Source organism: Paenibacillus pinisoli (assembly GCF_003605435.1).
Taxonomy (GTDB): domain Bacteria; phylum Bacillota; class Bacilli; order Paenibacillales; family Paenibacillaceae; genus Pristimantibacillus; species Pristimantibacillus pinisoli.
The window spans coordinates 343,399-401,069 of record NZ_QXQB01000002.1; the positions used below are offsets into that span (position 1 = coordinate 343,399).

At 45.0% G+C, this 57,671-nt stretch carries 46 protein-coding genes and 2 pseudogenes (1 of these 48 running past the window's edge); 7 read left to right on the forward strand and 41 right to left on the reverse strand.

Going from position 1 to position 57,671, the window contains the following annotated elements; genetic code table 11:
- Positions 1–45: 45 nt before the first annotated feature.
- The gene (locus tag D3P09_RS09025; RefSeq protein ID WP_120109130.1) at positions 46–4,437 is read left to right on the forward strand and encodes an S-layer homology domain-containing protein; all 4,392 of its coding nucleotides are present in this window, start codon (positions 46–48) and stop codon (positions 4,435–4,437) included.
- 112 nt (positions 4,438–4,549) lie between these two features.
- Here D3P09_RS09025 and D3P09_RS09030 read toward each other — a convergent pair.
- The 5 genes and pseudogenes from D3P09_RS09030 to lpdA all read right to left on the reverse strand — a co-directional run.
- Positions 4,550–4,762: pseudogene (locus tag D3P09_RS09030) on the reverse strand (TatD family hydrolase); the annotation flags it as partial.
- An 18-nt stretch (positions 4,763–4,780) separates the two neighbouring features.
- Complete coding sequence (locus D3P09_RS09035; RefSeq protein ID WP_120110670.1) at positions 4,781–5,347, reverse strand: RNA 2'-phosphotransferase; 567 nt, start codon at positions 5,345–5,347, stop codon at positions 4,781–4,783.
- Between the two features lie 96 nt (positions 5,348–5,443).
- Positions 5,444–6,616 carry an ABC transporter permease gene (locus D3P09_RS09040; RefSeq protein ID WP_120109131.1) on the reverse strand — a complete coding sequence of 391 codons (1,173 nt, stop codon included), beginning with the start codon at positions 6,614–6,616 and terminating at the stop codon, positions 5,444–5,446.
- Entirely contained in the window at positions 6,600–7,232 is a 633-nt protein-coding gene (locus D3P09_RS09045) for a biotin/lipoyl-containing protein (RefSeq protein ID WP_120109133.1), read from the reverse strand. Before D3P09_RS09045 ends, D3P09_RS09040 begins: the two co-directional genes overlap by 17 nt.
- Positions 7,233–7,270: 38 nt before the next feature.
- On the reverse strand, positions 7,271–8,662 hold the full coding sequence (gene lpdA, locus D3P09_RS09050; RefSeq protein WP_120109135.1) for a dihydrolipoyl dehydrogenase: 1,392 nt from the start codon (positions 8,660–8,662) through the stop codon (positions 7,271–7,273).
- Positions 8,663–8,834: 172 nt separating this feature from the next.
- Between lpdA and D3P09_RS09055 the strand changes: the two genes are divergently transcribed.
- Positions 8,835–9,416 carry a TetR/AcrR family transcriptional regulator gene (locus tag D3P09_RS09055; protein WP_120109137.1) on the forward strand — a complete coding sequence of 194 codons (582 nt, stop codon included), beginning with the start codon at positions 8,835–8,837 and terminating at the stop codon, positions 9,414–9,416.
- Positions 9,417–9,500: 84 nt separating this feature from the next.
- Here the strand turns inward: D3P09_RS09055 and D3P09_RS09060 are convergent, their stop codons facing one another.
- The 18 genes from D3P09_RS09060 to D3P09_RS09145 form a co-directional block, all read right to left on the reverse strand.
- Entirely contained in the window at positions 9,501–10,601 is a 1,101-nt protein-coding gene (locus D3P09_RS09060) for an MBL fold metallo-hydrolase (protein WP_120109139.1), read from the reverse strand.
- 176 nt (positions 10,602–10,777) lie between these two features.
- Entirely contained in the window at positions 10,778–11,767 is a 990-nt protein-coding gene (locus tag D3P09_RS09065; RefSeq protein ID WP_120109141.1) for a FecCD family ABC transporter permease, read from the reverse strand.
- A complete protein-coding gene (locus tag D3P09_RS09070; protein WP_424452211.1) occupies positions 11,767–12,855 on the reverse strand; it encodes a FecCD family ABC transporter permease in 1,089 nt (362 codons plus the stop codon). Before D3P09_RS09070 ends, D3P09_RS09065 begins: the two co-directional genes overlap by 1 nt.
- A gap of 24 nt (positions 12,856–12,879) precedes the next feature.
- Positions 12,880–13,629, reverse strand: coding sequence for an alpha/beta hydrolase (locus tag D3P09_RS09075; RefSeq protein ID WP_165867366.1), 750 nt, complete (start codon positions 13,627–13,629; stop codon positions 12,880–12,882).
- Between the two features lie 62 nt (positions 13,630–13,691).
- On the reverse strand, positions 13,692–14,702 hold the full coding sequence (locus D3P09_RS09080) for an ABC transporter substrate-binding protein (RefSeq protein WP_120109145.1): 1,011 nt from the start codon (positions 14,700–14,702) through the stop codon (positions 13,692–13,694).
- A 112-nt stretch (positions 14,703–14,814) separates the two neighbouring features.
- Complete coding sequence (locus tag D3P09_RS09085) at positions 14,815–15,927, reverse strand: helix-turn-helix domain-containing protein (RefSeq protein WP_120109147.1); 1,113 nt, start codon at positions 15,925–15,927, stop codon at positions 14,815–14,817.
- Positions 15,928–16,038: 111 nt separating this feature from the next.
- Positions 16,039–16,938 carry a nicotianamine synthase family protein gene (locus D3P09_RS09090; protein WP_120109149.1) on the reverse strand — a complete coding sequence of 300 codons (900 nt, stop codon included), beginning with the start codon at positions 16,936–16,938 and terminating at the stop codon, positions 16,039–16,041.
- A gap of 155 nt (positions 16,939–17,093) precedes the next feature.
- Positions 17,094–18,080, reverse strand: a complete 987-nt coding sequence (locus D3P09_RS09095) for a tRNA dihydrouridine synthase (protein WP_207892465.1) — start codon at positions 18,078–18,080, stop codon at positions 17,094–17,096.
- Between the two features lie 126 nt (positions 18,081–18,206).
- On the reverse strand, positions 18,207–18,830 hold the full coding sequence (locus tag D3P09_RS09100) for a hypothetical protein (protein ID WP_120109153.1): 624 nt from the start codon (positions 18,828–18,830) through the stop codon (positions 18,207–18,209).
- Between the two features lie 211 nt (positions 18,831–19,041).
- Positions 19,042–19,293 (reverse strand): hypothetical protein, encoded by a 252-nt coding sequence (locus tag D3P09_RS09105; protein ID WP_120109155.1) that lies wholly within the window; start codon positions 19,291–19,293, stop codon positions 19,042–19,044.
- Positions 19,294–19,433: 140 nt separating this feature from the next.
- Entirely contained in the window at positions 19,434–20,492 is a 1,059-nt protein-coding gene (locus tag D3P09_RS09110) for an AI-2E family transporter (RefSeq protein WP_120109157.1), read from the reverse strand.
- A gap of 194 nt (positions 20,493–20,686) precedes the next feature.
- The gene (locus tag D3P09_RS09115; RefSeq protein WP_165867367.1) at positions 20,687–21,406 is read right to left on the reverse strand and encodes a M24 family metallopeptidase; all 720 of its coding nucleotides are present in this window, start codon (positions 21,404–21,406) and stop codon (positions 20,687–20,689) included.
- Between the two features lie 219 nt (positions 21,407–21,625).
- Positions 21,626–21,925 carry a hypothetical protein gene (locus tag D3P09_RS09120; protein ID WP_120109161.1) on the reverse strand — a complete coding sequence of 100 codons (300 nt, stop codon included), beginning with the start codon at positions 21,923–21,925 and terminating at the stop codon, positions 21,626–21,628.
- A gap of 174 nt (positions 21,926–22,099) precedes the next feature.
- Positions 22,100–22,417, reverse strand: a complete 318-nt coding sequence (locus D3P09_RS09125; protein ID WP_120109163.1) for a thioredoxin family protein — start codon at positions 22,415–22,417, stop codon at positions 22,100–22,102.
- A gap of 2 nt (positions 22,418–22,419) precedes the next feature.
- Positions 22,420–22,791, reverse strand: a complete 372-nt coding sequence (locus D3P09_RS09130) for a MerR family transcriptional regulator (protein WP_120109165.1) — start codon at positions 22,789–22,791, stop codon at positions 22,420–22,422.
- A 94-nt stretch (positions 22,792–22,885) separates the two neighbouring features.
- On the reverse strand, positions 22,886–25,195 hold the full coding sequence (locus tag D3P09_RS09135; RefSeq protein ID WP_120109167.1) for a glycoside hydrolase family 95 protein: 2,310 nt from the start codon (positions 25,193–25,195) through the stop codon (positions 22,886–22,888).
- Positions 25,192–26,175: an aldose epimerase family protein gene (locus tag D3P09_RS09140; RefSeq protein WP_120109168.1), complete on the reverse strand. Its 984-nt coding sequence runs from the start codon at positions 26,173–26,175 to the stop codon at positions 25,192–25,194. Before D3P09_RS09140 ends, D3P09_RS09135 begins: the two co-directional genes overlap by 4 nt.
- A 97-nt stretch (positions 26,176–26,272) precedes the next feature.
- Positions 26,273–29,623 (reverse strand): DUF5107 domain-containing protein, encoded by a 3,351-nt coding sequence (locus tag D3P09_RS09145; RefSeq protein ID WP_120109170.1) that lies wholly within the window; start codon positions 29,621–29,623, stop codon positions 26,273–26,275.
- Positions 29,624–29,777: 154 nt separating this feature from the next.
- On the opposite strand from D3P09_RS09145, the gene D3P09_RS09150 reads away from it, so the two are divergent.
- On the forward strand, positions 29,778–30,671 hold the full coding sequence (locus D3P09_RS09150; RefSeq protein WP_120109172.1) for an AraC family transcriptional regulator: 894 nt from the start codon (positions 29,778–29,780) through the stop codon (positions 30,669–30,671).
- Between the two features lie 37 nt (positions 30,672–30,708).
- On the opposite strand, the gene D3P09_RS09155 is transcribed toward D3P09_RS09150, so the two are convergent.
- The 5 genes from D3P09_RS09155 to D3P09_RS09175 all read right to left on the reverse strand — a co-directional run bounded on the left by D3P09_RS09155 (position 30,709) and on the right by D3P09_RS09175 (position 39,279).
- Positions 30,709–33,261: a glycoside hydrolase family 97 N-terminal domain-containing protein gene (locus D3P09_RS09155; protein WP_120109174.1), complete on the reverse strand. Its 2,553-nt coding sequence runs from the start codon at positions 33,259–33,261 to the stop codon at positions 30,709–30,711.
- A gap of 29 nt (positions 33,262–33,290) precedes the next feature.
- On the reverse strand, positions 33,291–35,387 hold the full coding sequence (locus D3P09_RS09160; protein WP_120109176.1) for an alpha-galactosidase: 2,097 nt from the start codon (positions 35,385–35,387) through the stop codon (positions 33,291–33,293).
- Between the two features lie 180 nt (positions 35,388–35,567).
- Positions 35,568–37,181, reverse strand: a complete 1,614-nt coding sequence (locus tag D3P09_RS09165) for an extracellular solute-binding protein (RefSeq protein ID WP_120109178.1) — start codon at positions 37,179–37,181, stop codon at positions 35,568–35,570.
- A gap of 161 nt (positions 37,182–37,342) precedes the next feature.
- On the reverse strand, positions 37,343–38,275 hold the full coding sequence (locus tag D3P09_RS09170) for a carbohydrate ABC transporter permease (protein WP_120109180.1): 933 nt from the start codon (positions 38,273–38,275) through the stop codon (positions 37,343–37,345).
- 35 nt (positions 38,276–38,310) lie between these two features.
- A complete protein-coding gene (locus tag D3P09_RS09175; RefSeq protein WP_120109182.1) occupies positions 38,311–39,279 on the reverse strand; it encodes an ABC transporter permease in 969 nt (322 codons plus the stop codon).
- Between the two features lie 206 nt (positions 39,280–39,485).
- Here D3P09_RS09175 and D3P09_RS09180 point away from each other — a divergent pair, with 206 nt between their 5' ends.
- The 3 genes from D3P09_RS09180 (at position 39,486) to D3P09_RS09190 (ending at position 43,390) form a co-directional block, all read left to right on the forward strand.
- Complete coding sequence (locus D3P09_RS09180; protein ID WP_165867368.1) at positions 39,486–41,069, forward strand: response regulator transcription factor; 1,584 nt, start codon at positions 39,486–39,488, stop codon at positions 41,067–41,069.
- Positions 41,066–42,808 (forward strand): sensor histidine kinase, encoded by a 1,743-nt coding sequence (locus D3P09_RS09185; RefSeq protein WP_120109186.1) that lies wholly within the window; start codon positions 41,066–41,068, stop codon positions 42,806–42,808. Before D3P09_RS09180 ends, D3P09_RS09185 begins: the two co-directional genes overlap by 4 nt.
- A 129-nt stretch (positions 42,809–42,937) precedes the next feature.
- Positions 42,938–43,390, forward strand: coding sequence for a HEAT repeat domain-containing protein (locus D3P09_RS09190; RefSeq protein WP_120109188.1), 453 nt, complete (start codon positions 42,938–42,940; stop codon positions 43,388–43,390).
- A gap of 169 nt (positions 43,391–43,559) precedes the next feature.
- Here D3P09_RS09190 and D3P09_RS09195 read toward each other — a convergent pair whose 3' ends face one another.
- The 3 genes from D3P09_RS09195 to D3P09_RS09205 form a co-directional block, all read right to left on the reverse strand.
- Positions 43,560–45,860 carry a glycoside hydrolase family 97 N-terminal domain-containing protein gene (locus tag D3P09_RS09195; RefSeq protein WP_120109190.1) on the reverse strand — a complete coding sequence of 767 codons (2,301 nt, stop codon included), beginning with the start codon at positions 45,858–45,860 and terminating at the stop codon, positions 43,560–43,562.
- A gap of 358 nt (positions 45,861–46,218) precedes the next feature.
- Positions 46,219–46,521 carry a hypothetical protein gene (locus D3P09_RS28055; RefSeq protein WP_243644026.1) on the reverse strand — a complete coding sequence of 101 codons (303 nt, stop codon included), beginning with the start codon at positions 46,519–46,521 and terminating at the stop codon, positions 46,219–46,221.
- On the reverse strand, positions 46,499–46,723 hold the full coding sequence (locus tag D3P09_RS09205; protein ID WP_120109192.1) for an aspartyl-phosphate phosphatase Spo0E family protein: 225 nt from the start codon (positions 46,721–46,723) through the stop codon (positions 46,499–46,501). Before D3P09_RS09205 ends, D3P09_RS28055 begins: the two co-directional genes overlap by 23 nt.
- Positions 46,724–46,888: 165 nt before the next feature.
- On the opposite strand from D3P09_RS09205, the gene D3P09_RS09210 reads away from it, so the two are divergent.
- Positions 46,889–47,137, forward strand: a complete 249-nt coding sequence (locus tag D3P09_RS09210) for a helix-turn-helix domain-containing protein (RefSeq protein ID WP_120109194.1) — start codon at positions 46,889–46,891, stop codon at positions 47,135–47,137.
- A 368-nt stretch (positions 47,138–47,505) separates the two neighbouring features.
- Here D3P09_RS09210 and D3P09_RS28475 read toward each other — a convergent pair.
- From D3P09_RS28475 to D3P09_RS09260, 10 genes and pseudogenes are all read right to left on the reverse strand, one after another.
- Positions 47,506–47,948, reverse strand: a pseudogene (locus D3P09_RS28475) (BsuBI/PstI family type II restriction endonuclease).
- 138 nt (positions 47,949–48,086) lie between these two features.
- On the reverse strand, positions 48,087–48,320 hold the full coding sequence (locus D3P09_RS27890; RefSeq protein WP_207892468.1) for a hypothetical protein: 234 nt from the start codon (positions 48,318–48,320) through the stop codon (positions 48,087–48,089).
- An 11-nt stretch (positions 48,321–48,331) separates the two neighbouring features.
- Complete coding sequence (locus D3P09_RS09220; protein ID WP_165867369.1) at positions 48,332–49,480, reverse strand: ATP-binding protein; 1,149 nt, start codon at positions 49,478–49,480, stop codon at positions 48,332–48,334.
- Positions 49,481–49,821: 341 nt separating this feature from the next.
- Positions 49,822–50,274 carry a hypothetical protein gene (locus D3P09_RS09225; RefSeq protein ID WP_133304985.1) on the reverse strand — a complete coding sequence of 151 codons (453 nt, stop codon included), beginning with the start codon at positions 50,272–50,274 and terminating at the stop codon, positions 49,822–49,824.
- Between the two features lie 201 nt (positions 50,275–50,475).
- Positions 50,476–53,226, reverse strand: coding sequence for a DEAD/DEAH box helicase (locus D3P09_RS09230; RefSeq protein WP_120109200.1), 2,751 nt, complete (start codon positions 53,224–53,226; stop codon positions 50,476–50,478).
- Positions 53,227–53,266: 40 nt separating this feature from the next.
- Entirely contained in the window at positions 53,267–54,040 is a 774-nt protein-coding gene (locus tag D3P09_RS09235) for a hypothetical protein (protein WP_120109202.1), read from the reverse strand.
- Between the two features lie 46 nt (positions 54,041–54,086).
- Positions 54,087–54,914, reverse strand: coding sequence for a hypothetical protein (locus D3P09_RS09240; RefSeq protein ID WP_120109204.1), 828 nt, complete (start codon positions 54,912–54,914; stop codon positions 54,087–54,089).
- A gap of 298 nt (positions 54,915–55,212) precedes the next feature.
- On the reverse strand, positions 55,213–55,635 hold the full coding sequence (locus D3P09_RS09245) for a hypothetical protein (protein WP_120109206.1): 423 nt from the start codon (positions 55,633–55,635) through the stop codon (positions 55,213–55,215).
- Positions 55,635–56,069 carry a hypothetical protein gene (locus D3P09_RS09250; RefSeq protein ID WP_120109208.1) on the reverse strand — a complete coding sequence of 145 codons (435 nt, stop codon included), beginning with the start codon at positions 56,067–56,069 and terminating at the stop codon, positions 55,635–55,637. Before D3P09_RS09250 ends, D3P09_RS09245 begins: the two co-directional genes overlap by 1 nt.
- Before the next feature lie 1,507 nt (positions 56,070–57,576).
- Positions 57,577–57,671, reverse strand: partial view of a restriction endonuclease gene (locus tag D3P09_RS09260; protein ID WP_120109212.1) — the final stretch only. Its footprint extends 832 nt past the window's final position; only the last 95 of its 927 coding nucleotides appear in the window; its start codon lies beyond the right edge, outside the window; its stop codon occupies positions 57,577–57,579.

The following is a 57,671-nucleotide window of genomic DNA, read 5'->3' on the forward strand; positions in this document are numbered from 1 at the left end:
CTATAATGAAAGCGTATCCAAACTACTGCAAAGGAAGGTGGATTTATGAGAAAGTATGGAAGAAATTTAATACCTTTTCTTATCGCCTGCTTGCTTGCTTCAGTGTTTTCGAATGGGGTGGTAATGGCGCAGGCTGAAGGCGAAGCCGCTTCTGACGACGATTCGGTGTATGCCGTCGCTGCGGACGGCAGCACCAAGCTGATGCTCAATTACATCAATACAAATGTGGATAGCCCACAGCAGAAGGATTACTTAGCTTTGTTCACAAGCGGGACGAGCGTGACGAACGTAACCGGAAATAGCAACGAGGTCTTTGTCAAAAGCACGAATGCTGCCATCCAAGTCGATGCGAATGGCGTCATACTTAAGTTCATCGGACCGCAAGGAGGCATTGATCCCGCGACGAATAAACCCAGAGCTTGGGACGCTGCACAGCAAGTGACGATTCCGCCCGGCGGCTACGTTATTCTTGCCAACGATGACAATTGGCTGGACAAAGACTTTCGCAAGGCATTATATCATACTTTTCAGACTGAAGACGTCATTACTCTCGAAAAAGGCGGTGCCATCGTGACAGCGGAGGATTTCATACCGAACGAAAGCGGAGGCGATCTGATCGAGATTGAAGCGCCGCCTGCGGATGTTACCGTCATTGTCGAGGGGCCTAAGAAACCCATTGATTATATCGACACAGATGTGTCCTCCATTCCTAATATCATTGCCTTATTCACGACCGAATACGGAACGAAGGTCTCCGTCAGAAATACCAATGTCGCGATTCAAGTCGATGCGACCGGCAAGGTGACCACGATGTTCAATGCGGCAACCGGCAACTCCGCGCCATCATGGTCGCAAGGCGGCGACCTTGACATTCCGCCAGGCGGATATGTCGTCATGGCTCAAGACAATAGTTATGCCACCTATGATATCAAAAAATATTTGGCCACCAAGTTTAAGGTTGGCGATACGGTGAAGCTGCGGAAGAACGGAAATGTTGTAGCGGTCACTGATTTAATGAAAGGCACGGGCGCCGTTCCGCGTATGGAGCTTGATGGAATGAACATGTATACGACTCCGGCCACAACCTCGACCGTATCAGGCAAAGTGACCAATCAGACTGGCGCATCCGTTGCGATTGACGGACAATCGGCGGTATTGCAAGCAGACGGCACATTCAGCCTGCAACTCCCTCTTGCCGCCGGCCCGAACTATCTCGATGTCGTGTTGTCCAAAGACGGCTCCGCCCTGGATACCAAATCTATCATTGTCTACAGCAGGCCTTCCCTGAATAATGACAAACAAATTATGTTATGGGTGGATCAAGCATCGAACGCCAAGAAGCTCCAGTCAAGCGAGAGCGTCCTCCAATTTCTGAACAAAGCGAAGGACGCCGGGGTCACAGACGTTATGTTTGATGTGAAAGGCGTCGAAGGCTACGTTTCCTATAAGAAAAATGATTTGACCGGCCGGCCGTATGTCAGCGAGATGGTTGCGGGCGATCGGAAAGGCTCCAATCCCGATCTGGACCTGCTTCAATTATTCCTGGAGCACGGCCATGCGCTTGGGCTGAAGGTTCATGCCGCATTTAATGTATTCGCAGAAGGCTCTATCGCCGTGAAGGACTTCGCGATCATTCACGAGCATCCGGAGTGGGAGGAGCATGTATTCCGTCCGGAAGACAACGGGCAAATATTGGCATTAAGAGAAAGCGAATATGGCAAAAAAGGCTTGTCAGACGCTTCTGGCGGCGCCGCTGTATTATTCGTTAATCCGGCCAACGATGATACGCGCCAGTTCCAATTGAAGACCTTCGAGGAAGTGCTGAAGAACTATGATGTAGACGGCATTGTTCTCGACCGGGCCCGCTACGATAACGAAACAGCCGACTTCAGCGATATTACGAAGGCCAAATTCGAGGCATTCCTGGAACAGCGCGGAAAATCGCTTGTCAACTGGCCGAATGATATTTTTCATTACGTGAACGGCAATCGGGTGAATGGTCCGCTTATCCAAGACTGGTGGGAGTTCCGGTCTGCCACGATTACAAGCTTTGTAGAGGAGACGAGAGCGCTTGTTGACCGCTATTCTGCAGAGAAAGAGAAGAAGATTGAAACCTCGGCTTATGTTGGCGCATGGTTCGAATCCTATTATTTGAATGGCGTCCATTGGGGAAGCAAAGACTTCCGCTATAACGACCGTCTCAAATTCCCGAACGATACCATTTACACGGAGGAGTATTACAACACCGGATATATAAGCCAACTGGATTTTCTAATGGTAGGAACCTACTATAGCACGCCTCAAGAAATTCAGCGTTACATTACGCTGGATTCGATCGTAACCAATGGCGAGGTCCCGCTTTATTCGGGCATGGCCTTGTCTAATCTGCAGTCCCCTGCTCTCCAGCGGGAAATCTTCCAGACTGCGCTTGGCAGCTCGAACGGCTTAATGTTGTTTGATGCGTCTCTTGCCAATTGGCCGATCATTAAAGCCTCTATTCAGGACAAGGAATATATAAAGGACTACCAGCTGGGAATGAGTGTCCCGGGTGATCCTTCATCCTTTATCGAGGGCAGCTTTTACAATACAAGCCGCAATCTCGGCGACCTGAACGTGATGGATGAAGAATTCGGAACCTCAACCGGCACCAACAAGTTTGGCGTTGAGGTTGTTGTGGATGACTCCGGAAAAGTGACGAAGGTGGTCAACAAAACACAAGCCATCAACTGGAATTGGGGGGTGCCTGAGGACAACAACAGCGCGATTCCGCCTGGAGGCATGGTCATATCCGCGCTCGACGAGAACGGCGTTCGCACGAAGCGGCAGCTTGTCGCTAACACGTATGATGTAGGAGACAATATCAGAGCGGCTGCGCTTACCGGCTACATGGACTATGACGGCAAAACAGTGTCGACCGCCAATGCCACGCTGAAAGGAAATATTAAAGTATTAGGCCCAGGCTCGAAAGTGGAAGTCTACCTTAACGACAATAAGGCGACCGTTGCTTCCGGCGGGGATTTCACAGGCGTCGTCAATCTTGGGCAAGGCGCCAATACCGTGACCATTTCTGTTTATGTAGATGAGCTGAAGACGAATGAGCTGTCCATTCAAATGACGTATACCCCTTCTGTTACGCCTCCCGTAGGCGGCGGCGGTGGCGGGGGAACGGAGCCGGAACCAACATTGACGGAAACCGGCGTAGTGATCACCGCTGACGAAGTGCCCACGGCGGACGAAAACGGAAAACCTGCGGCAGGAATGACACTGGATCAAGCCATGATCAGCCAAGCCATTGCGGCGCTGCAAAAGAATGGAAAGAATAAGAAGGAAATGATTCTCGATTTCACGGGGGATCAGCCAACCTCCATCGTTAACGTTCCTGTGCAAGCGCTGCTGCAAGCTGCCGATGCGATCGAAGGCGCTATTCTGACCATTAAGACAGCCGGGGCTTCCTACTCGCTGCCGGCGAATTTGATTGACGCTGCTACGTTGTCGGCTCTGCTAGGAAATCAGGCGAGCAACGCTCAAGCAATCATTACAGTGGAAAGAAAATCCGGAGCTGATGCCAAAGGCGTGACGGACGCGATTGAAGCACAAGGCGGCTTATTAATCGGCGATGCCTACGAATTCCGCATCACCTTAAAAGCTGGCGATACATCGGTGTCCTATCGTGATTTCGGCAACCGTTATGTCGAACGCTCCTTTACGTTGCCAAGCAACTTGCTCAGCAAAGCAACTGCGGTTGCGATTGATCCAGCAACCGGGGAGCTATCCTTTGTTCCCGCTCGTTTCACTACTGTAGACGGAGTGACGGTCGTGACGATCAAGCATGCCGGGAACAGCGTGTATGCGGTCATTTCCTACTCCAAATCCTTTGATGATGTAGAGAATCATTGGGCTGGATCAGATATCGGATGGCTTGCGTCGAAGCTGCTTGTGAAGGGCATGTCGGAGAGCCAATTCTCGCCGGATACATCCATTACCCGCGCTGAGTTTGCCGCCTTGCTCGTTCGCGCGCTTGGACTGAAAGAACAGGCAGGCTCGTCGTTCAGCGATGTTCAGACGTCCAATTGGTTTGCCGGCTATGCCGCTGCAGCGGCTAAGGCTGGCCTGATTGAGGGCTACGAGGATGGCACATTCCGTCCGTCCCAAACGATCAGCCGCGAGGAGATGGCGGTGCTAGCCTTGCGTGCTGCAAGCCTCGTAGAGAAACAAAGCCATACCGCGCCACTCACTGCCCTACAGTCGTTCTCCGACGGCGGCGCTGTCAGCGGCTGGGCTCGCCAAGCGGCAGCATTTGCCGTGGAAGAAGGCATCATGAATGGCTTAACAAGCACCTCCTTCGCTCCGCAGGAGCAAGCGACCCGGGCGCAAGCTGCCGTCATCCTGAAACGGCTCTTAATCCAGCTTGGCTTGATTGACAACAATTCACACTAGCTAGCTTAATAATAATAATGGCGGTGCACAGGGGTTCATTCCTGGCACCGCCATTTTATGTTTGGGGTTCGTTGCCGCTTGCGAACGGCAGCTATCCGATACGGAAAAATGCTTATGCCGTCCTTGTAGTCGCTTCCGCAACCTCTTCTGACGATTTCCCGATGCACCGGGCGACAGTATGAAGAATATGGGGCAGAATCGAAGGTTCGTTGCGTCCATCCGGCAGCTTGGCCTTCAAGTCGCGCGGAGTCAGAAACGGCGCATCCGTCTCAATCATGAGACGGTCCAGCGGAATCGTACGGACAAGCTCCTTCAGATGCTTGCCGTTAGACGGATTCATATTTTATAACTCCTTATCGGTTCTCATCATTGCGCAGCTTGCTGCCGGGACATGGTCCGCCAACCATACTTCATTCCCGGCATAATAGAACGTCACTCCAGCTTGCCTGGCACTATCGGTATCCACCTCAAGAATAACGAGTTCACCCCGCCTGCTCCCTGCCAAGGTTGCAAAATGTGTTCCCTCTGACAAATGAACGTACTGTCTGCCCATAGGTTTTAAGCCTTCAAGCAAAATGGAGGGTAGCGCGTTCTTGTTGGTGCCGTGATATAGAATAGCTGGCGGATCTGCTGGTGCATAGCTGACTCTATCGTGACTATGGCCATATCTGGCTCTTATACGCGCATCTATGATTTCAAAACGCTGCTTATCCGACTGGCGCACGACCAGCTCGATATGCTCTTTGGTTACCCATCCCCATCTAGGCTGGGCTTGAATCGATGCCAGCAGCGCGTCAAGCGTACACGATCCATCCTCAGGATCTAATGCAAGGCCGAACGCCTTCGGCGTATGCCGCAGCATTTTGCTTATCAGCTTGCTTAGAGATTTTTCTTTATGTTGATCTAACATGTCTTCACTTCGCTTTCTAACCTTATTCCGATTTTGTTCCGTTAATTGCATTATAGCCTCTCAAAGCAAAGAAGGAACGGGAATGTTTGGTTAGATTCAAATAATACGGAGAGCTCCCGAATCGGCATGCTGCTGCTCGGTTGCCGAATGGGATGCCCTCGCTTCCTTCATCACCATAAGCCCGATAAGTAAAGTTGCAGCTCCAATAATTATGAGCAATGCTCCTAGCTCCAAGCTATAGGCCGACAGCGATCCGTTACGGAATGCCATGCCGCGGATCAGCCTGTTCAGCCAGTTCATCGGCAGCGCCCATGCCGTAACTTGAAAGAAAGCCGGCAGCGCAAGCGGAGTCAGTTGAATGCCGGTGACCAGGAAAGACGGGTACAGGAGGACGCTCATCCGTGAGCCGGCTTTGCTCACATCCTTGGCTGTGTAGCCGAGCAGCATCGCGAGCAGAGACAAGGCAAAGGAGTACAGCAGCAAAGGGATAATAAAAAGATGCGGCTCTGCCTCAAATCGCATGCCCCCTGCTTGCTTCAGCAGTCCGTAGCTTAGGAGCAAGGATACCGTACTGAGCAAGGCATAAGGAACAACGCGAATCCACAACTGGGCAGGCGATGTGCCGTTCGCAAACAGCCTTCCTTCTCTCCGCAGCCTAGGCGCTATGGCCCCGGCAGCGCCTACCGTAATCATCAATACCACAATATTGACAAATCCAATGACCATCGTGCCGATAAAGGAGGTCGTCGGATTATACAGCATTCGCTGAACCAGGGTTAAGGGAGAAATGATTCCCTTAATCGCTTCTGCATCCATCCCTTGTTGAGCTAAGCTGGTCATGGATAATGCCATATTTTCCGTCGCAATGATCTCCTGAATAGCGGTTCGGATGCCAGTTAGGCCTGAGGGCATCGTGTTGTCCATCAACGCTCCAATCGTTACGGACTTCCCTAATGCTCTGTTCAGTTCCAGTCCCGCTGGAAGAACAATGACAGCTACAGCCTGCTCATTAGCCAGTAGTGTATCTGGATTCATCCGGCTGGGGATAACATTGGTAACCTTCATATATTGCGATGCGTTTATTTTTGCGATTAACTGCCGTGAATAGGAGCTATGATCCTCATCTATAATCACAACCGGAGATTCGCTTATTTGATTTTTCGAAAACATCAAGCCGAAGAACAATGCCGCAATTAACGGAGCTGCAAAAATAACAATTAAGAACTTGCTCCCCGCTACGTACTTCCATTCCTCAGTCAGCGATTTCATTCAAGTCCACCTCCGCCGTCATACCCGGAAGAAGATCAGCATGTGAAGCTACAGAGATGCGGACTGCGAACATGCTCACATCCGCTTGCCCCTTCTCTCTTGTCATGCGCAGGCTGGCAAACTGCGGAGCGGCTGCAATCGAAGCAACTACGCCATCCACCTCAATCGGCTGGTCCAGGTACGGGAAACGGACCTTTACACTCTGATTCAGCTTAAGTTTATGAATTTGCCCTTCCTGTACGAAGAGGTCCGTCCTGTACCGGGTCTGTTGAACAACAGCGACGGGGTTTCCCGGCGTAATCTGATCTCCGGGCTTTACAGCGATACGGGTAACCTGTCCGTCTTCCGTAGATAATACTTCCTCCTCGCTTCCTTGCTCCAGCTTGACTTTGAATAGCAGATCTCCCTTTTGGACTGAATCGCCTATACCCGCATTGACCTGATCAATGGTGCCTGGCTTCTTGTCATATATGACCGTGAGCGAATCGGCATCAAGCACGCCTTGCTTGCGATGCTCGGCCTGGCTTACCGCATCCATCCCTTTTGCCGCAAGCAGTGAACCTCCTGCTATTAGCACAAGCGCAATTCCGATATACACAATCCATTTTTGTTTCATCTTTATTCTCTCTCCCTATCCCTTAACGATGGTCTGTTTTAGTTTTTCTTGCCCATTATCATTTTTCTGACTGCGTGCTCGGCGGCCTCCATGACCACTTCGCCCAAGGCGGGATGAGGATGAATTGTCATTGCCAAGTCCTCGACTGTCGCCCCCATCTCGATAGCCAAAGCCAGCTCCGATATGAGCGTTGACGCTTCAACGCCAACGATTTGCGCCCCCCGTATCATTCCGGATGTCTGATCCGCTACAATCTTCACAAATCCATCCGTTTCTTTCAGCGCAAGAGCTCTTCCGTTAATGCCGAATGAGGATTTGCCCGTTATCACTGAGTAGCCTCTTTCCCTGCTCTCTGTCTCCGTCAGGCCAACGCTCGCAAGCTCCGGCTCGGAGAAAACAACAAGCGGAATAGCTTTATAATCAATAATGGATGGTTGCCCTGCTATGGCCTCCGCCGCTACCTTCGCTTCATAGGAAGCTTTATGGGCTAGTGCCGGTCCCGTGCGAATATCCCCGATCGCATACACATGCGGAACCTTTGTTCTGCACTGCTCGTCCGTCTCCATCAGCCCTCTGTCCCCTGCCTGCAAGCCGATGCGTTCAAGCCCTAGCTTCCCATCCGTATTCGGCCTTCGCCCCACCGTAACTAGCGCATACTCTGCCCGAATAAGCTGCTGTTCGCTTCCTTTCATGTAATGGAGAGTCAGCCCGTCCGTATCCTGTTCAGCTTTGACTGCCTTTGCATCCGTAATAATAGTTACACCGTCGTTGTTCAATTGCCGGACTACAGGCGCAGCCAAATCCGCCTCAAACCCGGGAAGCACACTTCTGCCTCCTTCGAGAATCGTGACCTTGGTGCCGAATTTGGCATACATCTGCCCCAATTCCACGCCGATATAACCGCCGCCGATCACCACCAGGCTTGCAGGGAGCCCGGAAAGCGACAAAGCTTCCGTGGATGATAAGATGCGTCCGCCATATGGAAGTGCCTCCAGCTCAATCGGACGTGAACCCGTGGCCAGTATCACGTTTTTGAACGATATCCGTTGCTCTGTTCCCTCACCTTTAATGACCACCGTATGCTCATCCAAGAAGCTTGCTTCCCCTTGAAGGAATGTAACTCCGGCTGTTTTCAACAGAAATTGAACACCGCCAGCCTGCTTGTTCACGACCGCTTGCTTGAATGACTGTGCCTCCTCGAATGAGGCAATCCCTCTATCGCTGCTTCGCTTGCTGTACATCTGAAAGCGATGGCTTTCCGCAATTAAGGCTTTGGAAGGAATGCAGCCCACATGGGTACACACGCCCCCGATCTGCCCGCGCTCCACAACCGCCGTCTTCATGCCAAGCTGTGCGGATCGCAGCGCCGCCGCGTAACCTCCCGGTCCTGAACCAATCACCAAAGTATCTACCGCTTCTAAATGGATCATGCCTGTACCTCCTGATTCCAAAATATGATGAACATAATATATTATAGTCATCATATTTTAAAGGCGTCAATCCCCCCGCTCTTCTGCTGTTCAGGTTGCTTAACAAATTGACACTTTTATTTATGATGATTATAATATTTTAAGGCTAGAGTTGTAGAAAGGAGTGTTGCCGATGCCTTATCCTGAAGGACATAAGTTAAAGGTGCGCGGCCGAATTATTGAAAGTGCCGCCAAAGCTTTTCGCACGAACGGAATTCGCGAGATAAGCGTCCCCGTCATCATGAAGGGTGCGGGCCTTACGCATGGGGGATTCTATTCACACTTTGACAATAAAGAGCAGCTGGTATTGGAAACTTGCCAGTATGCCATTAGCGATACAATAGCCTTGCTGCAAAAGGCGGCAGATCAAGCGGGGGAAGAAGCGAAGATTGAAGCCGTTATTGATTTTTACCTAAGCCCGTATCATCGCGACCAGAAGGAGCTCGGCTGTATCCTGCCTGCCCTCTCCGCAGAAATTCCCCTGTCTTCCGAAGAGGTTGGACAAGTCTTCACCCAAGAGCTGCAGCGGATGATTGATTTTATCTCCGATCTGGCGCAGATCGATCCTGCTGCGGGCAGCGCCGTCATGAGCCTCATGGTCGGCACCATTGTGCTGGCGCGGTCGGTGAGCGACTCCAAGCTGAGTGACCAGCTGCTAACAGCAGGCAAACAGAATGCGAAGGGCTTATTAGGAATAGCCAGAGCTTCTAATTAGACATTACGGTGCTCAAGCATACAAAAAAGAGGCAGCAGAACTCAACATTTGAATTCTGTACTGCCTCTTTTTCGCTTTATAAGGTTACTCCCACCAGCTCTCAGAAGGGTATTCCGATGCTCCTATGGTGACAACCTCGCCTATCTTAGGTGTCGCCAAAACACTGTTCTGAAGCTCGGCAGCCCGTGTTGCCCGCTCTATAGGGTCTGTCCAGCTATGCAGCGCTAATGTAAAGGCTCCCCAATGAATAGGAATCATTAATTTGCCCTGCACATCCAGATGTGCTTGCAGCGACTCTTCGGGAGACATATGAATATTCGCCCACTTCTCATCATATTGGCCCGTCTCGATCAGAGTGAGGTCGAACGGCCCGAATTTCTCCCCAATCTCCTTGAAATGCGGTCCGTACCCGCTGTCCCCGCTATAAAATATTCTCGTATGCTGGCTGACGATTACCCAGGAGCTCCACAGGGTAGACCCGGCGCCGCCGCCCCGTCCTGAGAAATGTCTTGCCGGTGTGCTGGTTAACGTCAGTCCATGAAGCTGCTGCTTCTCCCACCAATCCAGCTCTACGATTCGGTCAGGATCGACTCCCCACTTTGTCAGATGCCCCGCCACTCCTAACGGAACAATAAATTGCTTCGCTTTTCCGCTCAGCTGGCGAATCGACGCATAATCCAGATGATCATAATGATCATGCGATATGATAACGGCGTCCAGTTCAGGCAGCTCCTCTATCTCTGCCGGGAGCTTGTCGCTGTAACGCTTGGGACCGAAGAATCGGACAGGGGAAGCATAGTCACTGAAGACGGGGTCAATCAATAGCTTCACCCCATCTACCTTCAGCAATAACGTGGAATGCCCGAACCAGACCACCTGATCCTCCTTATTCTCCATGAAAGCTTTCGAATCAAAGGGTTCGACCGGCACATCTCCTTTCGGCCTGCTGTTCGGTGTCCCCTTAATTGTTTTAATTAGCGCATCGAAGGTATCCTTGGGACTGTTGACCATGGACGTTGGCATCTGATTGCGGAACTTTCCGCCGCTAAACTGCGGGGAAGCCTCAATTCTTTTTTGGCTTTCTGCTGAGCTCCTGCCGCCAAGCGGAGGGTAGTATTGCAGTATCAAGAAAATAATCACTGCGACAATAGCGATAACAGCGAGCAGAATTAATAATAATTCCATTCCGTTTGATCCCAACTTTCTATGTGCATCCGCCTGAACGCAATCAGAGTCAGCCACCTTTAGATTTTGCAATTATATCATACGCGTACTGCTAGCTGTTACTCTCAAAAAAATTCGTTTCTTGCGCCACTGTACTGTCCATTCTGTTATCGTAAAAGCTGGTTTGGACCAGTCGCTCACCTATCGCTCTTAACCAATAAATATAAAAAGTAAGGAGCGCCAATCAAGGCCACAATTACACCTGCCGGAATTTCGGTATTGGCTACCGCCATCTTGCCGATAGCATCCGCGATTACAACCAATCCGCCTCCTATCAATAGGCATGCGGGGATCATCCGTATATGCCCGCGAAACAGCCGTCTGACCAAATGCGGAACGACTAGCCCTACAAATCCGATGCTTCCGCTAACGGCAACCGCTGGCGCTGCCAACAATACGCTGCATACTAGAAACCAAATGCGATATTTATTGACGGGCACGCCTACACTGATGGCCACCGGATCGTTGAACTTCATTACATCCAATATACGGTGATGGTGAAGGAGCAAAGGGACAATAATAATGAGCCACGGCAGCATAGCATAGACATGATTCCAGTTGCTATTGCCTATATTCCCTGCCAGCCACACCTTGATCATCTGATATTGCGAAGGCTCCAGCACATAGGTCAGCACAATCATAAATGCGCTAATCGCAGCCGCTATAGCAACGCCTGTATAGATTAATCGAATAGGAATAATGCCATGATGCCGATCATAGGAAAGCAAAAATAACAGGGCGACCACGATAAATCCGCCTATAAGAGCATAGAACGGCTGAACCGTAGTATGCAGGCCGGTAGTGCTGTGTTGCAGGAGCAGAAACAGCATCATCGACAAGCCCGCCCCGGCATTGATCCCCAATATGCCCGGATCCGCCAATGCATTGCGGCTTATGGCTTGCAGCAGCATGCCGGCCAGCGCCAGCGCCCCGCCAACCAGAAAAGCCAGTATCATGCGCGGAATGCGAAATTGGAACAGGACCAACTCCTGCCTCGAAGTGCCATTCCCCCATATCGTTTGCCATAGTTCTGGCAAGCTTAAGCTGCTTTGACCGGTCGATATGCTATAAATAAAGCCGAGAAGTATAATTATGGAGATGATGATAAACTTCCATGTTAGTTTCACTACAGCTCCCGCCTTTCTTTACGCGCCAAAAAAAGAAAGAACGGAACGCCGATAACAGCAATGACAGCGCCGACAGGAATTTCATAAGGGGCATTGACGATTCGCGCCGCCAGATCAGCCAGCACCACAAGAATCGCCCCCATAATGGCGGATAACGGAATAATATAGCGGTACTCCACCCCGACCAAATAACGTACCAGGTGAGGAGCCATCAGCCCGATAAAGCTTACCGATCCCGCTAGCGCGCATGAAATCCCAGCCAGCAAAAAAGCGGCTACCAGAGAGAGATTTTTCACCAGCTTGATAGGAACGCCAAGCCCTTCCGCTGTCTCATCCCCTACGGATAATATGGTGATCGACCTTGAGACGGCGATAGCCAGCAACAGAGCAAGGAGCATCCATGGCAGCATTTGCTGCAAATGTTCCATTTTAATACCGTTTAAGCCCCCTCCGTACCAAAAAGCCACCTGCTGTGCCACGGAAAAAAAGATGCTTATTCCTTCGCTTAAGGCCGTTAGCATGGCGGATATTGCAGCGCCGGCCAACACAAGCCGGATAGGCGTCAAGCCCCGTCTGCTTAATAAACCAACGCTAAATACTAAGCCTGCTCCTAATGCCGCTCCCAGAACACACAGCCAGAGCGTCCCCGTGAAGGAAAGCGCCGGCAGGAACACCATTGCGAGGACCAGCATGACCCCTGCTCCGGCATTCAGGCCAAGAATGCCCGAATCAGCCAAAGGATTGCGGCTAATGCCTTGCATAATCGCACCGCTTACAGCAAAGCCCGCTCCTGTAGCCATAGCCGCGAGCACGCGAGGCAAGCGAATGGTCTGAATCACATGGTGGGCAGCAGCCGTATGATCATATGCAAAGATCGACGTCAGCACATCTGCAAACGGTATTCTTTTTGCACCCAGCGACATAGCAAGGACTAACGCGCCCATTAATAGCAAAAGCATGAAGATAAGCAATAATACAAAAGAGAGCTTTTTTGCTCCTGTTAAAGATAATTCTTGCGCATTTGAGGCCAATGTTTCCAACCCTTCCCCTTCGCTTTGCAAAAAGAGCCAGCCAAGGGCCAGCTCCAATGCAGAACGAATATGATGTCCAACTCAATTGGATGTCGCGGCAAGCCAAAATTTCACCGCCCGGCTAATCGCGCCAGGTATGACACTCACATGCTCTTCTTGCTCAAGCAGCGCCCAGCTTGCTTCAAAGCCTGGAACGCGGAGAGACATCATGTCCGCGCATAGATTCATACTGTCCTTAACCATGTAGTCAAGCTCATCTCCGCCGGCAATCATAAGCGCTTTGGGCAATGGGCTTATCGCATTGCTATTCAAATCTGCTTTGAACGCTTCATACTCGTCTAGCAGCGCGTAATCATTCCACCAGATGGAAGCGCTGCTCGCCACATAATGGGAGAACAATGCCGGCTGCGCGAATAAGGCATGAAGAACGAACAGCCCTCCAAATGAATGGCCAAACAGTGCTTGCTTCCGCTTATTGATGGCGAACCGCTGTGCCACAGCCGGCATTATCTCCTTTTCAAAAAGGGCCAGCAGCTCATCCGCCCCTCCGTATTCCGGCCAAGGCTCTCCGTTAGGACGCAGCGGCAAATTGGCAAGCTCGGCCGGCATCGTCAGATCATAAGTTCGGCGCATGGTGTCAAAGGCTTCACCGCCCGGGTAACCGATCCCGACTACAACAGCCGGCTGGTATCCTTTGGGCTTGCGCGTCAACAATCGGGTGATTTCGGCCGCGGTTTCGAACAGTCCGTTGCCATCCAGCACATAGATGACGCCATAGCCGCCCTCTGCCGGCTCGTCGAATGGCTTTGCAATAAATATTTCATAGTCCAATTGATTGCTTCTACTCGTTATCAGCATCGTTTCATAATTGGGTTTGACGTATGGCCTGATGATCATGGCTGCAAGAACGCTACGATATCGGCCATTGTTTTCTGGTAAGCGATTAAGCCGCTTGATCGCCAATGATCGCCTTTCACGTCGAACACTTGGCCGGCTTGAACGGCTGGCAGCGCAGTCCATAACGGGCTGGCTTTAATGTCTGCCAGGAATGGATCTCCAAGGCCATCATTATTGTTGATAAATATATAATCAGCGTCTAGGTCAGACAGCATTTCAAGCGAGATATCGGCAGACATTTCTCCTTCTACAAGCGCGCTTTGAGCAAATCCCAGCTCACTAAGCACATAACCCCCGTAATGGAAGTTGCCGACCAGGAATATTGCGCGGGCATTCGCATTAATATAGATCGCTTTTTTATCGGCGGAGATGCCCGCCAGCTTCGCTTTTGTTTCTTCCAGCTTGGCATGATAAGCCGCAATAGCTTCTGCCGCTTTATCCTCCAGCCCCAGCAATTCCGCAATCGTCTCCGTTGCTTCCACCACGTTGCCAAGCGCATTCTTGAATACGTAGGTTGGGGCGATCTGCGAATAGTTTTCATGAACGCCATTCTGCGCATAGAAAGAGGTTGGGAATATAATGAGCTCCGGCTCCAAATCTACGACAGATTCCGGAGATGGAACGCCATTGGCAAAGCTGATTTCTTTGACGCCGCCAAGTGTATCCTGCAAATATTGCTGCGGCTTCTCGCCGGTAGACCATTGTGCCACTGGAGTTACGCCAAGCGTAACCAGATAATCCTCGAGGCCAGGCGCATATACCTTTTGTACAGTTCCAGGTATGTTGACGGTATTGCCTACCTGATCCGTTACGACAAACGCTTCTCTGGGAGCCGAACTCGGTTCACTAACAGCCGGCTCCTCCGCTGCACCTGATTCGCTGGTTGGTGATGGAGCAGGCGTTGTCCCAGAGTCAGCATCCTTATTGCTGCCGCAAGCTGCCAGTACAATGGATAATAGACCCGCCATAACAACATAACTTAATTTTTTCGCGTTAAACCACTTCATGATGGACTTTCCCTCTCCCTTAAATTCTCAATAATAATCATTCTCAGTATTGAGTATATAAGAGATAAGCCACATTGACCATGCAACATATTACGATTGGCCATGTACATTTTCAAGGTATCAGCATCACAGCAACTTCCTCTAGCATTCGCCTTAAAGCAACAGGGGAATATTCAAACCACGGATCGGAATGAACGACATAGATTTGCTGATGCTTACTCGCCTCCAGCCCTCTGAATCCGGCATCCCGCTGCAAGTGATGCCATGTCGCCCTAGACTCATCATCCGGACATATAATGGTGAACAGCTTGTCTACCTTTAATTGGCTTAGCTGATCAAACGTAATTTCGTTATTATACAGTCCATCATGCTCATAACTGGGAACCGCTCCTAAATCTTTGAATAACAAATGTTGAATGCCTGAATTGCAATAAGCAAATATTCGCTGCTGATAGATACGAATAACCATCATCCTCGGCGGATCGGCTTCCCAGTTCAACGCTCGGCGAATGTCTTCCAGTCTTGCCTGATATTCCATGATCCACTGCTTCGCTTCCTCCCCTTTGTTCAATCGGTCGGCAAGCTCTGTCAATGCGAATAAGCAGTCCTGTCTGTCATCCAGCCAATAGACCGGAAAATGCTCCTCCATCCGCTTAACCAGCTCCGGCGGCACTTCTTTGGGCGAGATGAGCAGATCCAGCGGCAAATGATAGAGCTCGTTCGGAATGCAGTAATTTTTGTTTTTGGTTAAGGAAACCTTATGCTCGATTTGATCCGGCCACAGATTATAATAATAGGGTGTCCATTTGGCGCTTAAAGGGGCTGCGAATGGGATCATTCCCGCCGCATGCAAATAGCCCATCATATTGCCTGTTACCACAGCGATATGGGATTTTTGCTGGCTGGTGTACATCGTTGGGGAGATGCCCTCCACCTTTTTGAACACGCGGCTAAAATAAAATTCATCGCTGTAGCCGACAGCCTCCGCTATCGGCTTCAATCGGGCGCCTTCCTGTTGCAATAATTGCTTGGCCTTCTGAATACGCAGCTGTGTCACAAACTCCATTGGGCTTTGAATGAATTGCTGCTTGAACGCTGAGGAAAAGTAGCTCGGACTAAGGCCCGTAAGGTTCGCCAAATGGTCTAAAGTGAGCGGCTTTGTGAAGTTCTCCTCTATATAAAGCTTAACCTCGCTTAAATCCGTTTTCTGAAATGGTTTTTGCATGCGGTCACCTTTACCTATCCACGTACTGATAATTATTATCAATTATACTTTGCTTTCATGAACCTAGCAATGATGGAGCAGATAAATTGATTCAGACTGGCTTCCTTTACATTACCATTCTTTGATCAGATTTTGATTTTGCACACGTTCAAGGAACAAAGTAGAATTGATGACCAGATTTTCTATAGGACATGTTCGTCCGAGAATCCGCCACCCCTGCTTGCTCAAATCCGCTTCATCGATCGCTTCATACATGATTTGCCGCATCCCCTCTGCTGTACGAATAGCTACTATAGGATCAGAAGCAGTGTGAATAATTCGTTCAAGCACTTCCTGCTTATTGTGAACCAGACTAGCCACAAAGATATGGCGATAAGGGCTGTAGTCGAATTGTGATCCATTCCCCATTACAACCGTAACTTTACCCGTTAATCCCAAGCGCTCAAGCAATAAACAGGAGGCATCATAGGCAATCGAATCCATTTCCAGACAGATCACATTGGCATTACTTAATTGGTGTAGAATAATCCCACTTAGCGGCATCGGGCCGCTGCCTACAAAGATAATAGGCAGCTTATCTGCGCTGCCTTTCTCGCGAATGAACGGATAAAGCATAGACAGCTCCTGACTGACTAGAGCACTATATATCGTCCAGGCAGATAACCCTGTTAACGTATCCAATACGGAGCTTTCAGAATTGCCAATAGCCCGAGAATCGCTAAGCTCCGCCAGAAATTCGGCTTCTGACAGCTTATCCCGCAATTGTCGCTGATTCATTCGAATATACTCGTGGCTTAGAACGGATTGGATTTCCTCAGGCAAATAGCGTGATCGTAACTGAAGTGAAAGGTGATTAACGATGTTCTTTACTACAGGATTGGCAGGAGACAGATCTAATTCCTTCTGGAGAAGCTCGTTGGCTTTACGTATCCAATCGATAAGATGGTCAACCCTTTGCGTGCTTGGGGCGTTAACCGTATGTATGGCAGAACTAATGGAGTAAGCTTTCATTTCCCCAATTCCTCCCTCACTCTACAACCTATTGCTTACTACCAAATATATTAGTATGGTCAAAGATTTAGAAGAATATTGGGATTTAAATACCTAACCTAAAGAAAAGAAGCAGCCGATAAGACTGCTTCCCCGTCGTGATTCAACTATTCTCTTCAAGCTTCTTCAAGCACACCATCAGCATTCAATTCAAAAGCATGCAGAAGCTCGCGTACCTCATCTGTCGACTTTGTGCTCATCAATTGATTTCGCAGCTCGCTTGCCCCTCGAAATCCTTTGACATATACCTTAAAAAATCGTAGAAGCGCTTTATAGGCGCGTGTCTCTAGTTCTGTTGAATATTGATCATATAGATCAAGATGCAGCCTTAGCAGGTCCAGCAGTTCTTCACTGCTATGCTCTCTCGGCTCTTGTTCAAAGGCAAAGGGATTATGGAAGATCCCTCTCCCGATCATGATCCCGTCCACGCCATATTGCTCAGCAAGCTCTAAGCCCTTCTTCCGGTCAGGAATATCTCCATTGATCGTGAGCAGAGTATCTGGGGCTATACGGTCTCGAAGCTCCTTAATGGCCGGAATAAGCTCCCAATGGGCATCGACCAGGCTCATTTCCTTTCTTGTACGGAGATGGATAGACAGATTAGCAATATCTTGCTTCAAAATATGGGTCAGCCAATCCCGCCACTCCTCTATATCGTTGTAGCCGAGCCTTGTTTTCACACTGACAGGCAATCCGCCCGCTTTGGCCGCTTGAATGATATCTGCCGCAAGCTCTGGATGCAGAATAAGGCCGCTTCCCTTGCCTTTCGTGGCAACATTGTGCACGGGACAGCCCATATTGATATCTATGCCTTTGAAGCCAAGCTTAGCCATGCCAATGCTCATTTCCTTAAAATATTCAGGCTTATCCCCCCAAATATGCGCAACCATCGGCTGTTCATCTTCGGTGAACGTTAGACGTCCCCGCACGCCATAAGTACCCTCAGGATGACAATAGCTCTCCGTGTTCGTAAACTCTGTAAAAAACACATCGGGTCTGCCTGCTTTACTAACTACATGGCGAAAAACAACATCCGTTACATCTTCCATAGGTGCAAGTATAAAAAACGGGCGAGGCAACTCGCGCCAAAAATTATTAATCACTGCCAGTTCAAATCCTCTCTTATAGATACAGCGCTATTATTATTTGAAAATATATTCATAGTAACACATCTTAATTATTTTTAGTCTTCAAATAAGGTCTAAATAATTTTACCAATAGATAGCGGATCAACTCAACCGCTTAATCACTTTCTCCACTCGCTTGCGTTTTGTGTCTTTGTCAATCTCGTCGAGTCGTGAGGAAAGCGTATGGATGAAGTGTGCTTTGTTGCTAGCGTTAACGATGGATATGGCCTTCTCCGCATACATGGGCAGTTGATTGGTCGGACAACTCTTAAGCTGCTCGATGAGCAAGTTGAATGCATGATCCGCATAGGCTTGGATGGAACAAAGCTTAATCAGGATATTGACTCCGTGATCCTTGGTGATTACCGATCCTTTGTTCATGCGATCAACAATCTGTTCAAGTCCTTCATATATGATTTCCGGATTTTCAAGAGTTATCGCATCTAGTGCTGTCATAGCGCCCCATACCAGTCGATTGTTCTTATGTTCAAGCAATGTTAAAAACTCTTTGCTGTATCCAGCAATCAAAGACGGCTTGAGGCTTCCAATTTCATAGAGAATTTTAATACAATCGCTTTGAATGTTCTTGTCTTTGTTATGTAAGTGACCAATAAGCTCTGTCACAGCTTCTCTATCTGCCCTGCCCGCAATATCTCTCGCCAGCTCCTGGTTAGGACCTTCGTCATTGCGATTGAGCGTCGTTGCCAATTTATCTACGATGGTCATCTGTTGTTCTCCTTTAAGCGGTTAGGCATCTCAATCTTCTTGAAAGCACATCTTTATTATAGCCTGACCTCGAGTCGTTTCAATCCGTGTGGATCAACTCCGCCGACGATGCCCAAAAAAGCCTGTGCAATAGATGCACAGACTTTTCAGACTTCATGCCAGCTTTTTAGACAACTAATCTTCTGCAGCAGCTGGAATATCTAAGCGATGCTTAAAGGTCCTTGGCAATATGCGGTTTGCTATAATGACTGGTTCCTCCTGAGCCAACTAGCACTGTACCGCCTTTGTTGAAGATGAGTAATTTGCTTGTCCCCGAGGTAAGCAGTACCGTTACTTTGGCATGATTTCTGGCTGCGGTATAAATGACATAACCGCTCTTGCTCACCGATGTTCTCCAGTTGTCATCAAATTCCGACCTCGCGACCCGATTCGAATAGACTTGGTTTTCAACCCTTCTGGCCATAACCCCCGCCCCCTTTCCAATACCTCAAATACGTTCCATATATTTTATGCGAGAACGGTATTTTGGAGTGGACAGGTTAGGGGTCTCTTTCCTTGCTTCATCAATGTCGGGTGCTGAGGGAGGGCAGGCCTATTCCATCATTATTTGGAGCTTGAGTTCTCTCCCGATAGCTGTGCCGCTTCTTTGTCTGAACCTTTACCGCTGCTTTGATCCACTTCAAATATATCAAGCAGGAACATAAAGATTGGAATCCCGATAATAAGTCCCCAGATCCCCATGAAATGCTGGGAGAAAATGAGAATAATAAAGGTGTAGAACATCGGCAGCTTTGTTTTGTGAGCGTACAGCCTAGGATTTAAGAAGTATGTCTCCACGGCATGGATAAGCAAAATCATAATAATCGCCCAAATGACCGTTGTGATACCGCCTATCTGGTAACCGATAATACTGATCGGAATGAAAGAGATCATAACACCGACTACCGGCACAAGGCTCAGTAAAAATACCATAATCATTAGAGCGAACAAGTAAGGGTAGCCCATAATCCATAGTCCGGCAATCGTTAGAATCGTGTTGAATACGGCAATCATCAGTTGGACCTCAATCACTTTACCGAAAGAAGAGGTGAATTTTTGGCCAAAGTATTTAAACTCATTGTAAGCCCAGCTAATTTTGCTTTTGCTCAGCTTTTCCGTGAAATTATTGACGGTATTCTTCTGGATTAAGTAGAAGTAGCTCAATACGATAACAAATACGATAACCTCTGCCCATTTGCCGATTTTCACAATATAATTGAATGCATAACCCCCGTATTGCTCTAATTCCAGTTTGTTAAGCGTGGAGGAGACAAACTCAGCAAATTCATCCGACTGGGGCGTGTCCAGGAATTTGATTATGGACACATATAAATCGGATATTTGACTAATGAGCTTCGGAATATAGTTGATAATTCCATATACGAGCCCAAATATTAATACAGCGTACAATACCGTATTCACGACAATGGGCGATATGGGGAACAGCTTAGATATTTTCTTCGTAATAAAGCCCTCTAGGCGTCCCATGACGAAGGTAACAAGAAACAGCAGCAACATCAAATTGAGCATGTCTCTCAAGCTGTACAGCAACAAGACGACCAGTAAGAGGAACAGAATTCTTCTTACTATGCTATTGGCAAAAAACTCCCGCAAAAAATTCATTCGCTTCCCTCGATTAATTATAGTTTTGTAGGCATAACGTTACTTCAATTAAGTTATTATATATGAAAATTACTGCATTTAAAACTATTCCTGTAGTCCTTGCCATCAGCAATCAACTCTAATCCATTAAATGTTGATTTTCGAGCAAAAGAAAAGCCGCCTTATGTGAGGCAGCTCGGGTTCATGCAACATTCCTATAGAACAAGTATTTCTCCATTGCGGAAGTAATAAATATTCTCTCGTTTAAAGCCATACTCTCCATTTCTGTACTTTATATGTGGCTCAAATGTAAATAGTGATCCTTCACTAAGCTTCATCTTATTCCCCGACTCAAAATATCTTCTTTGATCTTTATGGAATTCGATTGTGTGCCCCAAGTTTCCGGAAAAATCTAGATTGATGTAACCAAGTTGTTGGATAACTTCATTCATATAGGAGTATACTTCTTCAAAAGTCATGTCAGGTCTTACAAATTCAATAAATTTTTTATGAATTTCCTTTTCGGCGTTAATTCCATGTGAAAATTCTACGGCAGATTCAGTTTGGGTATTTGCAAGTGCTTCTTCGGCAATAACATTGCCATCGGTCACGATTAGCGTTCGTGCATAGTCTCCCCAATAGGTATTAATCTCTGGGCTAAGATCGATGGTCACGATATCATGTCTGCCGACAACTGTATCTGAAGGCTTATATTCCTTACCCGACTCAGAAATGATGGTTCTCTTGCCAACGTGAACAAATGCCCCTACACCGTGATACCAAAAGCTTTGAATTCCCTTATTTCTCATGATCTCTTCGGCTCTATACACGATTTCCTTTTCCGTTATGCCTTCTTTAATGATCTCCTGTAATTCGCTGATCGTAGCTTTAGCAATGGATTGGACGTAAGTATACTGTGACAAATGTTCCATCATAAGACCTCTTCCCTGCATTTATCATAAATAAAGATTCTTCTTTTTGCTTAAATTATCCTCCCCGTTTCACTCAACTTGCCGTTCATCGTGAATGCATGTCGGAATTCGCCGTCTTAGAAGCCGGGCACATGGATTAACTCTATACAGGGCAATAAAATAAGGCCCCTGCCGTAAGCAAGAGCCTTATCAATCAATTGATAAAATAGACAGAAGTGACGATTATTCCACGCCGTCCTTGAAGTTATTATGGTAGTGCTTGTCACCTTTATGTTCGAGATCAGCAAGCGTTTTTTCAAGTGTTTCAACGATAGTTTCCTTCACTTGTGTCAGTGTCTCATAAAACAATGCCTCTTCTGTGCCTACAATTTTTACGCCGCTGATCGCTTGCATGGACTGAAAACGACGGTGTTCATCAGCAAGGACATCAATCGCAGCCAAAGTATGCTTCGTCTGCAGGAACAAATCTTTGTGATGTTGTTCGACCAGCCTGCGCTCCAGTTGTTCCATTCTTGAGTTCATGGGCACCATCTCCTTCATCATACATGATATGTGATTATTGCAAGCAACATCTTGGTTTTCATTGTACAATTATTCGCTCCCCAAAAACAACTGATGTACATGCTGCTCAAATGTGAGGTCTTTTTTTGAGAAAAAGAAAAACCGTCCCCCCGGACGGTTCATCCAACAAATCCATTACGCATAACGCTCAAGCGCCGCTTGATACACTCCCTTGGGCCTGAGTCCAATAAATTTATCTACCGGTTCACCGTTATGAAACACGATAACGGTCGGCATGGACATGACGCCGTATTCAGCCGCAATCTCTGGTGATTCATCGCAATCTACTTGCAAGATCGACAGGCGACTGCTTTCCTCACGTTCCAACTCTTCCAGAATTGGAAGCAGCACTTTGCAGGGAGGGCACCATTTCGCACCGAAATCGACAAACGTCACTCCCTTCCGGCTAATCCCGCTCCGAAAATTTGTTGAGTTGATGGTTTGTAAACTCATTTTCATTCCTCCGCTTCACTAGTTTGCCGTTCATCTAAAATCGACCTTATGCGTTCCTCCAGATTCAACTTGATGTTTTGCAGCAGATGTATTTGTGCCTCAATCTCCGAGAGCTTCTGGCGGTAAATCGGGAGCACTTCTTGGCAGAATGCTTCTTTATTTTTCAAGACGCAGTTCAGAAAACCAGCGATTTGCTCCGTCGACAATCCGAGATTGAGGTACAACTGTATTGTCTTCACTTGCTCTTCCGCAAGCGGTGAATATTCTCGGTAGCCATTCTCGCGCCGAATCGGCGTGAGCAATCCCAACTGGTCGTAATAACGCAGCGAACGGATGCTGACCCCTGTACGGGCTGCAATTTCTCCAATTTTCATGCTCCAACGCCTCCTGAATGGTCGATTCGATTTCATTATAAACCCTGACATTAATGTCAGGGTCAAGAGTTAATTTCACTTTTCACTTAAATCTCTATACCATATCCAATTGGTTATTGAAGCGATATGTACCGCCCGCTTCCAGATCGACAAATTTCTTATCATTTCCACAACGTACGCATATACGGCCTTTGGTATGCGGATAAATGGTTGCTTCTACCAATTGGCGATTCTCCCAAGACATATCCATTTCTATATTGCCTTTCGCTCGCAAGCCCTTGATGGATCCCCTTGACCATGCTTCCGGCAGTGCAGGCAATAAATGAATTTCTCTATTATGACTCTGCAGCAGCATCTCTGCGATCGCCGCAGTCCCGCCATAATTGCCATCAATAACAAAGATGTTCGTCTCCGCACCTGCGATCCCAGGTTTGGAGTAGGTTAATAAATTATCAAAGCATAATTCACCGATCAAATGTGCAATATGCTTGTGCGCTCGATCCCCATCATGCAATCTGGCAAAATAGAGACCAAATAGAGCAGCCGTAAACTCAATATCCTCTAGTTCATCTTGCAGCATTCTGTTCTCTAACGTAACTCTCGAGGCAGCGCTTAATTCCGGCGTCCCTTGTGGAGTGATTTGATTGCTAGGATACAATGCGAACAAATGAGACAAATGCCTGTGCTCTGGCTGCGCTTCCTCATAATCCTCCAACCACTCTTGCAGCTGCCCCTTCTTGCCTACTTGCAATGGAGGCAAGATCGCTATTGCATCCGTTAACTGCTTCTGCAGTTCCTCATCTCTCTCTAATAATTGTGCCGATTTCAAACAAAAGGTAAACAATTCGCGAACCAGCACTTGATCCAAGGTAGATCCCATCGATAATTGCTGAGCGCCCTGACTTTTATGACTTGGATAGAAATGATTTTCAGGGGAATTGGATGGCCCTGTAACCAACCAACCGCTGGACGGATGAATCGTCATATAATCCAGGAAGAATACAGATGCCTCCTTTAACACAGGATAAGCTTGCCCTTCCAAGAATGCACGATCTAGCGTATAGTCGTAATGCTCCATCAAGTGTGTAGCAATCCATAGCCCGCCGGTCACATTAAGTCCCCAGGACGTGTCCCAGCCTGGCGCCGTGAATCCCCATGCATTCGAGAATACATGCGCTACCCAGCCTTCGCTGCCATAGAAATCACTCGCAGTAGAACGTCCTGCATGCGAAAGCTCCTCAATGTAACGCATTAATGGCAAATGGCACTCGCTCAAATTGGATATTTCGACCGGATAATAATTCATTTCCGTATTCACATCCAAATGATAATCACAGCTCCACCCCATACGGCAAGCTTCACCATCATTCCATATTCCCTGTAAGTTCAACGGCAATGGAGAGTCCGCCCGCGAGCCTGAAATCATCAAATATCTTCCATATTGAAAAAATAATGCAAACAAATCAGGATCATCGACTTGCCCCTTTTTGAACAGCTGTATCCTTTCATTCGTAGGCAGAGCGGATGGCGCGGACTTGCCCAAATCCAGCTCAACCCGTGCATAAAGTCCACGATAGTCCAGTATATGATCCTCTCTAAGCTGCGAATATCCCTTGGCAAGTGCTTCTTCTACTTGGCGCTTGGCATCCGCTTCCCAACCAGCTTCTCTTCGGTAATCCGTATTCACGGCAAAATAAACCCAGGCTTCATCGGCTCCCGCTACAACCAGCTTGCCCGCTTCACTGCGGAGAGCACCGCCGGACACAGCCACCTTCATAATACCTTCGCTCCATACGCCGCATGTGCCATCACTGTGTACTTGCTCCGTAGCCTGTCCTCTGAATGTTAGGGTGTCGTTGTTCATTGTCTCGGTTTGGAAGGTTTCTGTACGCCCTTCGATACCTAGCGTGAAGGAAACCGAACCCGGAATATCCCCCCATAAGCGCGAAGCAACAAGATCATCCGCATGTGTAGCGAAGACCTCACGTCGGATGGTATGGCCATTCACCTTGTAGGAGGTAAGTGAAATAGCCTCCTCCAGATCCAGCTCGCGAATGAAGCTATCAGAATCAGCAACCGTTTCGAAATGAAACTTTATATCACACAGGGGCAGGTTTGTTCCAAAATTCGCTTTTTTCGGCTGCAGTACTTGTTTGGCAAGTCTATCTCCTGTCGGAAAGTCTCCCGCAAAAAAATGCTTTCTCATCTCCTCAAGATCAGCCTTGCCCTTAGACGGGGTAGCTGTTGCTTCCGATTGTCCCGACCAGTAGGTTACTTCTGTCATGCTCCATGTCTCCCAATCTGCGGACCCGTAAATGACAGCACCTATTCTTCCGTTCCCGAGAGGAAGTCCCTCTGACCATTGTGAGGCGGGTTGTCTATACCATAGTTTATAGTTACTCATATCGCACCCTCCTTATCCTTTGTACTCTGAACTTTCATTCCAGAAATCAATTCGATTTCCAAGAACCATTCATGAGTGCCCTGCGCTTCCACAACGGCAGCAGACTTGCGCTCCATGGCATAAGATAAATCGTCGAGGAACCCGGTAGCCGGCTCGATCGCCACATGATAATGTCCCTGATATCCACCAGCATTTGCCCAAATGGAGAGATAAGGAACCTTATCCTTTGGGAATAGCATCGTCAATTGTTCTCCTGTAACCGGGTCGAAGAGGGAGGCCTTCCCTTCGGGCAGCTCACCTTGAAAATAATACTTCTCTGCCGTACGGGCCGTGGCCGCTTCCACCACGTTCAATCGTATCTGTTCTTGATCCCCATAGGGGATTGGCCACTTCTGGAGGTCTCCCCTCTGGCCCAACCGGCCATCTTGGGAATAGGAGACAACAATCGAAGTCATTTCGCGAGGCACTATCATTTCCATACCTTCTTCCACTTGAAACAGCGGATGGGCTGCCCATAAGAAAGAGAAGGGAAATGGGCTGAGATTCTGAACGGAATAATCAATCCGCAATCGTTGTTCTTTCGTGAACGAATAGGTTTTCTTCAGATGATACGGCATCCTCACCCCATATACCTCGCAGCTGAGTTTCCTTTCATGTGCGATGACATGCCAAGGAATCGACCACACCTCTCCATGATCAGGCAATTCTACCTCCTGCCAAGGAAATTCCGGATAACGGCATACGTTAATCGTCGGGAACATCTCATCCCAGCCGCTGCCGTCACTATCTGCGAATGAGCTCGCATACCCCTTGTTGCCAAGCGGGTTATCCGTTCTCGACAACCATTCTCTCCCGGTCTTCAGATTTTTCAATGAAATGACTTTGCTCCCTAGATTAGGGGCAATCGTGAATTCGATAATCGAGTTCGTACCTGTCCATACTTCCTGGTCATCCATCTGATGTTGTCTCCACTGCAACATGGTTGCTTTCCCCTTTCTCCTCTGATAAATAAGAGAAAACCTCTAGAGAGGCCATTCCCTGAGGAACGACCGTATATAGAGGCAGCTTTGCATATTTTCATGAAACGCCCTGAAGCGCAAGCTCCATATGGATGGCAGCGCCTTGATGGTTCGGCTCGAGTTCAAGCGCCAGCTTAAAGTTCTTCACCGCTTCTGCTTGGTTTCCAAGACCTAAATGACCTAGCCCCATCATGTAGTAACAATGGATATGATTCTTCTTATTCAGATCCTCATCAAATACCAGGAAGTCTGGCAAAGATACTGCGAAATAATCAATCTTTTGATCGATAAAGATATGTTGTTCTCCATAGTCCACTAGCTTGTTGAACCGGCTGCGAGCCGCTTTCTCATTACCCAATTGACGTAAAGCAACACCTTGATAGAAAATCATGTGCGGCGGCTGGTCATTATAGTACATCGCGCTTGTCGGTTCATCCAGCCCTTGGGAAGCTGCGGAAAAATACTGCATAGCTTGCTCCTCTTCTCCAAGTTGTTGATGAGCGAGACCTAAGTAATAATGGATGTTATTCTCTTGGGCTCCTTCTAATTTCCCCTCATTCACATTCAACGGGTACTGCTTCGCTGCGAGCAATTGCTCTATGGCTTCCTTCGCCTGGCCTGCTTCTAGCAGCTTCTTCGCCCGCTCTACCCGCGCTAGCACGTATTGGGTCGGCACTTTCCCTTCGCCGCCTTCCCATGGGTGGAAGTTGCGATTCATAATCAACGCAATCGCTTCTTCATGACGGCTCAAGGCGTTGTGCAGTGTAATATACTCCAGGTACAAATCATCACGGATGATCACCAATTCCTTGTATTGCTCCAACCTCGCTAATCGTTTCTCCGAAGAATAATTAAGCTTCTTATACAATTGATCCAACTCGTACAATACTCGAGCGTCGGATGTATTCAAAGCAAATGCTTTCTCCAATGCAGTAAGCGCTGCATCCGGATTATGCTTTTTATTGAAATAAGCCAAAGCCAAGTTGCGATGTACGGTTGCAAAGTTATCATTCAATGCTGCCGATTTCTCCCAATAGGATACAGCTTCATCATGCCGCTTCTTATCGAACAACAAGTTGCCCATATAATACGGTGCCTTTGAATCATTCTCGCGCCATGCTGTCACATGCTTCAATACGACATAATCCTGAATCGAGTTGGGGAAGCAATACGCAGGATTCGCTTCCTCCGCCAGGCCATAATAGGAATCGCATGCAGCGGGATCATTACACTTCATGCTATAGTACCCTTGATAGTAATGAACCATCGGATACACGTTGCCGCTTGTACGTTCAGCAATGCGGCCTAATACATCCAGTGCCTCCGCATATTGCCCGGCATCCGCATAATCGTGTGCAAGCGCAATATAGTTATGCGCGTCGTCTCGCATTAGGTTCACTAAGGTTTGCTTTGCTAGTTCAGCTTGCGCTTGATTTCCGGATTGCTCATAGATGCAGATCCATTCATTCCTTGAACCGAATTCCATCGGATCCAGAGAAATGGTCTCCTCTGTTAGCCGCTTTGCTTCAGCCAGACGATTGAGTTTTCGCAGAATAACGCTCTTCAGATTACGAGCTTTGTAATTGCGCTGCTGCATCGTAAGAGAACGGTCAATCAGTTCAAGTGCCTCTTCATATTGCTGCTTCTCACTGGCAATTTGCGCTAGCGCATAATACCCGGTTGCTTGCCATGCTGCGGACCAGACTGCCCTGTAGAATGTCGTGAACGCTTCCTTCAAGCGGCCTTGCCATTTCAAGGTTTTGCCTAAGTTGTAGAACGGCTCACTGTCATAAGGTCTAGCATTATGGCGAGTCAACGTCTCAATCGCTTTCCTAAAGTACACTTCGCTCTCTTCTAGCAACCCTCTGCGCAGCAGCAATAATCCGTATGCGTTATTCAGGCGAATATCCTCAGGATCACGTTTTAATCCTTCCAAATAATAAGCATCAGGCTCGTACGTAGCATGACGATACTGCTCCAAGTGAAGACCTGCCAAATATAAAGCTTCTGTATTCTTCAACTCCTCCGGTGCGCCGATCGCCTTCGCCGGAGCTGGCGTCTGCTCGATTCCCTTCGGCTTCGGCTGATACGAGATCAGCTCTCTGCCGCTTGCAGTTAAGACGACAAGGGTTAAATCTTCTACAAGCTCATGCTTATCGATCTCCATTTCAGCCGAGAATGTATCCACGGGTGAAAGCTTAAGCGTCTTGTCCAAATACGTTTGACGAGCGCTTTTAAGAATGACATGCGCGTCCTCGAATACCGAGGTTGCATAGACATGTACGGTCGCTTGTTGACCGGTCACTTCCAGATTCACAGCCGCATCAATAGAAGCGTTCTTCACCATGCCGACTTGCTTGTATGGCATAAAATATTGCTTAAAGCTCTTCTCTTCATACGGTTGAAGCCATGTGAAGTCTGGTTGATTGTCTGTGTAGACACCGGTCATCAGCTCAATGTAAGGACCGTCTTCATCTGTCAAATTGCGATCCCAAGCCTGACCAAATTCTCCATGCCCCCATGTCCATTGCTTCTTGCCAGGCGAGACATGTTTATTCGCAATATGCAGCAGCCCTGCCTGGACTTTATGATCATAGCCGCCAATAAAATTATAATCTGACTGATACGCCATATAGGATGTTGGCACGGGAATATTGCTGTATTTGGAGATATCAACGCCTTCCGAGTAATCCATCTTGTAGTATGTTCCGGTTGCAATTGGAAATTTGGATACATCACGTTTCCCATGATCGAATACGGCATGCACATCGGGAGGAAATACCGATTGGCTATGATCATTGGCAGCCAATGCGGGATTCGCCCACCATAGGAACGTCTGAGGCTCTGGTGTGCGGTTATACATTTGCGCATGGATCTCCAAGTAAGCTTTGCCAGGGTAGAGCGTGAAGCCTGTCGTTACTTTCGTGCCGTACATCCGGTCAATCTCGCCTACCCATACCGTTTTACTGCCATCCTCATTGGCCTCGATGGTGTACTCGACAGGTCCATACGTATTCGGACGGTGATGCTGCGGCCAGTTAAATTCAATGCCGCCCGAGATCCATGGTCCAATAAGACCGACTAATGCAGGCTTGATCACTTGATTGTGATAGACAAAATCATAGTTATTCGTCTTATCGATCGCTCTATATATTCGTCCGCCGATTTGAGGCATCATTTGAATTTGAACGTATTCGTTTTCCAGGTATACCATTTGATAGGGCTTCATAACCTTATCGTCATAGATTTTATCAATAACCGGATGAGGATAGACACGGCCTGAACTCCCCTGGTAGACGCGTTTTTCCAGAAACATCGGATTTTTATCCGGCTCCCCTACTTCATATGTAGGGATTTCAATCCTTTCTTCCCATACCTTAACTTCAGCTTGTTTTGTCACTTCGCTCATCCCTTCGTATACAAGATGTATGTTCGTTACCCTTATCCTACGAGGTTTCACCACTCAAGACCATTCACTATCAAATGAAGATGATGGATTATATTATGATTTCAATTGCGTTTAAGAGTTGACAAGCGTTTCTGAAAAAAGCATAGTGTATATTATGGATACTATAAAAAAACAAGACGGATTCATGTCCCAAAAGCTGATTGTGCTGCCCGATAATATTATTGCCGAATACGCGACTCACCCGCTCATCCGCCCTCTGTATATAACGGATATAGGCTGCTTTCCACAGGCACTGCATCACTATCGCGAACGCCCTGCGGGCAGCGCCGCTTACATCGTTATGTATTGTATTGCTGGCGAAGGCTGGGTTAGCCTGAGCGGTCAGAAGAGACAGATCCTGCACAAAGGCTCCGTCATGGTCATCCCTGCCAATATGCCCCATGAATACGGCTCCTCGGAGACCGATCCATGGACTATTTATTGGTTTCATATGAAAGGAGAGAATGCCGGTTCCTTCTTTGAGGGCATAGATCAATATACGGCGCCGACACTGGTGTCCGTTGAACATTCCGCCAAAATCATCGAGTTATTTCATCAATGTTATGATCTTCTGCAGAAAGGATACTCCCTCAACCGCATTATTTATGTCTCGCAGCTGGCATGCCATCTCGCGGCGCTCATACGATTCTCGCAGCAACAACCCCATGTGCCAGGGAAGCAGAAGAAGAAGCACGATCTGGAGCTCTCGCTCCAATTCATGAGCGATCACTTGGAGCAGAATATATCCCTGCAACAATTAGCGGATCAAGCCCATTTATCGGTTCCGCATTATACGCATGTGTTCAAAAAAATGACAGGCTACTCTCCAATCGATTACTATTTGCGGCTTAAGATTCAGCTCGCATGCCAGTATCTGGACCTCACCGAGCAGAGTATTAAGGAAATTAGCATTCGCCTCGGGTTTCAAGACCCCTACTACTTCTCACGGCTCTTCAAAAAAATAATGGGGAAGGCTCCCCTCGTGTATCGCAATACACGAAAGGGGTGACTTCCCCCGTTCTTTTCCCGCTTACGTAAAAGCCTTCTTACTCATCCCCAATAATCGCAAAACCGTATATATGAACGGCTCGGCCTTCATCATTGTATAGACGGATAGCATTATTGCCCGCTTGCATCCAGATGCGAATTTCACGCTGATCTTTGATATCCCATACTGGGAAGCCCCAGCCCGCTGTGTTGTGCAAATTGGTTCTGTACGTGTGCGCTCCTCCGTTAAGCTCTATGCTGAGGTCTCTGCTTTCCCCTGCACAGTAGTCAAAGCGCATCAAATAATAGCCATCCTCAGGCACCATAATACGGTCAAACTTAAGCTCGCCTCCATTGCCAAGACCTGTAACCTTCTCCTCACCTGCTGCATCTAATACAAATTCTGCGCCACCGCTCAGGCTGCCTTTTCCAACAGGAACATACAATTCTTTTGGAGGATTGTTATTAATAATATGGATTTTTTCCAACGCCGGCACAGCTCCTGCAATACGCTCCAGGAACAACGCGCTCTCGCCGCCAGCGAACGGAAATACCACATCCTTGGTCATGAATATTTTATTAGAGCCGCTTTGCGGCATTGCCATGTCCACTTTGTTGATTCCGTCACTGACACGCAATGTCCAAGGCTCTGTTGCTGCATAGAACAGTCTTATGGTATGAGGCGTATCCGTTGTTTTCACTGAAAACACAACACTGCCATTCAGCAATACCGCTTCCTGTCCATTCTCATAAACGACAGGCTCGCTGCCTTGCCGCGTTTGTCCCGCTGCTGCCAAGTACTCTGTTCTCGCGTCACTCATGTAACCGGAACAAATTCCTGTTGGCAGCTCCGAGATTTCTTTGGTGATATAAATGCCGGCGCCGCCGCCTTTCAGAAGCGGAAGCTCTATGACATCGGCAGACGTCACTTTGATGCGCTTCACCTTCATCAATTCGCCGCTGTAGTCATCCTCATAAATATCAGCCTCAAACTCACCTTCAGGCAGGAAATCCATGCTCAGGCGCAGGATCATCGCTTCGTCTGTAATGCAGCCAATCAGCCACTCTTCTTGGGAACGGCGCATAATGGCGGCATGATGGCCTGGGAAGCCAGACAATACCTTGACCTCATCGTAAACAGGCTTCATGCGGCGCAGAAAATCGGTCCCTTTCCATGCCTCCAAATAATAAATGGATGCTGCAATATGCGCAGCGCCTGATTCATACACGACGGAAAGCGCCATTTGATGCCCTAACGTCGTGTTGCGGTTTTTGTTCGAGAACCCGGTCGGCGTATAATCCATCGGACCGATGACATTGCGTGTAAAGGGAACCGTACAATTGTGCTTCGCGTCCGGTAATCCGCTCCACATATAATGCTCAATGCCCAGAATCCCTTCTGCCGTCATAAAGTTCGGCCATGTGCGTCCTTCGCCCATACATTTGGTCGCCCCATGGAAATTAATCATCAACTTATGTTTCGTCATTAAGTTTGCAATCATTTCGTATTGCCACATCGTATGCTGAGAATCGTTCTGGAAGAAATCGACCTTAAGCCCGTCTACCCCGCAGCTTGCCCATAACGGAATTTTCTCTTGTGCTTTCTCAGGTGTGTCGATATACTGCATGGCGCTCCACAGCCATACTACGATCCCTTTCGAGTGGGCATAATCGCACAGCTCTTTCAGCCACGTCATATCCCAGTCCGCATCCACGGTGAGTCCTTCAAATCCGACCGCTGCCGCATAATCCACAAAGCGCTTTTGCTCCGTATATAGCTGTGCGCTGTTCATATATTCCCACCAGCCCCACAAACAACGCCCCGGCTTGATCCAGCTTGTATCTTCCATGACAGAAGGCGGATTCAAGTTATAGTTGATGGTGGTATTCACCAATTCGTTCAAATCGTCTGTCACCACAATGACGCGCCAAGGAGAGGCGAACGGAAGCTTACAGGAGAGCGGTCTCCCCATTTCTTCCGGAGCGAATTCCAAGGACATGCTTCGCTCTCCGGCTCCGCGCAAATGACAGGAGCAATAGCTGCCATCCGTGTTGTATACCTCTGCTTCTGTAATCATGACCAAGCCGCCATTGTCAGCATGGAACAAGCTTGGCATCCCGTAATCTCTGCCTTCTTTGTCTTCCCAGCCGGTACGGTCATAGGTGCCTTCATAGCTGTTCACCCAATGCTGCAGCCACAATTCATTGTAGTCCTCTGCCAGATTGAAATTGGTTGCTTCACGCAATACTTTCATCGGTTTTTCTTCATTAGAGAGTACTTGATAGCGGAAAGCAGCCCCATCATCATAAGCACGCGCGCACAGTACGAACGTATACGCGCCGCACTGGAACTCTAGCGTCAGCTCATTCGCATGATTCTCATAAACTGCTTTTTTGCCCGCTGGTATGGAATAGCTCTCGTCAACAACAGCACGAGCTTCCTTTACAAAACGAAAGCCTTTTGTGAAATCCTCCAAATCACTTTCAAAGCCAAGCTTGCTTTGCTCGATGGCCGCTTTGCCATTGCGCTCAACAGCGTACCATAATTCCTTCTCGGCATTCTCGAACACTGTGAAACTAACAGTATGATTAGGCGAATACAGTTTCCACATAGATGCAATCCCCTGTCCATTCGTATTTTTTATTCCGGCAACAAACGCACCATACAGCTTGCATAATCATGGTTAAGCGTAATCTTGAGACCATTGTTCATCAAAAACGCGCCTGAATAGTTCTGATCCTGCTGCCCTTCTATTTCTACCAAATAACTCCTTTTCGCATCCAGCCCTCTTGGACGAATCGTAAATGCTGTGCGCCAGCGAGAAGGATGATCCAGGAATGCAAACAATACGCTCTCTTCTCCATTCTCGTACTGCACGGCCTGCAAGCCGTCCACCGGCAACGACGCCAAGCGGTGTAATTGCCCAAACTGAATAATCGAACGAACTTCTTTATAGAGCGCCACATATTTTTTCAGAAGCGCCATATCCTCTTCCGTACTCTCATTCAAATTAAGTCCAATGCCAAGCGCCCCGCACATGGAGATATGCAATCGGAACAACAGCGGCATGGCACGTTTGCCGTTGTTTCCTGAATCCGTCACCCAGGCACGCATATATTTGATTGGATATAGATAGCTATACCCTTCCTGAATGGACAAGCGGTCCAGAGGATCCGTGTTATCGCTTGGCCAGAATTCGTCGAAGTATGGCATAGCGCCATAATCCACGCGGCCGCCGCCGCTTGCGCAAGCCTCCCACTCAACCTCGGGATGCAGCGCCCGCAGCGACTGGATAATATGGTAAAACCCCTTCGTATGCCGGTACCAAATCGTTTTAAATTCACTGCGATCCAATACAGCAGAAGCAACCTCGCTCATTCCTCTGTTCATATCCCATTTGATATAGGAGATATCATTCTCCGTTAGCAGCCGATCAATCTCCGCAATGATATACTCCTGTACATCTTGCCTGGTCAGATCCAGCATATACTGGTAACGCCCTTCCATCACCGGACGGCTTGCGTAATGATACACCCAGTCCGGGTGAGCGCGATACAAGTCGCTGTCAGGATTCACCATCTCGGGCTCAATCCACAAGCCAAATTGCATGCCGTAGCTCTTCAGCTTTTGGGTCAGCGGTGCCAATCCGTTTGGAAATTTTGTTGTATTTATCCGCCAATCCCCCAGCCCCGCATGATCATCGCTGCGCTGTCCGAACCATCCATCATCCATAACAAACAGCTCCACGCCGATTTGTGCAGCCTTGTCGATAAGCTGAAGCTGCCCCTGCTCATTCACATCAAAATAGGTGGCTTCCCAGGAGTTATATAAAACGGAAAGAGGCTTTTCTGCCATCGGCTTTGGCATGACATATCGTCTGGAGAACTCGCCCATTGCATTCGACATTCTGTCAAAGCCATCCGGAGAATAGCCCAGATACAGAGCCGGAGCTTCCAGAGCTTCCCCGCCTGCCAATCTCCATTCGAAGTCGGTATCGTTCATCCCCGCCAAAATATTCAAATACTCGTAGGGCGTTTGCTCCAATACGATTTTGAAATTTCCCGACCATGCCAGTGCGCCGTAATAGACCTCTCCGTATGTTTCTCCCGCATGTTGATAGAGAACAAAGCTCGGATTCGCTACATGGCCCGTTGCGCCGCGCAGACTTTCCAACACTGTTTTTCCGCCCGTTATTTTTTGCTCGTATGCATCGAAATCAGAATTCCACATGCCGTTAAAGTTTTTCAGATTCCAGCCTGCTCCAGGCAACGAGCATTCTCCCGAATGCAGACGCTCCACGGTAACGACTTCGGTGCCACAGTTCTTAACTGTGCGACGCTTTTCAATGATATCTGCATCTTCATACACCTTGTAGTGCAAGGACATTTGAAGCGGATATACGGTGTCTTCCAGAACCACGGTGAGTTCGTCATTGTCAATCGTATGCCCCGCATAACGATAACGAAAATCTCTCACACCATCGGCAAACGTTACTTTGAAAGAAGTTTCCTTGAACCGCATGGTTCCAAAAGAGGAGCATTCTTCCCGCTTGACATCATTGAGGGGATGAAAGCCTTGCTCCCATATATAGGGCTCATTCTTGAAATCTTCAACCGAATCTATGCGCGCACCCCAATATAGATGCCGCAGGAGCCCTTCCTGATCTACACTAAAGCTATACGAGCAGTTTCTTGTGTTTAACAAAAAAACATTGTTTTTTCCTATGATGATAGCCATCTTCTATGTCTCCTTAGAAAGCGAATTCACATGCTCAAGCATAAGCGTTGCTGCCGTCCTCTAGTAGAAAAATCGGAAGCTTCACGGTAATACTCCTGCTTTAAAAGTGCACGGGGCAGGGTACAGCTTGCCGCACTCCGCCCCGTAATCATAGCGAAACTTTGTTGGATTGCTACATGCTTATTTCTTTTCGGCAGCGTTGTACAAGTCCATACGAACCTTGTAGTTAGCTGTATAGATATCTTCAATCTTCACTGCATTATTGGCTTCTAGCTCAGCAATCATTTTGGCATACATGCCGTCAATCTCACTCTGTGAATTTGCATACACCATAGAGGAGAAGCTGTTGTCGATAATATCCTTGATTTTTTGCTCACTCAATGCGTCGGGCGAGCCTCCCTTTGGACCCAGATCATCATAAAGCGCGGTATCCCAAGTGGAGCCTTCCATTGATTTCAGTGCATGTTCATTCACGTTATCTCTGTTGTAACGGAACATTAAGTCATAAGGAGTGCCGTCCTCGCCCAGTCCATTGCGAATCATCCATGTCCATTTGCGCGCGCCTGTTGTTTTCGAGAATTCTTGCCAATCCGCTCTAATGGAATCCAGCGCTTCCTGCGTCGGTACGTGAACGCCGTTCTCCATATTCCAGTTCATGCCTTCCTTACCCCACATCAGCAAATACTGGCCTTCTTCGCTTGCGAGGAAGTCTAGGAATTTGATCGTTTCTACCGGATGCTCATTCGCTACCGTAATACCAATGCCGTCCCAGCCCAAGGAGCTGCGAGGGCCAAAAGTTGTTTCTGCGGGATCAACGCCTGGAGCCGTTACTTTAAATCCGTAGAACAGTTGATTGGTATCCTCTCCGTATTTGGCGCGGAATGCCGTGTTGGCATCATTGACGATACCGCCCGCCGTCGCAAACACGCGTCCGCTGACCGTTTTCTGCTCATAGTTTTGAGCTTTATTGATGCCCCACTCACGGTCTAGCAAGCCTTCTGTATAAAGAGTGTTGATGAACTTTATCATTTCCAGGTAACGCGGATCTCTGACTATAAACTCAAGGCGGCCATCCTTCTCATAATACGTTTTCATCCCATACATCGCCTTGAAGGAACCAATGATAGTAGGCATGTGATCTGCGTTCACGGTCATCGGTATAGAAGGATTTCCGTCTACAGTTGGATATTTCTCTTTAAATTTTCTCAGCAGGTCCAAAAACTCATCCTGTGTAAAGGAATCTCCGGCCAATGCGCGCTCGCCATATCCGAACTCCTCAAGGATATCCATACGCATATTGATTGCCCAGTTTGGATCCGGATCCAGGCCGTACCAGTTGTTCAAATAATAATTTTTGCCATCCTCATACACGCTTTTGGAAAGCACGTCTCCATAACGCGCCTTGATGTTCGGAGCGTGCTCCTCAATCAAATCATTCAGCGGAATCAATGCTTTACCGGCAATGTATTTGTTCATGGTTGCTTCACGTCTGTCAATGACGGCAATATCAGGCAAATCACCGCTGACTAGCATCAAATTCAGTTTCTCATCGGGATTACCGGTAGGCTGCTGAATCTCAATAAATACACCTGTGCGTTCTGTAATTTCTTTTGCAACAGGGTTCGTAAATGGATCACCCACATTTTTGTCAAACAACGTTAATGTAATTGGCTTGTTCGTTGTACCGGTTGCTTCTCCCCCTTTGGGAACGTTCTCATTTTTGTCTCCGGTACTGCATGCGCTCATCAGCATAGTGCATGCAAGCAGCGCTGCCATGATCATTCTTTTTCTCATTCTGATACCCTCCTATGAATGAAATAGCTGTGATGAAACTAGAACTTTCTTGAATCTTGCTTCCCTGCTGCTTATGCAGGGGGATATATATTTCAACCATATCCTGAACCGAATGCCAGATTCGGAATATGGGCGAAAGCACGATGTTCGATTGGTAACGCCTAGCCTTTTACTGCCCCAATAAGCATTCCTTTCAGGAGGTACTTTTGCAGCAATGGATACATAAGAATGATGGGCAATGTCGCTACCATCGTCACTGTCATACGGATACTCTCGCTGGATACCGGCATCTTACGCTGTTCATTGGCAAGCTGCTGTGCCGCACTTAACATGTCATTGGTCTGGAATTGATTCAGAATTTTGACCAACACAGCTGATAACGTTTTCAAATCAGGGTTATACGTATAAATGTAAGAATCATACCACGCATTCCAATGAACAATGGCTGAAAACAAGGTGATCGTAGCCAGTACCGGAGTACACACAGGGATAATGACTTTAAGAAAAATCTGAATGTCATTGGCGCCTTCTATTTGTGCCGCTTCCTCCATTTCTTTGGGCAAGCCCTCCATGTAGGTGCGAACTAATATCATCCAAAATATACTCATAATCCCGGGGAAGATAAAAACCCAGAAGCTGTCGATCAGATTCAAGCTGCGAATGACCATGTAGGTGGGAATCAATCCGCCGCTGAAATACATCGTAAATACAAAAAACAAATTAATGCCGCGCCAGCCCACCAGCTCTCTTTTACTTAGCGAGTAAGCCAGCATGGAGATGCAAGCCAGCGTAAGAGGCACTCCAATTACCGTTCGAGCGACCGTCACTCCGATGGAATTCAGAATCTCTGCATCCTTCAATACCGTTTTGTAACTGTCCAGGCTGAATTCGGTTGGCCACAGCATAAATTGTCCATAAGTCGGGTCAGAAGCATCATTCAGGGATAATATGAAAATATGCCAGAACGGAAAGAAGGTAACGATGAACAATAACAATAAAAATCCGTAAATGATCATATTCCCCGTAATGGTTGCCAGCGTATAGCGCTGTGACCACTTGCTTCTAGCGACTGTGGGTGCAACTTCATTATTCATTTTTTCATTCCTCTCCCAGCCGTATGCACAAATGGTTAGAACAGATGCGTTTGGCCCATTTTTTTGGATATTTGGTTTACCGTTATCACCAGAATAAAAGCGATTACCGATTTGAACATGCTGACAGCGGCTGCATAGGAGAACATGCCATTCTGAATGCCATAACGGAACGCATAGGTGTCAATGACATCGGAATAGGCTCTGTTCAGTGAATTGCCCAGCAAGAAATATTGATCAAATCCGGTATTCATCAAGTTGCCGATGTTCAAAATCAACAGAATAATAATGGTAGGCCGCAGCATCGGCAGCAGGATGTGCCAGATTTGCTTCACACGATTGGCCCCGTCCACTTTCGCAGCTTCGAACAACTCCGTTGGAATGGCAGCGATGGCAGCCATATACATGATGGAATTGTAGCCCATATCCTTCCAAGCATTCGAAAGGGCAATAATGATCCAGAACATTTTGCCTTCCTGCATAAACAAAATACCTTGTTCTATAAATCCGATTTTCATCAGCAGCTGATTGACAGGTCCCTCAGCGGACAACAATGTAATCACAATACTTGCAGCAACAACCCATGAAATAAAAAATGGCAAGTAGGAGGCTGTCTGGACCGTCCGTTTGAACCAGGTTATTCTTGCCTCATTCAGCATGATTGCGATGATGATAGGAAGAATAAACCCGATCGAGAGCGTTAACACACTCGATACCAGAGTATTGCGCATCACGATCCAAAAGTCTTGCCCTGAGAAGAAGTATTGGAACCACTGCAAGCCCACAAAGTCCGCTTTAAAAAGCGAGCCCCAGAAATCCCCTAAAGTCGGCTGATAATCTACAAATGCCATGTACAAACCAACCATAGGAGCGTAAGCGAACAATGCTGCCCATACCACTCCCGGAATTAGAAGCAAATAAAAGTATCGCTGCCGGACCATTTTCTTAATTGTAGGATGTTTAAGAAACGGAATTTTCTTGCTGCTTCTATCCATCTCAACTTCCATTCTCCCGCCTCCTTATCTCCAATTTAAGTTTATGAATTCATCATATAGAATCTTGTTTTGTATCGCTATATCACGATTTTCCGATTTCTATCGCAAAAAAACGACCTTTCACCATATCATGTGTTTTGATGATTCCGATCAATTGACATTGCCTGCATTGGAACTTATACTCTGTTCTATCATCTAAGGATATGCAAGGAGGATCTATGTACAATATTATATTGGTCGATGACGAACGGCTCACTTTAGACACTCTTGCAAATTATATAGATTGGGAACAAATGTCCTGCCGTGTCGTTGCCACTGCCAGCAACGGACGGGATGCATTGCAAAAAATAGAAGCCCTGCAACCGGATATTCTCATTACCGACGTGAAAATGCCTGTCATGGACGGCATTGAGCTCTGCAAACAAGTTCATACTCGCTTCCCTAACATTCAAATTGTGTTTCTAAGCGGATACAATGAATTTGATTATGCTTGTGCCGCACTTCAGCATGGTGCCTGCGGTTATTTGCTGAAGCCCGTTGACCACGAGGAATTGGCTGCGACAATGAGGATGGTTCGTCAGCGTTGTGAAGAGCAGAAGAATCGATTCAACTCCACCTTATTAACGTCGGGAGAATACCTGCGTGAGCTTCTTCAGATCGGGGGAAATCTGCTCTCCGGCTTGGCAGACGAAGTGACTGCTGTATACAACCACCATTTGCATCTGCCTGCGGATAACAAAACCTTTTATTTTGTATTTATCAGTATCGACGAATACAGCCTGCTCGCAGAGAACCCGCTTGTATTCGACGCGCCTTCCGGCGATTTCTCCACTGTGGAAAGATTGGAATTTTTCATCGCGGGATTGCCAAGCTTTTCTCCTGGCGTGCTGACCAAATTGCGCGATGGCCAATGGCTTTTCGTCACCAAGGAATCAGACCGTACCGTGTTTGCGCATTGGAGAGATCAGTCCCCGAATGCGCAGCGTTGGATATCCCTGTTCCTGACAGACCAACCGCACTCCCTGCTCTCCTTTACCAAACAATGGCCCAAGATGCTGCAAACGCGCAATCAACTGGTTGCTATTCACGGCACGGGACTGATCCATGACAACTGGGAGAACATGCAAGCCATATTGCGCAAGGAACCCTTTCCTAAAACAGAGCACCTGATTGCCGCCGTACAGCAAAATCGCAGAGACCAGGTTGAAGAATGGCTCCATGACTATTACGATGGCGGTCTGCCGCCCGGCAATATCAGTCAAGCTTTTGTAGACAGCGTTTCCGTTTTTAATGCGGTGCTGTCTGCGGTTGCGGCTAACAACCGTCCTTTGCAAGAAATATTTGAAAACGATTCCAAATTCTTCGAGCGGCTGTCCCTGATGGAAAGCATGCAATCTATGAAGACACACATGCGGCAACTACTGAGCATTATGATGGACGAGCTGGAAGCATCTCCCGTCGATCGGCATATCGAGATTGTCAACGAAGTATGCAATATCATACAACAAAATTATGGCGGGGTGATCTCGATTGATGTGCTTGCTGAGCTCATCTACCTGTCACCCAACTATCTCCGAACGATATTCAAGGATGTTACGGGAAAAACACTGCTCGAATATGTAACTCAGGTCCGCATGGACCATGCTTGCCTCATGCTGCAGGAAACAAATATTAGAATCCATGAGATTGCCAAGCAAGTCGGCTATGAGAGCCCCTCCTATTTTGGCTCTGTCTTTTTCAAACGCACGGGGCTTACCCCTAATCAATACCGTACACACGCGAAAAAGAGACCACGGACATGAAGACATTGAAAAGGCTATTCAACAATTCGTCTTTGCTGCAGAAGCTGCTGGTTATCTTTCTTACCGTCACGATCATTCCGCTTATCTTTATTACGGTGTTCTTCTATGATCGTACGGAGCAGCGGCTGCTCGAATTGACTTATGAGAATATGTCTAGCAGCAACCAGCAAATCAGCAGCAATGTCAACGCTCACTTGAATAATCTTCGCCAGATTTCATCTCTGATTTATACAGATGAGAACTTGCAAGCCTATCTTACGCAAAATTACACAAGAGACTATTCTTTTGTCGAAGCCTACCGGTATATCGATGGACTCTTATACAGCTTGCTTACTGCGAACAACAACATTGCCAGCATCAACCTATATGTAGACAACAAGTCGCTTCCGGAGGATGGTCTGTTTCTCAAGCATATTACGCTTGAAAATTTGCCGCTTGAGTACTTAACTCAATTACAACAAACCTACGGCAACAATATATTCAGCAACGTGATTCAAGACAAAAACGGGAACAACGTGATCTATCTTGGGCGTATTCTTAACTTTAACGCTCAAAACCATTTTTATGGAATGGTGACGATCGGTCTTAATGAAGAGTTGCTCTACAAGTTGATCGAAAAAGAAGAGCAGAACAAAAGCGTCTATTTGCTCAATGAAAAAAATCAAATTATCTCAGCATCTGATAAGTCGCTTCTGAACCTGTCATTCAGCGAAGCCATAGGCCCCGAGTTGTCGGGCAATCAAGAAGTCGTCGCCATAGACGGACATCCCCATTTGCTGGTGTATAATACCATGCCTCATGGTTGGAAAACCGTCTCTCTCACACCCATTGACGAAATCATGAGTTCATCTCGTCAGACCGCTATGCAAATTGTTGTCATTGCGCTCTTTAGTATTGTCTTGTCCATCTTAATGATCATCGTCATTGCCAAATACTTGTCGCTCCGCCTGCGGAAATTAAACCGTCAAGCCGCACAGGTAGAGAAAGGAAATTTCACCGTCTTGCTTACGGATTCCAGCAAGGATGAGATCGGGCAGTTAAACGCAGCTTTCAACAAGATGAGCACACGTCTCAAGGATATGATTGATAAGCTGTATATCAAGGAAATTGCCAAGCGCGATGCGGAGCTTTATGCCTTGCAAAGCCAGATCAATCCGCATTTTCTGTATAATACGCTGTCGGGTATTTCCTCTCTGGCCATCCAAAACGATGATATGGAAGTAAGCAAAATGTTGAACCATCTCGCAAGATTCTATCAGACTTCATTAAATATGGGGCATCAATATATTACGCTGGAAAAGGAAATCGCCCTTACCAAGCACTATCTTGCCATCCAGCATTTGCGCTTTGAAGACAGCTTTATGGAACGCTGGGAAGTGGACGAGAGCTTGTGTAAACATGAAACGTTAAAATTGTTATTGCAGCCTTTTGTCGAAAACGCCATTAATCATGCAATCTATGATGATCAACAATGTCTCGAGATCTTCATCCGTATTTACCGATCCATGCACGCTGGTGCTCCAGCGCTCTTGCTTGAAGTAGAGGATGACGGCTGCGGAATGTCTTCTGAACAAGTAGAAACACTGTTATCCACAGAATCGAAAGCAGGATATGGCATCAAAAACGTTCATGAACGTGTGCAGCTTGCTTACGGACCAAACTATGGTGTAACCATTCATAGCCAAGCTGGATTGGGCACAAAAATCACCATCATGCTGCCTTTGCAGCAACATGATTAGGTGAATTTGATTGGCAGGCTGGTCAATCGGCTTCATAGGAGTAGGATAGTCCGGTTCGTGCTATAATGGTGTTCATACCCATTACATTCATCATTCTGCCGAGATGGCGATGATTAAGGAGATTGAACTTTGACTAACAACCATGATATTGGAGCAGTTAGCGAACTGCCGGAGAACTTCGAGGAGCTCAAACGAGCGGCCAATCGGACGGGAAGCTGGAGAGATAGACTGAATGCGGTGAACGAATTGGGGAACTGGGATACTGCCCCTACCATTAAGCTGCTGCAGTATGTTTTGGCAGGTGATCAAGTGTTCCAGGTGCGCGAAGCCGCATACCGCAAGCTGAAGCAGCTGGGTGAAGATGTGCAAATGCCTGCTCAAAATAAGGGCGAGCTGTTTAAAGGCCTGAACAAAGTTTTGCTGCGGATTAAGAAAAGCCTACCTGTTGGCCACACCTTCGAGCAATTTAAAGAAAAACTGCAAAAGACGCGTCTGGATATTTATGATACTTACGAGGGCAACAAAGGTGACCAGTTCGACTCCTGGCTTCGTGAAATTTGGGAGGCGCCAGCTAGAAGATAACCGCCAAGTCGGGGGATAATAGCCCACAACCTGCTGAACATAATGGCGAGCCTTCGCCTCGCTGCATGCCTGCAATAGCAGGCACACAAAAAGGCTGGACGGAAAACTTTACGTTTTCTCGTCCAGCTTTTTTATTTTCGGGGCTTATTGGACCCCTTTTTTCAACTGCCTACGGTACAAGAATTCCGATGTTGTCGATTTCAGCCCCCCAATTCGGATAGGAGAACTTAATCGTATTGCTGCCGGCATTCAAGTTCATCGTTGTAACATAGCTTCGAACAACATTCCAGCTTCCTGAATCCAGCCTTATATTTAGTAATGTGTTAGGGCCGCCATTCAGACTGTAGTTGGGCAACCTCTCGCCGACTGCCAGATAATTTACCTTCACTTTGTAAGCACCCGCTGCTGGTACGGTCACATTAAATTCCACAGCGCCTGCATTACTGCCCATGTTGCCGACTTTATAGCCGTTCGAGCAATTAACGCAGCTTACAACATTGGCAGAACCGGTAAGAGTAGCGTTCTCCGCTTCATAGTAAGTATAAGGATCTTCTGGCATACTAGGCACGGTATTCCTGGAAATCAAGACTGCGGCTCCTCCGGTTGCCAGAAGAGGAATCGTCAGCGTTGAGGAGGCTGTCACTGTACTTATTTCTTTCGTGATGGATTCTCCTGTCGCTCCGTCCTTATACACATAAGCCGTGTAGTCACCCGGTTCAAGGTTCAGGCTTGAAAGGGGAATCGTGACTGTCCTCGCGCCGACGGTCATCGCCCCGATATACCAATCCGAGCCGCTTCGCCTTGCCATAACCGCGTGAGTCCCCGGGAAGCCGTCAAGGAGCTTGGTCTCGTCCCATGAGGCAGGCACAACCCGCAGAAGCTCAGTGCCTTTCCAATTGGCGTATATATCTATGGAATCGGCATAGTTCTGAATCTTGGATTCATACACAACAGACATAGCCAATTGGTGGCCCTGTGTTGTATTTTTGTTCGTGTTGCTAAGAGCAACAGGGGTGTAGTCCATGGAACCAAGCACGTTTCTTGTGAACGGCAGCGTAGTATTGTGAACAGCCGTTGGAGCCGGCGGCCAATACAACTTATAGCGTTCGGAGCCAAGCACTCCTTCCGAGCTTATGACATTAGGCCAAGTACGCTCTTCCCCGCCCGGTTTTGTGGAGTTGTGATAGTATACCATAAGCTTAAGCTCGGCCGCATAATCGGCTACCGACTCCAGGAAGCTCATCCCGACCTGCGATTCATTGGCCGTCATGTCCACCTTTACTCCTTTAATGCCCCAGCTCGCCCATTTCCGCAGATTCATCCTGCTCGCGCCATATGGGGTATGGACATATGGGCTTGCCCATATGAATATGCCCACATCCTTTGTCTCGGCGTATTGGACTAGATCCTCGATCGTACCGTCGGTCCACTTCACCCATCCGGCGTCAACGGTGACATATTCCCATCCCATTGAAGCTGCGAAATCCACATAATCCTTTTGGCGTTCGTAGGAATATGGCACTTCACGATAACCTTCAGGAACATTCGGGTCGCCATAATAGTCCTCGCTCCACCACGACCAAGCTGAGATACCCGGCTTGATCCAGCTAGTGTCCGCGATCTTCGACTCCGGATTCAGGTTCTGCACCAGAGTTGAATTGACTAGATCATTCAGATTGTCCGTGACGATCACTGCACGGTAAGGACTCTGGAATGGCAGAGCAACCTGAATTTGTGTTCCATACAAGGCTTGGTCGGCTCCGCAGGAAAACCTCATATTCTGTCCTGCGCTCCCGGTGAGAATCGAAGGGCAATAAGTTCCATCAGCGTTAAATACATTCGCTTCGGTGAATAAAGCCCAATAAGAGTTGTTGTTAATCGACGCCAAGAAAGGCATGGAAATCGTACTGGTATTTAACGCTGTGGGGCTGTAATACTGCCAGGTCCCCTCGTAAGTATTGACTGGCGGGTGACCCCATCCGCCTGTCCCGTTAGGGAAATTGTATTCGGTATATTCCTTCTCGATGAAAGCCTCTCCCATCCCAGGAATAGCGTATCTGAAGCCGAATCCATCATCATATACCCTCATGTATATGATAAGCTGAGCCGAGCCCTTCGAGACAGCATATTCCCTTTGTACCGCGTTATCTTCGTTTACACTTTTTTTGCCGCCCGGTATTGAATAAGTATTGTTCCACGAGGTTGTGCTGGTGGATACGAATGACATTCCCGAGTAGAAATCCGTAGCCGTGGTCTTTAAGCCCAACCGCGATTTTTCAACGATGGTCGCCCCATTTTTTGTAACGCTGTAGTATAATTGCCCGCCTTCCAAGTACATCGTCGCCGTGAGTGTGCCATCAGGCGAGGATGTGGAGTACTGCGTTCCGGTATCAATCGCAAAAGCTGAAGGAGCAAACGTAAAGATCATAGTCAATACCAATATGAGACTTACTGCTTTCTTAAATGACATTCTTTCTCCTCCTTTATTAGTCGCTCGAAGCTAAAGAAGTACACAAACCAATCGAACCCTGCAAGCTTACTGCTAAGAAAGACAAGAATTTTCGGAAGCTTGGCTGGTCATCTACGAATGCCCTATAGAGTCAAAGCATCGGTCCGCAGGAAAGTAATGTGGTTAGCTTGTTTTGCAAGGGCTTAGTTGGGCAAGCGCTTTCATTTTACCCCCTCCTTTTCTACCTAAGACCGATCTCCTGACTCTATTATCGGTGGAAGGAAGAGAGAGATTCCATAATAATTTCCTCTGAATCCTATCGGAATCTAACGCAAAAAAAAAGAGAGGGCGATAGCCCCCCATTCCTTCATTTATAATCTTATTCTACCGTCTCCTGCTCATCATCCATAATCAACATCATGATGATATAGGCAAGCTGTGCTCCGTCCTGCATCCCCTGCCAGTACAAGTATTCATTCTCCACTTCTTGCTTATAATGACTTATATCTTCCCATTCAGAGAATTCCGGTTTATTTATAATAGTTGGATCTGAAAATAGCCTTTGAAAAGCCATATCCTTTTCTTCCCGTATTCTCCTAAGCTCAGGATCCAGTGCTACGCGAGCAAAAACATCATCCAATCTGCACTGTAGGACACTTTTAAACCATGTCGGAAGCTTCAAGGCTTGTTCCTCCTCGGCCGTAGTTTCCTCCTGATTTTTTGAGCTTCTTAAGATGTAGTCGCAGCATTAACCTGTCTACTTTTCTACTAATGGCTAGAAGCTCTTCATGTTCAGACAAAGGAATAACTTGTTCAATCAACGCTTCGCCAAGTGTATTCATCTTGCGCCTTTCTTGCTCTATTCTTTCATGCAAGTAAAGCATTTTGTTTAGCCTCCTTTTTCTCATCCTCTCAACGCAGACCTACTGTACCCGAGATTGTATTTATAATTTAATGCGATATTCGGTTTATTTTATTTTAATGCGATATTCGCATTAAAACAATAGTGGCTTTGCGTACAATTTGAGTAAAATGAGAGGAGACACAAAATGAAGCATCGAATTGAACCTCCTGGTGACAAAAATATAATCGGTTCACGAGTACTCAATTTGCGTAAGGCAAAAGGGATGAAACAAAAGGAATTTTTAGCTAGATTGCAAACACTCGGGCTAGACATCAGTCCAACCAGCCTTTCACGTTTGGAGGGCCAGCACCGACTTGTCCAAGATTATGAAATATTGATCATTGCCAAGGCTTTAGAAATTTCTGTTGGTGAATTGTTGGGTGAGAAACTCTAAAACCCTATCATTCACCGCAAATACAGTCTATCATCGCGAGTATTAAACATACTTCCAAGGTAATGTATCTCCTTTATCTATTACATCCGTTAACTCAGGGTGTTTGAAGGAAATATGCTCGTGATTTTTCAATAATTTGAGCAAGTTAACCAACGATACCCACAAAGTTTTGGTGGAGCATTTAACTCCCCCATAGTATTAACGTTGATTGATGAAGATAGCTAAAGAATCTTATTATTTCAAGCGGTTCTATAGATGATAATTATATACAATAACAAAAAATACACCTTTTCTATAAGCAGACCGATAAAAAAATCAATCTTCATAGAATAGGTGCACTTTTAATAGTTAGATCAATCAATGATCATTCATTGTGGTCCCAAAAACCGATCTCCATTGAAATGTATGAAATGAGATGGAGCATCTGCTACCCGAACCTCAGTTCCCCATGCAATTACACTTAAATATTTACCTATAACAGAGCGATTTGGAAAAGCAGTAATATACACTATATCAGCAGTTGAATTTCTGAAAAGCCGTGTTAATTCAGCATGCCGTTTTCCGTCCACTGGTCGTGGCTCGTCACTGACTCAGTAAGTAGCAACCAATTCTTCCAAGGATTATAAATTACTACATCTGGCATTTTTCCACGTGTGTCGACTGAAATACCGAGTTGACTTAATAATTCCTCATCGAGGTATTCCCCACCAGTATCGCCAGCAAATATCAAGATACCTCCTGGAACAAATCTTTCAGCAAACTCTTCGTTAATTGCCTCTATTAACTCACTTTGTTCACCTTGGCTAAGCATTGATCTGTTTGCCTAGGGCAACTTGAACTAGGATTCTATTTTGATTCCTTTCTTTGGCATACCTCTCTACTTGAAATTTTCTCGTTTAAAGATATGCTTCTAACGCTGGTTTCCAATTTGGAGTATCATACAGTTTAATTAGTTCAAAGCCTTTGGCTCAATCTCGTGTTGGTTATCTGGGTTGAACAAAGAAATCCCAGCTTCAATGAACTGTTGCATCGTTTGACGTCTGAATGTCACTCGAGTGTTTGGTGCATAGTCTTTCACATAATTCATACGACAAAACTCCATCATCGGTGTTATACCGATAAGCTGGTTTTTCACTTCTGACCATGTCTTATCTTCTAGACCGTATTGCGCTAAATAGTCCACCTTATCCCCCATCAATGAATGGATCGGAAATCAGAAAGCATTTGATTCAATACTTCACCTGTCTTCAAACGAGATACGATATTTTCTTGATGTCGGTGATTATCTACCTCTATCCATGAAAAGCCTCTATCAAGACTGTTAAATCTATCGATGAAGATTTCATTATATTGTTCAACATATGTAAAGAATGAATCCTTCTCAAAATCATCTTCAAATAACAGAACGACTTCAAAGAAACATCTTCGGGCGAACGATGCTTCTTGGTTATTATCGTCATAGAGGAATTTGTTTAGTTTATAAGAAGGGCTATCTTTTGTAAAATACTTTAGTGCATAATCGTGATTCACCCTATGTTCTCCAAAGAAGAGGAACCCCCATTCAGGGGTAGGAGTGCAATATCGCCCCCCATCAAGAAAAACTATCAGATCACCATATAGCTGCGTTCCAAAATAGTTGATACTGAGATTTCGATATGTAGTAGATGAATCCGTCAATGAGTACGCATAGAACTCAGATTTAGTTCTTGTCTCATCATCTTCACTTATTGTAATGGTGAACTCAGGATTATAGACATGGTAATATGTATCTTCATTACGCTTCCATTCACTCTTGTTCGCAAGAAGTTTCATAACCTGTTCAAAAGGTGATCGGGTTAATAAGAAGCGCTTTTTCCATAGATACTCTACGTTATTAATGTCGGTGCTCTTATTAATATCGGTGTTGGTGTCGCCCACCCGTGTATAGATGTAATTGGCACGAACCCTTCTACCCTGAATATCATAGTCCTCGGTTAGATAATACGGAGTCTCTGTGCTGTTTTTAATGATCAACACATCAACCTCCTGATCAGCAATAATTAAGTTTCGCAACTCTACTTTGGGGCGAATACCTGACACAAACTTCTTATCCTTTAAAAAATCAATCATCTGTTGCTGAGTCCTTCGATTTTCATCATTGCTTACCCCGACAACCTCGTAAGTCCTGTCTACAACTCCAAATATAATGTAGGCGTCCCTATCTACACGATTGTTTGCCATACAAATAATGTCATGTAAAAGATCAGCCGAGTTGCTATGATACTTCACTTTGAAGTCCCAAAAATCATCTTCTCGCTTAGAATCGATTAGCATCAATACTTCGTCCCTGAGTTTCAAACTCATTCCCCCACCATTCATAGGTTAGTCCGTGAAATTTTCTATTTCTTTACCAAACCAACTGCATACGTCTAACTTCTATTTCGCTCCTACCCTCAGTTAGTATCTGTTCATAGTCGCATCTTTCTGTAAAAGACCTTCTATGCTTACTTTGTTGGGTTCTATTGATATCGAATAACCTATAAAGTGGTCAGCTACCTCCTTTGGTAGAAAAAAACATTATTTCATTAGTGGACATCTGCATTTCCTCCTTATATCATACCTTCAGAAGAAGAGAGAATGAAAACAAAATACTCATTATTTTTTTTTACTAACTAAGCCCCAATTATCTCTGGTTAACTCATTTATTAGTTGAAAACTATTCTTCTTAAGATAAAAGTTATATAGCTTTTCCTTTTTTTATAGTCCACAGTAGATAATGGAGCATCTAATCTTTCTATCTCCATATTTCTCAAGACTTCAACTAAACAATCTAGTATAAGAGTTCCAATTCCACGTCCTTTTTTAGTCCTTAAGTTAAATTCTTCAACTTTTACGTAGTTCTGTCCTCTAAAAATACTTCCTAATATTATTGGTTCGAAACTCTCATTATCAACAAAAATCCTACACTTCAATTGTCTTAAGTGCTTCAATGGGTTTAACCTGAGAGACGATAGCCTTCTTTGAATTTCATTGTTATATTCTTTCTCCTCGTCAAAAAGAATAACTAATTCCTGACTCTCCTCAATATCGTAAATATAAAAATGACGTTTAAAATCTTCTTTCAACATAAATTTACTCGCATTGCTCATGTTATTCACCTTAAATGACATCCTCCTTTAGTGCTCCTATGTAATACTAATAATACTACTAATTGAGTAACTAATGTGTTAAACAAAAAGCACGTGAAATACACAGGTTTAACCTGGTATTCACGTGCTTCGTGATTATAAAGTATTCAATTAGGTTAAAAATATCACAATTAACCCACGAAATCAACTGTATGCCAAAATTGTTTAAATTTAAAGCGCCTTAATATATTTATCAATTGCTGATATATTTAAGTACCCTCTAAACTTAACCAGTAAATCTGTTACAGTCGCAGTACTTATCTCCCCTTCCTTCACTCGAACAAACAACTCAACCAAGGCATATAAAGGTACTAGTTTATAGTTGTGTTGCTTAGCCAAATGACTTGCTTGATCTATAGCTAGTTCTTGGAAATCTGGTTTCCCCAAGCAAATATAACCAGTTGGATTTAATCTTGCTGATTGAGGAATTACATCCCCTGCTTTCTTAGAATCTATAAACTTAGTTTTATCCTCCTTTGCTGTAACTTGAATAGTATATACCTGACCATTGTTTAATTCCATCGATAAATCAGGCTCACCTTTACTCTGTTGTGAAATTCTTCCCACTGTTCCTTCAATAAAATCTGCACCAAATAATTCGCACAGTTTATGTTCAAACTCAATTCCCTGTACACTATATAAACTTTTAATTAATAAAGATTCTAAACCTATTCTTTCAATTCTTCTAACATGATCTTTTTCCCAAAATTGCGAGTTTCTATCCCTTTTTTCGTTAATAGCTTTTATTACCCTATCTACTTTTGTTGGATTAATTACACCTTTGAACTCTGCTGAGTCTTTTTCCAAGAACTCGTCCAATGACATTAATCCCGAATTGATCAGTCTTATTTTTTCTTCTCGTGTCAAATAATTAGATAGAGAATTAAGGAAGGAAGTTGTTAGTGTCGATCTATTTGTTAAGCATTTGTTTAGTCGATCAATCTCATTAGAAAATTCAGGCTTTATCACATTGGTAATTTGATAAACTATTTCCAATATCCAACTCACATTTAGTGTTATACCCCTAATACTCGCAGAAGTAAAGCCGAATGCTTGTTTAATTGAGTTTAGACTATGCTCACTGTATAAAATATCCTTTGCTAATACAACCATTGAATATGAGGCACACAAAGACGGGGACAATGATCTACCTGATTGAACTAATCTTTCATATTCTGATAGATATACTCCAGTCATTCCACTATTAGAATACTCATCAATAAGACGAGCTTGTATCTTCTGTCTAAGCTCATGATTACTCCATCTAATTCTATAGAATCTTCCGTTTACTTCCTCAGTTTTCGAAATTAAGTACAAAAGTTCAAGATCGTTTAGTAATACTGTTTTTTGTACATGATCTACAAGCATAGAGAATGACTCTATAGAACATCCCATCGCAGCACACACTTTACCCAATTCAGTAATTGTTATTTTTGCATGAGCAGACTGCTCAAAGAGTCCATATGTTAAACAACTATCTATCCCTTTATTAATGTGAGCAACAATCTGTTTCCTTGTACTTTCATTATCCCATGAGAGAGCTGCGTAAGTTTTGAAAATAAAATCCATTATGCTTTCCACTGTACTACCGTATCCTGATGCTACAACATCTAACACTCTTAAACTAATATCCCTGTTTTCAAATGCTGATTTGAAATCCTCTAATGGTGCATTTAGATAAGTTCTTTTTATGAACTCACGTTGAAGTGCATTTTCTACTAGAAAAATTCCTCTTCCAAAATCACTAGTTATTCCTAATCGCCCCGCACGACCAAAAATATTTCGTACTTCTCCAACGCTCCAATCCACATTCACTGGTGTACCACCAGATGAATCCCATTTCTTATGATCTGCAAGTATCACTGTTTTACACGGTAAGTTTACACCCATTGATAGAGTTGTGGTAGAAACTATAATCTTGATGTCTCCTTCTCTAAAGCCTGCTTCAACTAATCTTCGTTCATTAATATCGCAGTCAGAATTATGAAAGGCAATTGAACTCCTTAGAGTTACTATTAACTCGTCTCGGATTTCGGTTTCAGGCTCTTCTCGAAGCTTTCCAATTATTTTCGAAGCCGCAGGCAAGCTTGAAAATTGATTAGCTAGCTCCCTTGCCAATACTTGTGTTGATGGGACAGAGTTTTTTATAATAATGATTTGTTCGTCATTATCAAGTAAATACTGAAGCAAACCATATAGGTTAGTAGCATTTATTTGTTCTGTTCCTAATAAGGATGTATTCCATTCTTTATACTCAAAACTTCCATTTGTAAACAAAACTCCTTGCCTTAGCTCTAATGGTCTTTCCGTTACTTGAATTACTTGTGCCCCAAGCCACTTATCAAAACCATTTAATGCACCTAGAACAGCGCTTAAAGCTATTATTTGAGTTTTTTTATAGGACTCTTTTATCTTTGTCAGCAACAACTCAAGATTACCGCCTCGATGTGGATCACTCATCATTTGAACCTCATCAACAATGACACAATCACAACTATTTAACATGTTAGGATTAGAAATCAACATTCCCGAAAGCTTCTCATACGTCATTACTGCAATATGATAATTTCCGATTCGAATATCTTCATCGTCATCTCTATGGTCACCATCTGAAATACGAATATTAAAGCCATGAGTATGGTATTTCTCCTTAAACTCTTCGTATTTTTCATCTGATACTGACTTGAATGGTACAAGATAAATGCTCTTCTTATTCATATAGGAATACTGAACAGCTGCCATTTCTCCAATAAAGGTTTTGCCAGATGAAGTTGGGGCTACAACTAATAAATTTTGTCCTTGTAATGCCCCCTTCTCAATTGCTTCTATTTGTATTGGTAATAATTTATCAAAACCATTTTGCTTCCAAATGTCAATTACATCAGCAGGAAAATCCAATTTAATTAAATCAACAATATTCATATAGTCACCTCATTTTTTATTTCAATTGCTATTTAATAAACTAGATATACTTTTCTTTATTTTGTTTATAATGCATCCATCTATAAAACAATTCATAGATAAAATCTTTACACTCTTCTCTTGTCATAGATCTTTTCATTACACCATTATTTGATCTATCCTCTGCATGCCTTGCATTATCACCTAAAACCCTTACGTCATTAACTGAACCAGTAAATGTACTAACTTCCTGATCAGTATACTTTGGATCAATGTTTACGAATAAGTCTCGTGGTCTTTTTTTACCAGTTGTAAATGTTCTAGTAAGATCATCACGAATGATTTCATATACTTTATACATAACCACTGCATCGTTCAACCCAAAGCGAATTATAGAAAGTGCTTGGTTAACCTTCTCCTCATTAAAAGCTAGTTCAATCCATTTCGCAGGCTTATTTTCCAACCTCTCGTCATGGTTTAAATCTGTTCTAATATTAACTCTTCCCTGTAAATCATAAGTGTCTGAATTATACATAAAAGCTTTTTTCTTACCATCCTTATATTGAACTACAATTTCTTGAGTTGATAAGGAATCATTTTCTAGGTTTAAATTCACAGTCATCATACCATTAATTAATTTAACGTAGTTATTTGCAATATCTTGTACATCCTCCACATAACCATCATCCGCAAAAGAATTAAAGTTATCAGATTGCATATAACAACAACCATATTCATCAAGTATAAAATTCAAACTAGAACTCTTAAAATGATTAGACAACACCTTGTATGTATCCATTTTCTTAGCTAAAACCCTAACTTGCCATCGAAGCATTTATACCTACTCCTAGTCGTTTTGTGAACAATTAATTAACATTCCCCTAAAAAAAACGCTTATCATGCATTATTGGCACATCATCATAGTTCTTCTTTCCCACAAGAAATTTGTCCCATTTTTCAAGTATCTTTGGGAAATGCTTTTTTATAACTTTTCTCGTAAAACTATTCCTTGAATTAGAGGTTAGTGTAATGTATTCTATGTTAGGCATCATCAAAGCTATGGTAGCTACAATACTCATTCCAAGAATCATTATACAGAACTTCCAAAAATCATCTGGAAAAAAATCAATTCCAATTAATGCGAAACTTCCAGAAAAATAAACTAATAAAGCAGCTAACACATTACTACCTTTTGCTGTTTCAAACAAAAATCTCATTGATTCAAAATAAAGCCTCTTCCAATATGGTTTAGATTGAACATACTGCTGCCATTTAAAGTCTCGATACAACAACCCAATAGAATTTCTGTAACCTTGTTTTACTTTATGGTAAAGATTATTTTTAAAATCCCACCAAAAATCTTCCCACTTCTCTTTATCACGTACCACTTTAAAATTTTTATACTTGTCACGTAAATCATACAAAATATCTAATAGCTCTAAGCTCCCTAATTTATATACAGGAATATCAGTAGCCGTGTACTTATCAAAATACAAATCAAGCAACTTTTCTCTATTTTCAGCACTCATTGTTTTATCAAGGATCTTATCCATCTCATGATACATAGGACTATATATTTCTTTCAAATTCTCTTGTGTAAATTGAATCAATCTATCATTTTTTTTACTTCTTATACCATAAATATAACCAAGGCTGGCAGACACAACAGCTGCCGCAACAGGCAGATACTTAATGAAGTCTATTTCCAATCAAATCACCCTAACTTATCTTTTCTAAATTCCAGTCGAAATCTCCTAATTAGGCATATCATCCTAGTTAAATACTACCATAAAACATTAATATTTGACAATTTCTATTACAAAAAAGAGACAGTCATAATGACTGCCTCACATTTATGCTATTGTTCCAATTGACTTTTCATTTTTGAAATCCATCGCTTTTTACGATAGAAGAAATTTATTTTTATGAAATTTTGTCGAAATAAGCTACCACTTTAATAACAGGCGAATCGAGGCAGAACAGTTTCCAGCGATATTTTGATCAGATTCACACACTGTCGTCCTGTAAAAAATCATTAATTAATTCATCCACTCTGTTTGTCTGTCTTTCGATTAGATTTAATAGTCTATATAAATCAGATTGATGCTCTTTTACATTGTTCAACTCGAATACTTTTCCATTTTTGATTTTCGTTGCTATAATAAAGAACTCCTTACCAGAAGGAAATAATCCCCCACCCTCTATTTTTGTAAAGAAAAAAAAGAAGCTATCTTTATACTCTGAATAGAAGGTTTTCTTTTCATTTACAACATATTCGGAAGATGTCAACAGTATATTGTTTTTGTTTTTAGTTACGTATTTGTCTAACTCTTCATCTAATTTAATTATATTAGAAATATGTCGCCATTTTAAAGTACCTTTATCCGTTGAATTGATTAGTTTATTTACCATCTCAGAGACATTAGACATTAAAAGAACTCCTCTCTATCATTACCATACCTACTAATAAAATATGCTATTTGATTACATAAGTGTTGCTTATTAATCATCTTTTTTTCTTTTTTTAAATGTTTTTCTATTCTGCGAATATATATTCTATCTTTTAACGTTGTAATATTTATAAAACTACTATAGTTATGTATTTCGCCTGATAAATCCGAGATCAACTTATCATCTAATATTTTATTTTTGGCGATAAGGTCTTTTAAAGCACTAAGTCTATCTGCTAAGTAATTTCTATCTGTATTAAATCTTTTTATTTCAGCATACCATTTTATTTTTTTCTTTAAATTTGCCGCTAAGCACAAAAGTATTATAGATATTATCAATCCTATAATACTACATATTGAAGCTATACCAATCCAAATCGAATTTGTGGCAATCTCTACAATAATGTGCTTCAAAATGCTCTCACCTTTCTAAAGCTTATTCTTCACAAGTATAGTCTGATTAGATATCCTTAGCAACCAGTATCTCATTATTCAACTATCCATAATTAAATTCTATTAAAATGAATTTCATATGTCTTCAACATTATAACTTGCTACGCAAGTTATTTCAGAAAGCTTCGCTCCTTTGTCTCGGCTGACGCTCGATATAAATGAATTATTACAATTCCTTTCAACTTAGCACCTACCCTATATAAGAAGTAAGTGGGGATGTAGAGATGCTGGAGTGCGACCGAGTGAAGCGAGCATGGAGCGTAGCGACAACTAAGTGGCAGCGATTACCTTAACGCTGCGTAACTGTGGGAGAGAAGTAAATTCACTTCCCGCTGATTTGTGAATGTAAATTAATGTTTTTCTTCTCACCTGTTCACTTGTATATACTTCGCATAATGTAATATAAAAAACACCACATAACATAGCTAATTAAGCTACATTAAGTGGCGCTTCTACTTTAAGTGTCAATTCCTAGAATCGCGTTTCTCGGCAACATTCTGTTACTAATACCTGTATTATTATGTAGGAAATCGAAGATATCAAACATTAATTTTGCAGTGATTTCATTATATTCGTTGCCAAAAAACATCCTTGAAGACTTCCTTGCTTCTTTTTTTGGAAATATAACTGTGTACATTACAACGTCCATATATCGTAGTATATCTTTTGATTCTTTGGGTCTTCTTAATATTGTAATGCACAACTCTACTAGAGACTCAAAGAATCTTGGTTTATAATCTAAGTATTCTCTAAGCTCATCATAATTTTTAACAGTAGACTTGAATCTTTTGTTTACCATATCAAGAACTGACATATACTTATCAAGGTTGTATGCACCATCGTATAAGAATAGTAGGGTTCCAGTTTTTACATCACTTAGACATGTCCTAAGTATATAGCTACATAACTTAAACATGGCAATGGTAAACAAAATAACATAATCAACCACTAGCAGTTGATGATTCTTATTTTCATGATAGAGATTTGCTGAGTAATTCCTCCATTGTCACAGACGCTTCTTTCTTCACTTTCGTCAATCGCATAGCCGACAAAAAACCTCCTTAAGCAATCTGATTTTTAGTCAGATACTATAAAGGAGGTTTATTGTCATATACGAATTACAACACACAGGATTATCAATTTTACTACAATTATATAGTCCATGACTATCCTTGATTAATTATTGTTAATAAGAAGTACCGAGGACGGGAATCGAACCTCGTACGGTGGTCACCCACCAGGATTCTAAGTCCTGTGCGTACTTGTCTCACGTTGAAAGCTTATAATATCAACACTTTGCAGTATCTACATGGTTTAAACCCAACAGGATTTACTTTGTTATCCCCTCTGAAATTAAAGAAATCCTGTTCATGCTTATTGGGTGCTAACAAGATGCATAATACAAACACAATAAATCCCCTAAGGTATACATGCCCAGTCAGCCGACATGTCATTCGGTACATGACCGTTATCCGTACTTTCTTCTTTGAATTCCTACAATTGTATTTACGTCATCAATCCAATCGCTTCCTAAATGGGCGTTCAGAAGCGTATGCATATCTT

Excerpts from the sequence above, each read along its gene's own strand:
- D3P09_RS09025 (WP_120109130.1), top strand. The coding sequence starts at position 46 with ATGAGAAAGTATGGAAGAAATTTAATACCTTTTCTTATCGCCTGCTTG.
- D3P09_RS09035 (WP_120110670.1), bottom strand. The coding sequence starts at position 5,347 with ATGTTAGATCAACATAAAGAAAAATCTCTAAGCAAGCTGATAAGCAAA.
- D3P09_RS09040 (WP_120109131.1), bottom strand. The coding sequence starts at position 6,616 with ATGAAATCGCTGACTGAGGAATGGAAGTACGTAGCGGGGAGCAAGTTC.
- D3P09_RS09045 (WP_120109133.1), bottom strand. The coding sequence starts at position 7,232 with ATGAAACAAAAATGGATTGTGTATATCGGAATTGCGCTTGTGCTAATA.
- lpdA (WP_120109135.1), bottom strand. The coding sequence starts at position 8,662 with ATGATCCATTTAGAAGCGGTAGATACTTTGGTGATTGGTTCAGGACCG.
- D3P09_RS09055 (WP_120109137.1), top strand. The coding sequence starts at position 8,835 with ATGCCTTATCCTGAAGGACATAAGTTAAAGGTGCGCGGCCGAATTATT.
- D3P09_RS09060 (WP_120109139.1), bottom strand. The coding sequence starts at position 10,601 with ATGGAATTATTATTAATTCTGCTCGCTGTTATCGCTATTGTCGCAGTG.
- D3P09_RS09080 (WP_120109145.1), bottom strand. The coding sequence starts at position 14,702 with ATGAAGTGGTTTAACGCGAAAAAATTAAGTTATGTTGTTATGGCGGGT.
- D3P09_RS09085 (WP_120109147.1), bottom strand. The coding sequence starts at position 15,927 with ATGCAAAAACCATTTCAGAAAACGGATTTAAGCGAGGTTAAGCTTTAT.
- D3P09_RS09090 (WP_120109149.1), bottom strand. The coding sequence starts at position 16,938 with ATGAAAGCTTACTCCATTAGTTCTGCCATACATACGGTTAACGCCCCA.
- D3P09_RS09100 (WP_120109153.1), bottom strand. The coding sequence starts at position 18,830 with ATGACCATCGTAGATAAATTGGCAACGACGCTCAATCGCAATGACGAA.
- D3P09_RS09105 (WP_120109155.1), bottom strand. The coding sequence starts at position 19,293 with ATGGCCAGAAGGGTTGAAAACCAAGTCTATTCGAATCGGGTCGCGAGG.
- D3P09_RS09110 (WP_120109157.1), bottom strand. The coding sequence starts at position 20,492 with ATGAATTTTTTGCGGGAGTTTTTTGCCAATAGCATAGTAAGAAGAATT.
- D3P09_RS09115 (WP_165867367.1), bottom strand. The coding sequence starts at position 21,406 with ATGATGGAACATTTGTCACAGTATACTTACGTCCAATCCATTGCTAAA.
- D3P09_RS09120 (WP_120109161.1), bottom strand. The coding sequence starts at position 21,925 with ATGAACTCAAGAATGGAACAACTGGAGCGCAGGCTGGTCGAACAACAT.
- D3P09_RS09125 (WP_120109163.1), bottom strand. The coding sequence starts at position 22,417 with ATGAGTTTACAAACCATCAACTCAACAAATTTTCGGAGCGGGATTAGC.
- D3P09_RS09130 (WP_120109165.1), bottom strand. The coding sequence starts at position 22,791 with ATGAAAATTGGAGAAATTGCAGCCCGTACAGGGGTCAGCATCCGTTCG.
- D3P09_RS09135 (WP_120109167.1), bottom strand. The coding sequence starts at position 25,195 with ATGAGTAACTATAAACTATGGTATAGACAACCCGCCTCACAATGGTCA.
- D3P09_RS09140 (WP_120109168.1), bottom strand. The coding sequence starts at position 26,175 with ATGTTGCAGTGGAGACAACATCAGATGGATGACCAGGAAGTATGGACA.
- D3P09_RS09145 (WP_120109170.1), bottom strand. The coding sequence starts at position 29,623 with ATGAGCGAAGTGACAAAACAAGCTGAAGTTAAGGTATGGGAAGAAAGG.
- D3P09_RS09150 (WP_120109172.1), top strand. The coding sequence starts at position 29,778 with ATGGATACTATAAAAAAACAAGACGGATTCATGTCCCAAAAGCTGATT.
- D3P09_RS09155 (WP_120109174.1), bottom strand. The coding sequence starts at position 33,261 with ATGTGGAAACTGTATTCGCCTAATCATACTGTTAGTTTCACAGTGTTC.
- D3P09_RS09160 (WP_120109176.1), bottom strand. The coding sequence starts at position 35,387 with ATGGCTATCATCATAGGAAAAAACAATGTTTTTTTGTTAAACACAAGA.
- D3P09_RS09165 (WP_120109178.1), bottom strand. The coding sequence starts at position 37,181 with ATGAGAAAAAGAATGATCATGGCAGCGCTGCTTGCATGCACTATGCTG.
- D3P09_RS09170 (WP_120109180.1), bottom strand. The coding sequence starts at position 38,275 with ATGAATAATGAAGTTGCACCCACAGTCGCTAGAAGCAAGTGGTCACAG.
- D3P09_RS09175 (WP_120109182.1), bottom strand. The coding sequence starts at position 39,279 with ATGGAAGTTGAGATGGATAGAAGCAGCAAGAAAATTCCGTTTCTTAAA.
- D3P09_RS09180 (WP_165867368.1), top strand. The coding sequence starts at position 39,486 with ATGTACAATATTATATTGGTCGATGACGAACGGCTCACTTTAGACACT.
- D3P09_RS09185 (WP_120109186.1), top strand. The coding sequence starts at position 41,066 with ATGAAGACATTGAAAAGGCTATTCAACAATTCGTCTTTGCTGCAGAAG.
- D3P09_RS09195 (WP_120109190.1), bottom strand. The coding sequence starts at position 45,860 with ATGTCATTTAAGAAAGCAGTAAGTCTCATATTGGTATTGACTATGATC.
- D3P09_RS09205 (WP_120109192.1), bottom strand. The coding sequence starts at position 46,723 with ATGCTTTACTTGCATGAAAGAATAGAGCAAGAAAGGCGCAAGATGAAT.
- D3P09_RS09210 (WP_120109194.1), top strand. The coding sequence starts at position 46,889 with ATGAAGCATCGAATTGAACCTCCTGGTGACAAAAATATAATCGGTTCA.
- D3P09_RS09220 (WP_165867369.1), bottom strand. The coding sequence starts at position 49,480 with ATGAGTTTGAAACTCAGGGACGAAGTATTGATGCTAATCGATTCTAAG.
- D3P09_RS09230 (WP_120109200.1), bottom strand. The coding sequence starts at position 53,226 with ATGAATATTGTTGATTTAATTAAATTGGATTTTCCTGCTGATGTAATT.
- D3P09_RS09235 (WP_120109202.1), bottom strand. The coding sequence starts at position 54,040 with ATGCTTCGATGGCAAGTTAGGGTTTTAGCTAAGAAAATGGATACATAC.
- D3P09_RS09245 (WP_120109206.1), bottom strand. The coding sequence starts at position 55,635 with ATGTCTAATGTCTCTGAGATGGTAAATAAACTAATCAATTCAACGGAT.